The following is a 55,497-nucleotide window of genomic DNA, read 5'->3' as shown; positions in this document are numbered from 1 at the left end:
CCGAACACAGCAGTTAAGCCCTAGAACGCCGGAAGTAGTTGGGGGTTGCCCCCTGTGAGATATGGTAGTCGCTTAGCTAGAATCCGCAATAGCTCAGTTGGTAGTAGCGCATGACTGTTAATCATGATGTCGTAGGTTCGAGTCCTACTTGCGGAGTTTCTAAAAAGGATTGGTTTTTCAATCCTTTTTTCTTTTTTCTGATTTTAGTCCATCTAGCTTTCTAAGATGGCAGGCAAATAGACTAGTCCTAGATTGCTACTTATAATTTACTAAGCTTAACTGAAGATAGCCTCTTAGGTTCTAGGCAATAAAAGACCAGCCTATTGGAAATTTACCTCCAATAGGCTGGTCTGTGTCTGCTGCGAATATCTTTTAGGCTTCTTCTTGGAAAAAGGCCTTGTAGAGCGCCTTAATAGCGGCTTTTTCTTGTTCTGAATTGATAACAAACATGATGGAAACTTCACTAGAACCCTGGGACATCATCTGGATATTGATATGATTGTCTGATAGGGCCTTGGTGGCGGTCGCTGTAAGACCGATGTGGCTCTTCATTTTTTCTCCGACAATCATGATGATGGAAAGGTCATGCTCGATTTCAGCATGGTCTACCTGGATTTTTTGTCTGAGTTGACGGAGGATTTCCTCTTCTTTAATCGGAGTTAGTTCACGCTTGCGTAGGATGATGGAAAGGTCGTCAATTCCTGTTGGCATGTGCTCCCAGCGGATGTTTAAATCTTCGAGAATCTGGAGGACCTTACGTCCAAACCCAACCTCTCTATTCATCAGGTACTTGGACATGTTGATGCTGACAAAATTGGAGTCACCGGCAATACCTACGACGGGAATTTCCTTTTGGCTGTGCTCTAAAACAATTTTTGTTCCAGGATGCTGGGGATTGTTGGTGTTTTTAATAACCAGGGGAATCTTACCTCGGTAGGCTGGAATCAGAGCTTCATCGTGAAGTACTGAAAAGCCAGCATAGGCCAATTCCCGCATTTCCCGGTAGGTTAATTCTGGAATGGAGCGAGGATTTTTGATAATTCCTGGGTGGGCTGCAAAGATACCGTCTACATCGGTGAAATTCTCGTAGAGGTCTGCCTTGACGCCGGCAGCAATAATTGAGCCGGTGATGTCGGAGCCACCCCGAGAAAAGGTACAGATTTGGTTTTCTTGTGTGACTCCAAAGAAACCTGGAATAACTAAGACCTCGTCTGTTTCATTTAGTTCTTCAATCTTATCGTAACTGGAGGGAAGAATGCGAGCATTCCCTGGTTCATCAGAGACAATCAGGCCGGCTTCTTTGGGATGGACATAGCGGGCCTCGAGGCCATTTTGGTTAAAGTAGGCTGCGATTAGTTTGGCATTGTTGTCTTCTCCAGCTGCGAGAAAGCTATCGTAGAGGAAGGGGTTATTGTCAATGGGGAGTTTGGCCAAATCCAGGATGCTTTGCTTGATTTTATCAAGGACAGTTGGTTTGAGCTTTAGCTCCTCAACCATGGAAGCATAACGATTGATGATGCGCTTTTGGGCATTGCTGACATCCTTGTCCTCTGTGTACTTGCGGTAGTAGCGAATCAGTAAGTCGGTAACCTTGGTATCTTCGGCGTCTCTCTTGCCTGGAGCTGAGACAACTACAAAACGTCTTTCAGGATCGTCTTGGACAATTTTTAATACTTTTTCTAATTGGCTGGCAGACGCCAAGGAACTTCCGCCGAATTTAACAACTTTCATGTCTTCTCCTATTCTTGCAATAGCTCCTTAGATTATAGCAAAAAAGCGGGACTTTGTCAGTCTTTTCTGGTTAATAATTGCTTGCTCTTTTTATTTTTTAACTAAATGGACGAGAGCTAGCATTTTTACTTGGACAAAGTATAAAATTATGCTAAAATGTAGATAGTTTGACTCTTTGATATTCAAACTATTTTATTATCAAAGGATTTGTTTGGAAGTTATCATCCAACGAATTTTAAAAGAGGAATGGAGAACGATATGAACTTTAATGGTATTCTATATAGCGTTAATGATGGTGTGGCCAGACTGACTCTCAATCGCCCTGAGGTCTCTAATGGTTTTAATATTCCCATGTGTCAAGAAATTTTAGCGGCCCTTGACTTGGCTGCTAAAGACGAGAATGTTGCCATTGTCCTGATTGATGCTAATGGGAAGGTTTTTTCTGTCGGAGGGGATTTGGCGGAAATGCAACGTGCTGTAGATGCCGACGATATTCAATCCTTGGTTGAAATTGCTGAATTGGTGAATAAAATTTCCTTCTCTATGAAACGCTTGCCTAAGCCGGTGATTATGTGTGTAGATGGGCCGGTAGCTGGCGCTGCTGCCAATATGGCTGTGGCGGCGGATTTTTGTATCGCTTCAGAAAAGGCTCGCTTTATCCAGGCTTTTGTGGGTGTTGGTTTGGCACCTGATGCGGGCGGACTCTATCTCTTGGCCAGGGCTATTGGGGTGACTAGGGCCAGTCATTTGGTGTTGACTGGTGAGGCCCTGACAGCAGACAAGGCTATGGAATATGGCTTGCTGTACCGGCTTTGTCCCAGTGAAAAACTGGAGAAAACCTGTGAGCAGTTGATTAAGAAGCTAAAACGGGGCTCAGCTAACTCTTATCGGGCAATAAAAGAGATGATTTGGAAGAGCTTATTTACAGGCTGGGATGACTATGCTCAACTAGAGTTAGAATTGCAAAAATCCTTGGCCTTTACAGAGGACTTTAAGGAAGGGGTCCGGGCCTATTCGGAAAAGAGACGGCCTAAGTTTTCAGGTAAGTAGGAAGCTAGCGGTGCTGTGACTTTTTTGTGAAAAAAACTTGCAATTTGCTTTCATATTTGATATACTTTGAAAGTCAAATGTTTTGATGATTGAACTTATTTTTTTAAAGGGGGGTAGATTTTTTGAATTACCAATTAGTGAATGATTACTTGACATCCATTTTTAATAATGTATTGGTTATTGAAGAATCTAGTCTGCGAAGTAGCCGCTTCAATGATGTCTCCATTAAAGAAATGCATACGATTGATGTCATTGGTGAGACGCCTAATGCTACTCCAAGTGATGTTTCAAGAGAGTTGATGGTGACTTTGGGAACTGTGACGACTAGCTTGAACAACTTGGAAAGAAAGGGCTATATCGAGCGGAGCCGTTCCTCAGTTGACCGTCGTGTGGTGCATCTGAACTTGACAAAAAATGGTCGTCTTTTGTACCGGTTGCATCGGCGCTTCCACCATGCCATGGTTGATAAAATCATTGCTGGAATGAGCCCGGATGAAATCAAGGTCATGAAAAAGGGACTGAAAAATCTTTATAAATTTTTAGAGGACTTGAAATAATGAATTATGCAAAGATTAGTCAGGTTGCTCACTACGCTCCCCAGCAAAGGGTTACCAATGATGATTTGGCCCAGTTGATGGAAACGAGTGACGAGTGGATTTCAAGTCGGACAGGAATTAAGAATCGTCATATTTCTCAGACTGAATCGACCAGCGATTTAGCGAGTCGGGTTGCCGAGTCCCTGTTGATTAAGGCAAATCTAAGCGCTGACCAAATCGACTTTATCATTGTGGCTACGGTGACACCGGATTCGATGATGCCTTCAACGGCTGCGGCTGTTCAGGCCAAAATTGGGGCCAAGAAGGCCTTTGCCTTTGATTTGACTGCGGCTTGCAGTGGCTTTATTTTCGCCCTTTCAACGGGAGAAAAGTTGATTGCTTCTGGCCGTTACCAGAAGGGCTTAATCATTGGTAGTGAGACCTTATCCAAGGTTGTTGACTGGTCCGATCGTAGAACGGCTGTTCTCTTTGGTGATGGGGCCGGGGGGGTCTTGCTAGAAGCAAGTTCAACCCAGCATTTCTTAGCTGAGGAGCAAGGAACAGATGGTAGTCGTGGTCAATATTTGATGTCGGGTGTGACGGGCTTATCTTCACCTTTTTCGGAGAAGGAAGAGGACCAGAAGTGCCTAACCATGGACGGGCGGACAATCTTTGATTTTGCCATCCGCGATGTGGCCAAATCAATCAAAGAGACGATTGCCAAGAGCCCGGTCGAGGTTGAGGATTTGGATTTTCTCCTGCTTCATCAGGCCAATGTGCGGATTTTGGATAAGATGGCCAAGAAGATTGGTGTCGAAAGAGAAAAACTTCCTGCGAATATGATGGAGTACGGCAATACCAGTGCCGCAAGTATTCCAATCTTACTCTCGGAGTGTGTTGAGCGAAACCTTATCAGGCTGGACGGAAGTCAGAAAATTTTATTATCTGGTTTCGGTGGTGGTTTGACATGGGGGACACTTATTGTTACAATTTAGTTAATCGATGTGACTAGTCACATTATTAAAAATTTTTATTTTAAAAGGAGTCTATCATGGCAGTATTTGAAAAAGTACAAGAAATTATCGTTGAGGAACTTGGTAAAGAACCTTCAGAAGTGACACTTGAATCAACTTTTGATGATCTTGAAGCAGATTCATTGGACTTGTTCCAAGTTATCTCAGAAATCGAAGATGAATTTGATATTCAAATCGAAACTGAAGAAGGATTGAACACTGTAGGTGACTTGGTTGCCTATGTTGAAGAAAAAACAAAATAAACAGGCTTATGGGGCTGAGAAAGAACTTCTCGCCCTCTTTTGAAATAGGCTGACTGGTCGGGGTGGGAGAAGCGACTTGTTTTACAAGATTTTTCCACTCCCTCTTGTTTAGGTAATAGTTTGACTGTCAAACTATAGGGGATAAGTCCATGCTTGTAATAATAGCTTGTTAATCATATTATTACTTAAGCAAGAAGTATTGAGCTTGGGCTTCTTAAGAAAATAAAGACTAGTAGAATTTATTTCCCAAGGTCCTCGTATCTTATGAAATTAAGGATGCTCTAGAAGGCTTTTAAGCGAGTGAAAATGGCTCTAGAATGGTCGATTTTCTCTTGCTCTGCCTTTCTTAAGGAGCTTATTAAAGGAAGGTAATATGCAAACACGTATCACAGAACTATTAAATATTGATTATCCAATTTTCCAAGGGGGAATGGCCTGGGTTGCTGATGGTGACCTGGCTGGTGCCGTATCCAAGGCTGGTGGTCTGGGAATTATCGGTGGCGGAAATGCTCCCAAGGAGGTAGTCAAGGCCAATATTGATAAGATTAAGGCTCTGACAGATAGACCTTTTGGTGTCAATATTATGCTTCTTTCTCCTTTTGCCGAAGATATTGTTGATTTGGTGATTGAAGAAGGGGTCAAGGTGGTGACGACTGGTGCTGGAAATCCTAGTAAATATATGTCTCGTTTCCATGAGGCGGGGATTACAGTCATTCCGGTTGTTCCAAGTGTGGCCCTGGCTAAACGGATGGAAAAAATCGGTGCGGACGCTGTCATCGCAGAAGGAATGGAAGCAGGTGGTCATATCGGTAAACTGACGACCATGTCTTTGGTACGTCAGGTTGTAGAAGCGGTCAATATTCCAGTTATTGCGGCAGGAGGGATTGCTGATGGTCATGGTGCTGCTGCTGGCTTTATGCTGGGTGCAGAGGCTGTGCAGGTCGGAACTCGCTTTGTTGTAGCCAAGGAGTCCAATGCCCACCAAAACTATAAGGATATGATTTTGAAGGCTAGGGATATCGATACGACTATCTCTGCTCAACATTTTGGTCATGCTGTTCGGGCCTTGCGAAATAAATTGACAAGAGACTTTGAAAAGGCTGAAAAAGAGGCCTTCAAACAGGCTGAGCCAGACTTGAGCGTTTTTGAAAATCTAGGAGCTGGGGCTTTGGCGAATGCCGTTGTCCGCGGTGATGTTGAAAACGGATCAGTTATGTCTGGTCAGATTGCTGGTTTGATTTCTAAGGAAGAAACTTGTGAGGAAATCCTCAAGGACATTTACTATGGAGCCGCAGAGGTTATCCAAAAGGAAGCAAGCCGTTGGGCAGGAGTAAAGAGACATGACTAAGACAGCCTTTTTATTTGCTGGGCAAGGGGCTCAATATCTAGGTATGGTGCGGGATCTCTATGACCAGTATGAACTGGTCAGGGAAACCTTTCAAGAAGCCAGTCAAATCTTGGGCTATGATGTTCGCTCCTTGATCGATGAGGACGAGGACAAGCTCAATCAGACCCGCTATACCCAACCAGCTATTTTGACGACCTCAATCGCTATTTACCGTTTGTTGGACCAGGCAGGTATCAAGCCCGATATAGTGGCGGGGCTTTCTCTGGGAGAGTATTCAGCCCTGGTAGCGGCAGGTGCCCTTGATTTTAAAGCTGCTCTTGCCTTGGTGGCTAAACGTGGAGCCTATATGGAAGAGGCGGCGCCAGCTGGGTCAGGTAAGATGGTTGCTGTTTTGAATGCAGATGTGGCCCTGATTGAGGAGATTTGTCAAGCTTCCTCTAGCTACGGGGTGGTTACACCAGCCAATTATAATACTCCCAGCCAGATTGTGATTGGGGGAGAGGCGCCAGCTGTTGATCGGGCAGTGGCGGCTCTTAAAGAAGCAGGTGTCAAGCGTCTGATTCCCCTCAAGGTATCAGGTCCTTTCCATACAGCTCTTTTAAAACCAGCTAGTCAAAAATTAGCTATTGCTCTGGCTGAAGTTGAATTTTCTGATTTTGAGATTCCCTTGGTAGGCAATACCGAGGCTAAAATCATGAAAAAAGAGGAAATTAAAAATCTCTTAACTCGTCAGGTTATGGAACCCGTTCGTTTTTATGAGAGTATTGCCCTGATGCAGGAGGCTAGAGTAGAGCGCTTTATCGAGATTGGTCCGGGTAGCGTCTTGACAGGATTTTTAAAGAAACTTGCTAAGACAGCTAGTCTGAACCAGGTCGATAGTGTAGAGAGCTTGACAGCCCTTTTGGAAAAATGAGGAAAATTCATGGAACTTAAGAATAAAAATGTTTTTATTACAGGCTCTACTAGAGGGATTGGCCTAGCAATTGCTCATAAGTTTGCTAGTTGTGGGGCCAATATTGTCCTGAATGGTCGGGGTTCGATTTCTGAGGACTTGCTAGCTACATTTTCTTCTTATGGAGTTAAGGTAGTGGCGATTTCAGGAGATGTTTCAGATAGCCAAGATGCCAAGCGGATGGTCCAAGAGGCGGTTACTAGTCTAGGTTCGGTAGATATTCTGGTTAATAATGCTGGAATTACTCGAGACAAGCTCATGCTCAAGCTGACAGAAGCTGACTTTGAGCAGGTCTTGAAAATCAATTTGACCGGAGCCTTTAATATGACTCAGGCGGTCTTAAAACCGATGACCAAGGCGCGGGCTGGAGCGATTATTAATCTATCCAGTGTGGTCGGCTTGACCGGAAATATTGGCCAGGCCAACTATGCGGCTTCCAAGGCCGGCTTGATTGGTTTTTCAAAATCAGTTGCGCGTGAAGTGGCGGCTCGAAATGTCCGGGTCAATGTGATTGCCCCAGGCTTTATCGAGTCGGATATGACGGAAGGCCTACCTGAAAAAATCAAGGAAGCCTCCCTGGCTCAAATCCCGATGAAGCGCTTTGGTAACACCCAAGAAGTAGCGGATGTTGCCCTCTTTTTAGCAAGTCAAGAATATCTAACTGGTCAAGTCATTGCCATTGACGGTGGCCTTACTATGCAGTAATCATTAAAGGAGTTCAGTATGAAATTAAATCGAGTTGTTGTGACAGGATATGGTCTCACTTCACCTATCGGAAACACCCCAGAGGAGTTTTGGCAGAGCTTGGTTGAAGGTAAAATTGGGATTGGTCCCATCAGCAAGTTTGATGCTAGTGAATACAGTGTTCACAATGCGGCAGAAATCAATGATTTTCCTTTTGATAAATACTTTATTAAAAAAGATACCAATCGTTTTGATAACTACTCGCTTTATGCCCTCTATGCTTCCTTAGAAGCTGTGGAACATGCTAAATTGGACTTGGATAGTCTGGACAAGGACCGTCTGGGAGTCATCGTTGCTTCTGGTATCGGGGGAATCAAGGAAATTGAGGACCAGATCGTGCGCTTGCATGACAAGGGGCCAAAACGGGTCAAACCGATGACTCTTCCTAAGGCCCTGCCAAATATGGCGGCTGGAAATGTTGCTATGCGTCTAGGAGCTAATGGTGTATGTAAGTCTATCAATACAGCCTGTGCTTCTTCAAATGATGCAATCGGTGATGCCTTCCGTTCGATTAAATATGGTTTCCAAGACATCATGTTGGTAGGGGGAGCAGAGGCTTCTATCACTCCATTTGCCATCGCTGGTTTCCAAGCTCTTACAGCTCTTTCAACGACAGAAGATCCTGCCCGTTCTTCGATTCCTTTCGATAAGGACCGCAATGGCTTTATCATGGGTGAAGGTGCAGGGATGTTGGTCTTGGAAAGTCTGGAACATGCTGAAAAACGTGGGGCGACAATCTTGGCTGAGATTGTCGGCTATGGAAATACCTGTGATGCCTACCACATGACCTCTCCTCATCCAGAAGGCCTGGGTGCCATCAAGGCCATGAAATTGGCCCTGGAAGAGGCAGAAATTGAGCCGAGTCAAGTGGCTTATGTCAATGCTCATGGAACTTCCACCCCAGCCAATGAAAAGGGAGAAAGCGCCTCTATTGTTACCGTTCTAGGTAAGGATGTGCCGGTTTCTTCAACCAAGTCCTTTACAGGACACTTGCTGGGAGCGGCGGGTGCAGTTGAAGCGATTGCTTCTATCGAGGCTATGCGTCATAGCTATGTACCGATGACTGCTGGAACTAGCGAACTATCTGATTATATCGAGGCCAATGTCATTTATGGTCAAGGTAAGGAGCAAGAAATTCCTTATGCTATTTCCAATACCTTTGGTTTTGGTGGCCACAATGCCGTTGTTGCCTTTAAACGTTGGGAGGACTAGATGAATATCCATGAAATTAAAGATTTGATGGCCCAGTTTGACCAATCAAGTCTCCGAGAATTTTCCTATAAAAATCAAAGCGATGAATTAAGCTTTAGTAAAAATGAGGCTGCTCCTTCGCTTGCTAGTCATCCTGTTGCAGCTGCCAGTCCAGCACCTGCTCCAGTGGCAGCAGAAACAGCTTTGGCTTCTGGCCCACTTGCAGCACCTAGCCCAGCTCCTGTTGAAGAGATGGCAGCGCCAGCGCCAACCCAGGCTGCTGAGGGTGAAATTGTGGAAAGTCCTTTGGTCGGTGTAGCCTATCTAGCGGCTGGACCAGACAAGCCAGCCTTTGTCCAAGTAGGCGATCAGGTCAAGAAGGGCCAAACCCTGATGATCATTGAAGCCATGAAGGTAATGAATGAGGTCCCTGCCCCTAAAGATGGTTTGGTGACCGAAATTCTAGTTGAAAACGAAGAAATGGTCGAGTTTGGGAAAGGTCTGGTAAGAATTAAATGATTGATATTACTGCGATAAAAGAAGCCCTGCCCCACCGCTATCCTATGCTTTTGGTGGACCGCGTTTTAGAATTAAAGGACGACGAAATCGTAGCCCTAAAAAATGTAACGGTCAATGAACCCTTCTTTAATGGGCACTTTCCGGAATATCCTGTGATGCCTGGTGTCTTGATTATGGAGGCTCTAGCGCAGACAGCAGGGGTCCTGGAATTGTCCAAGGAAGAAAACAAGGGCAAACTCGTCTTTTATGCGGGAATGGACAAGGTTAAGTTTAAAAAGCAGGTTGTTCCTGGAGACCAGTTGATAATGACAGCGAAATTTATCAAACGTCGGGGAACGATTGCTGTGGTAGAAGCCAAGGCAGAAGTGGATGGTAAGCTTGCTGCAAGTGGAACCCTCACCTTTGCCCTTGGTCAATAGAAAGAGGAACTTTCACCATGTTTCGTAAAATTTTAATTGCCAACCGTGGGGAAATTGCGGTCCGGATTATTCGAGCAGCTAGAGAGCTCGGTATTGCAACCGTGGCAGTCTATTCGACTGCAGATAAGGAAGCCCTCCATACTCTCCTGGCTGATGAGGCCATCTGTATCGGGCCAGCCAAGTCAACCGACTCTTATCTCAATATGAATGCGGTCTTGTCTGCGGCAGTCTTGACAGAGGCTGAAGCCATCCACCCTGGTTTTGGTTTCTTAAGTGAAAATTCCAAGTTTGCCACCATGTGTGAAGAAGTAGGAATTAAGTTTATTGGCCCGTCTGGTGCGGTAATGGACCTGATGGGGGATAAAATCAACGCCAGAGCGCAGATGATTAAGGCGCAAGTACCGGTTATCCCAGGCTCTGACGGGGAAGTTCATACATCGGAAGAAGCCCTAGAGGTGGCCCAAAAGATTGGCTATCCTGTCATGCTTAAGGCCTCTGCTGGTGGTGGTGGTAAGGGAATCCGTAAGGTTGAGCGGGCAGAGGATCTAAAAGCAGCCTTTGAGTCTGCCTCTAGCGAGGCCAAGGCGGCCTTTGGTAATGGTGCCATGTATATGGAAAGGGTTATTTACCCTGCCCGCCATATTGAAGTCCAAATTTTAGCGGACCAGTATGGTCAGGTCATCCACCTAGGCGAAAGGGACTGCTCTCTTCAAAGAAACAATCAAAAGGTTTTAGAGGAGAGCCCATCGGTAGCGATTGGAAAAACACTCCGCCAGGAAATCGGCGAAGCCGCTGTTCGGGCCGCCGAGTCTGTGTCCTATGAAAATGCCGGGACCATCGAGTTCCTACTGGATGAAGCCAAGGGGGAGTTCTACTTTATGGAAATGAACACCCGGGTCCAGGTAGAACATCCGGTTACAGAATTTGTTACTGGAGTGGATATTGTCAAGGAGCAAATTAAGATTGCTGCGGGTGAAAAATTATCCCTCCAACAAGCGGATGTCAGCATCTCAGGCCATGCTATTGAATGTCGAATCAATGCTGAAAATCCAGCCTTTAATTTCGCCCCTAGCCCAGGAAAAATTTCCAATCTTTACCTACCTAGTGGAGGAGTCGGTCTGCGGGTGGACTCAGCCGTCTACCCTGGCTATACCATTCCCCCTTACTATGATAGTATGATTGCCAAGATTATCGTTCATGGAGAAAATCGCTTTGATGCTCTGATGAAGATGCAACGGGCCCTCTATGAATTGGAAATTGATGGCTTAGTGACCAATAGTGGCTTCCAATTAGATCTGATTTCTGACGCCAACGTGATTGCGGGAGATTACGATACCGCCTTTTTGATGGAAAAATTTCTTCCTGCCTACCAGGAAAAGATGCAAGAAAAAGAAGGCTAGGCCTTCTAGCTGATAAAGGAGTAAGTATAAGTAATGGCTTTGTTTTCAAAAAAGGATAAATATATCCGTATCAATCCAAATGGGTCGAGTCGGGAGAAGCCTCAAGCAAAGCCTGAGGTGCCAGACGAGCTATTTGCCAAATGTCCAGCTTGTAAGCATACAATTTATCAAAAGGATTTGGGCTCCAACCAAACCTGCCCCTATTGTAGTTATAATTTTCGGATTTCAGCCCAGGATCGCCTAGCAATTACTATTGATGAGGGAACCTTTGAGGAGCTCTTCACTGGTCATGAAACGACAGACCCGCTAGCCTTTCCTAAGTACAAGGAAAAGCTGGCCCAGGTTCGGGAAAAGACTGGCTTAGATGAGGCAGTAATGACTGGTCTGGCTCAAATTGCCGGCCATAAGACAGCTCTGGGGATTATGGACTCCAACTTTATCATGGCCTCTATGGGAGGGGTTGTCGGTGAGAAAATTACCCAACTCTTTGAGTATGCGACGGAGAAAAAGCTACCAGTGGTGCTCTTTACAGCCTCTGGAGGGGCCCGGATGCAGGAGGGAATCATCAGTCTGATGCAGATGGCTAAGATTTCGGCTGCTGTCCAACGCCATTCCAAGGCGGGCCTCTTTTATCTGACTATTTTGACAGACCCAACTACCGGTGGTGTGACAGCCTCCTTTGCCATGGAAGGGGATATTATCCTAGCTGAACCTCAAACTCTAATCGGTTTTGCGGGTCGGCGGGTGATTGAGTCTACCGTTCGTGAAACCCTGCCAGATGATTTCCAAAAGGCAGAATTTCTGCTGGAACATGGCTTTGTTGATGCCATTGTTAAACGGGCAGACTTGCGAGCTAAGATTGCCAAACTCTTGGAATTTCATGGAGGTGGACAATGAGTAAGATTACCAGAATTATCAAGGAAGCGCGGGATCAAACCCGCTTGACCGCCCTAGACTTTGCTAGAGAAATTTTTGATGATTTTATCGAGCTCCATGGAGATCGGTCCTTTCGGGATGATGGTGCAGTTATTGGCGGTATCGGTAAGCTCAATGGTCAAGCGGTAACTGTCGTCGGGATTCAAAAAGGAAAAAACCTCCAGGACAATCTGCGGCGCAACTTTGGTCAGCCCCATCCAGAAGGCTACCGTAAGGCCCTGCGCCTGATGAAACAGGCGGAAAAGTTCGGCCGTCCAGTCGTGACCTTTATCAATACAGCAGGGGCCTACCCGGGTCTCGGTGCTGAAGAGCGGGGACAGGGAGAAGCTATTGCCAGAAATCTTTTGGAAATGAGCGATCTCAAGGTTCCGATTATCGCCCTTATCATCGGTGAAGGGGGCTCTGGTGGGGCCCTGGCCTTGGCTGTGGCCGATAAGGTTTGGATGCTGGAAAATTCAATCTATGCCGTTCTTAGTCCGGAAGGTTTTGCCTCTATTCTCTGGAAAGACGGTAGCCGCGCCATGGAAGCCGCAGAATTGATGAAAATCACGTCGCACGAGCTTTTGGAAATGGGTGTGGTAGACAAGGTCTTGTCAGAAGCAGGACTCAGCAAGCACGACTTGCTAGCTTCGATTAAGCAGGAGCTGGTTTCTGAGTTGGCTAGCCTATCGCAGTTGCCACTAGATCAACTTCTCGAAAACCGTTACCAACGTTTTCGTAAATATTGATAAGCATTCAAGGGAGCTTTCTTGCTGGCGCAACAGTAAGGAGCTTCCCTTTTTATAAACTTTAAGAAGGAGTAGGACTTTTGAGTCGACTAGTTGAAATTAAGGCTCCGATTTTTTAGAGATGCCTCTGCTAGCAAGTTTTTCCTAAAGTTAGCCTTGTTTGGCCCTCAATATAGGAGTTATATATGATTAGAAAACAACCCCCTTTAGTTTTTGCTGGATTGATTTTAGGTCTCTTTGGCCTAGCCAATCTTCTGGCTAGCCATCATATTTTACTGTATCATGTCTTTAGTGGTCTGGGGCTTTTATGCTGGCTTTGGCTAAGCTTCTTTTTGCTCAGCCATTTGCCAAACCTATTTAGGGACTTGCAGGAGGCCCCCTTGGCCTCTAGTTTTGCGACCTACCCCATGTCCAGCATGCTTTTGGCTGCCTACCTCTCTTCTTTTGCTGGCCCTTGGTTAGGCTTGGCTAAAATTTTATGGTTTTTGGCTTTTTTAGTTCACCTTCTTTTAATTCTTTATTTTACCCGAAAATTCTATCCCTATTTAAGGCAGGGAAAGATTAGCCCGAGTTGGACCGTCCTTTATGTGGGAATAGCCATGGCTGCCCTGACAGGTCAGGTGGTACAAGTGCCCTTCCTGGCCTGGTTTGGTTTTGTATTTGGTCTAGTCCTGAGCCTGCTGCTCTATCCCTTTATCTTTCAGCTCCTGGCTCGTGGGACCCTGCCAAGTGGCTTGAGACCCCAGTTGGCTATCTTTTGTGCTCCTTTTTCTCTCCTTTTAGCGGCCTATATCAAGCTAGCTGCTGCTGATTTTAACCAGCCCTTCCTGCTTATCCTCTTTCTCTTGGCCCAGTCCTTCTATCTTTTTGCCCTCTTTTTTGTCAGAAAAATTATTCGCGAGCCCTTTCTTCCTAGCTTTTCCGCCCTGACCTTCCCTTTGGTAATCTCGGCTCTATCCTATAAATTGAGCCTGCCCTTGCTGGGTTTGACCCAGCCCTTCTTTCTGGCTTTAGGCCTTGTGGAGGAGGGACTTGCCCTTTTGGTCCTCATATATGTATTAAAATCTTATTTGGTCTATTTTGGGCAGACAGATGAAGGCTTGATAAAAAATGACGAGACTTGAAAAAAGTCTCTTTTTTTGATTGCTTTTAGCGAATAGTTAGGTAAGGAGGTCTTATGGTTCAAGAACTTGCACAAAGCATGATTAAAGATGCTAAGAAAGAGGGCGCTCAGGATATCTATTTTGTTCCTAAGAAAGCCTGCTATGAAATCTTTATGCGAATTGGTGATGAACGACGTTTCATTGATAGTTATGATTTCGAGCAAATCGCAGCCGTTATCAGTCATTTTAAGTTTACCGCAGGCATGAATGTTGGTGAAAAAAGAAGGAGTCAGCTGGGCTCTTGTGACTATGATTGTGGAGAAAAGAAGGTCTCTCTGCGTCTATCTAGTGTTGGGGACTACCGGGGCTATGAAAGCCTGGTCATTCGTCTTCTGCATGATGAGGAAACTGAGCTGAAATTTTGGTTTAATCAATTTCCAGAGCTCAAAGAAAAATTCAAGCAGCGGGGACTCTATCTTTTTTCGGGACCAGTAGGGTCGGGTAAGACGACCCTCATGTATCATTTGGCCCAGCTCAAATTTGGCCAGCAGCAGGTCATGTCTATTGAGGATCCTGTTGAGATTAAACAGGAGGAGATGCTCCAATTGCAGCTCAATGAGGCTATTGGTTTGACCTATGAAAGTTTAATTAAACTTTCCCTTCGTCACCGACCAGACCTACTGATTATCGGCGAAATTAGAGATAGTCAAACTGCTAGAGCAGTTGTGAGAGCCAGCCTGACAGGAGCAACGGTTTTCTCTACTATTCATGCCAAGAGTATTCGCGGAGTTTATGAAAGACTGGTAGAGCTAGGGGTCAAGGCCCAGGAGCTGGATATTGTCCTACAAGGGATTTGCTACCAACGTTTAATTGGGGGAGGAGGTGTCGTTGATTTTGCCAGTGAAAATTACCAAGAGCATGAGTCTAAAGACTGGAATGAGCAAATTGCTCAGCTTTTTGCAGCAGGACATATCAGTGCTGAACAGGCAGAAAGTGAAAAGATTATCTACCAATAAGCAGAAAAAGATTATTGAGCTCTTTAGTAATCTCTTCTCCAGTGGCTTTCACCTGGCCGAGACAGTCCACTTTTTTCAGCGCAGTGCCTTGATTGAAAAGGCCTATGTAGACAGGATGAGAGAGGGACTGAGCGCCGGCCAATCCTTTGCTAGTATGATGGCGAATCTAGGCTTTGCTGATCATGTGGTCACCCAGCTTTCACTAGCTGAAGCCCATGGAAATATCAAGTTGAGTCTGCTTAAAATCAGTTCCTATCTAGAAAATTTGGCCAAGGTCAAAAAGAAATTGATTGAAGTAGCCACCTATCCCTTGATTTTGCTCCTCTTTCTGCTCTTAATTATGCTGGGTCTGCGGCACTACCTTCTTCCCCAGCTAGACAGCAAAAATCTTGCCAGTCAGCTGATTTCCAACCTGCCTCAGATTTTCTTGCTAACAAGCCTAGGCCTCCTATTTTTTGCTTTGCTTGCTCTTTTTTACTACCGTAAAAGCTCGAAACTTGCCTTCTTTTCCCGCTTGGCTAAGCTACCTTTTTTAGGAGCCTTTACTCGCTCTTATCTGACAGCCTACTATGCCAGGGAATGGGGCAATATGATTGGCCAAGGGTTAGAATTAAGCCAAATTCTAGTCTTAATGCAGGATCAAGCCTCTGCTTTATTTCGAGAATTGGGCCAGGATCTGACCTACAAGCTTCAAAATGGCCAGGAGTTTTCCCAGGCTGTGGCCCAGTATCCCTTTTTTAAGCGGGAGTTGTCCCTTATTATCGAATATGGGGAGGTCAAGTCTAAGTTGGGGAGTGAGCTAGAAGTCTATGCTAGTAAGACCTGGGAGGAATTTTTCAGCCGACTTCATGCTACTATGAACCTGATTCAACCCCTGGTCTTTATCTTTGTTGCCCTAATGATTGTCCTGCTTTATGCAGCCATGCTCTTACCCCTTTACCAAAATATGGAGGTCCACCTATGAAGAAATTAAAAAAATTGCAGTTAGAAGGTTTTACTCTAATAGAAATGTTGGTTGTCCTTCTCATCATCAGTGTCCTGCTCTTGCTCTTCGTTCCTAATCTCAGCAAGCAAAAGGATGCCGTTTCAGATACGGGAAATGCCGCAGTCGTTAAGGTTGTCGAGAGCCAGGCTGAGCTATATGAGCTCAAGCATGGTAGCGAGCAGGCTACCCTAGCGAAATTAGTCAGCGCGGGCAATTTGACCCAAAAGCAGGTTGATTCTTACAAGGCCTATTATGGAAAGAATAAGAATGAACATCCAACGGTTGCCGATTAAGGCCTTTACCCTCTTTGAAAGTCTCTTGACCTTGTCTTTGATGACCTTTGTTTTACTGGTCTTGTCTGGCTCGGTCCGAGCCAGTTTTGACCAAGTTGAAAGTCAGATTTTCCTGTTGGAATTTGAGCATTTTTATCGGGAAAGTCAAAAATTAAGTGTGACGGGGCAGGAAGGCTTGACCTTGCGGATTTCCCAGGGAGAGATTTCTAACGGCTATAGCCGCTTAAGTGTTCCTAAGTCGGTCAAGGTCTTGGAGGACTTGGACTTGCATTTTGACCAGGCTGGTGGAAATTCTTCGCTAGAGAAAATTCGCTTTCAAACCCAGGAAGGGATTGTCAATTATCAATTATTTATTGGAAATGGAAAAATTAAGAAAACAAAGGATTGAAGCTAGTATTCTTTTGGAAGCCCTCTTGGCCTTGGCTGTTTTTTCGCTGATCGCTGGTCTGATTTTAGAGGAAATCAGACTGTCACGCAAAGAGCAAGTCAGGTTACTTGAGCAAGAAGAGCTATTACGGGCTGGTCAAATGGCCCTCCAATCCAATCAAGATAGGTTAGAAATAAATGGTGTGGTCATTCAAGTTAAAAGGAGTTCGCAAGCTATTGGGGTCTATCATCAGGGGGAGGAGTTGATTCATGTTGAGAAGAAGTAGGCTAGCGGCCTTTACCCTACTGGAAGCCCTGGTCGCCCTGCTGGTCATCAGTGGTAGCCTCTTGCTCTTTCAAGCCCTGACCAAGCTCTTAGGAGCGGACTTGGCCTATCAGGAAAGCAATAAAAAGCAAGAGTGGCTTTTATTTGCTGACCAGCTGGAAGCAGAACTGGCTAGAAGCCAGTTTGAGAGCTTAGACCAGGATAAAATTTTAGTCAAGCAAGATGGAAAAGGAATTGCCTTTGGCCAGTCCAAGGCCGATGATTTTCGTAAGACAGATAGCCATAACCGGGGCTATCAACCTATGATTACTGGTCTTAAAGAGACGACTATTAAAAAGGAAGGCTCCTTAATCATCATTCATTTTAGCTTTAAAGAGGGGTTAGAAAGGGACTTTGTCTATGGTGTGGAGGAAAAAAATTGAGGCCGGTGTCCTCTTATATGCCCTCTTAATGGCAGCTATTTTCAGCCTGCTCTTGCAGTTCTATCTCAAACGTCAAATCAACTATCAGGCTTCAGTCTTGCGTCAGGAAGAAAGGCTCAAGGCTTATGCTATGGCCCTTTTGACCAAGGAAGCAGCAAGGGAAAATAGCGGACAAGTAGACTTTGTCCAAGGGAAGTCTAGCTATCAAAGAGAAGGAGAAAAGCTTCTGATTAAGGTAGAGCAGGGGGATAAATCTTATCAGTTTAATTTTTATTTGAATAGCAAAAAGGACTAATTTTTGGTATGATAAGAGGCGGAGGACGATATGAATTTTGAAAAAATCGAAGAGGCCTACAACCTTTTATTAACCAATACCCATCTACTTCAAAGTCACTTGGCTACGAATTTTTACGACGCCTTGATTGAGCAAAATAGTATCTATCTGGATCAAAAGACTGATTTAAAGGAGTTGCTAGTCAATCAGCAAAAGCTCAAGGCACTAGAGCTTAGCCGGGAGGAGTGGCGGCGGGCCTATCAATTTATTTTGATGAAGGCGGCCCAGACCGAGCCCCTACAAGCCAATCATCAGTTTACACCTGATGCAATCGGCTTTATCTTGACCTTTCTAATTGACCAGTTGGGGGATAAGGAGGAGCTGGACCTCCTAGAAATCGGTAGTGGAACGGGAAATCTAGCCGAGACCATTGTCAATAATAGCAGTAAAAAAATTGACTATCTGGGCTTGGAGCTAGATGATCTCTTAATTGATTTGGCGGCGAGTATCGCCCACGTTGTGGATGCTAGAATTAGTTTTGTTCAAGGAGATGCTGTTAGACCCCAGGTTTTAAAGGAGAGCGATTTTATCATCAGCGATTTGCCAATTGGCTACTATCCAGATGATCAGATTGCTAGCCGTTACCAGGTAGCCAGTTCTGATGAGCACACTTATGCCCACCATCTTTTGATGGAGCAATCCCTCAAATATCTAAAGCCAAGAGGTTATGCTATTTTTCTGGCGCCCAACCAACTTTTGACCAGCCCCCAGAGCCCTCTATTAAAAGAATGGCTCAAAAAGGAAGCGCAAATTTTGGCCATGATTAGTCTGCCAGAGTCTATTTTTGCTAGTAGCAATCAAGCCAAGACTATCTTTGTCCTAAGAAAGCAGGAAAAGAAGCCGTTGACTCCTTTTGTCTATCCCCTGCAAGATTTGCAGAAGCAGGAGGAAATCGTGAAATTCAGTGAAAATTTCCAAAAATGGCGCAAAGATAGTGAAATCTAAACAAAGTTTTGATATAATAAACTGAAAACGCTTAAATGAGGTGAATTATGTCAAAAACAATTGCAATCAATGCAGGAAGCTCTAGTCTGAAGTGGCAACTTTATTTGATGCCTGAAGAAGAGGTGATTGCCAAGGGCTTAATTGAGAGAATCGGTCTCAATGATGCAATCTCGACTGTAAAGTTTGATGGAAAAGAAGAAAAGCAAGTTCTAGCTATCGCTGATCATACCCAGGCTGTAAAGATTCTATTAGATGATTTGATGCGCCTAGGCATTATCAAGTCCTATGATGAGATTACAGGGGTTGGCCACCGGGTCGTAGCTGGTGGTGAGCACTTTAAGGATTCGGCTTTGGTAGATGAGGATGTCATTCAAAAGGTTGAAGAGCTCACCCTTTTAGCACCTCTTCATAATGGAGCTAATGCTGCTGGGATTCGAGCTTTTAAAGAAATCTTACCAGACATCACTAGTGTGGTCGTCTTTGATACCTCTTTTCATACCAGCATGCCTGAGAAGGCTTACCGTTATCCCCTACCTAGCAAGTACTATCGGGAAAATCAAGTTCGTAAGTATGGCGCTCACGGGACCAGTCATGAGTACGTAGCTCAGGAAGCGGCCAAAATTATGGGTAAGCCTTTGGAAGACTTGAAGTTGGTGACAGCCCATATCGGAAATGGGGTCTCTATCACAGCTATTGATTCGGGTAAATCAGTTGATACTTCTATGGGCTTCACTCCCCTAGCTGGGGTCATGATGGGAACGCGGACTGGGGACATCGACCCAGCTATTATCCCATATCTTTTAGAGCATTCAGACGATTTTCAAACTGCAGAAGACATCAGTCGCATTCTCAATCGAGAGTCTGGTCTTTTAGGAGTTTCAGAAGTTTCTAATGATATGCGGGATGTTATGGCAGCTATGGAACAAGGTGATGCCAAGAGCCAACTGGCCTATGATATGTTTATCGATCGAATCGTCAAATACATCGGCCAATATTTGGCTGTCCTTTCAGGAGCTGATGGAATTATCTTTACAGCAGGTATCGGAGAAAATGATCCAAAGGTCCGTCAGGATATTATCCGTCACTTTGAATGGGCAGGAGCCAAGCTTGATGCTAGCAAAAATGAAGTCCGTCCAGTTAAGGGCTTGATTTCAACAGAGGATGCTAGCTTGAAGGTCTTGGTGATTCCGACCGATGAAGAATTGGTGATTGCGCGTGATGTTGAACGTCTGAAAAAATAAAGCAAGCACATCATCTAAACCAGCATGCCTGGGCCATCTTGGTCTTGGGCATGTTTTTTTGTCAGCTTTCCAAAGAGGATTCCACAATTCTAGAAAGGCAAGTCATCTAGGAAGGCTCAAGCAGGTCCGTTCCAGACTAAGCCCTATTTGCAAGGGATTTTGAAAAATAAGTAAAGCAGGTGAAAATCGTTTCAGCTAAAGGTTTTTCAGACTTAGTTCCGCTAGCCTTAAAGTTAATTTGAGTTTATAAATCATAGCCAAACCACATTGAGTAGAGAGGGGCAACTAAGAGAAGCTAGAACTTTTGATTCAATCCTTTTATGCTAGACCAAGAAATTTTCCCCTGCCTTTATAGGGACGTTTTCTAGTAAAGGAAGACTGGCCCAGCTACTAAAAATAGCTTTTACATAGATGACAAATGCCCTTTGCCCAGGCCTGAAAAATATGGTAAAATGGGAGAGACAAACCCACTTGATAAGAAAAGGAGGGTGCTTGGTTCAAGCCCTCTTTTACTAGTATAAAGGAAGTAGTATGGAAAAGATAAGCAGGTCAAAATCCCCTAGAAACAGAGAGAAAACAAAGTTAGCTGCCATCATCAATGTGACGCCCGATTCTTTTTCTGACGGTGGAAAATTCGATACGGTGGACAAGGCCTTGCACCAAGCGCGAAAGCTTATAGGGCAAGGAGCAGATATGCTGGATATTGGTGGTGAGTCGACCCGACCAGGCAGTCATTATGTGGAGATTGAAGACGAGATAAATCGTGTGGTCCCAGTGATTGAGGCCATCCGACGAGAGAGTGATATTCCGATTTCTATCGATACCTGGAAGGCGCCGGTTGCTGAGGCCGCCCTGCAAGTGGGGGCAGATTTGATCAATGATATTACGGGCTTTCTGGGAGACAAACAAATGGCAAGCAAGGTCAAAGAGGCTGGGGCTTCTGCTATTTTAATGTTTAATCCGGTGATGGCCCGGCCTGGGCATGCTAGCTCTAAAATTTTTCCCAGTTTTGGCTTTGAGCCAGCCTTCTCTGCTGAGGAACTGGCGGTCTTTGAAGGGCTGGGAATCAGAGACTTGATGTGGCGTTTCTTTTCCAAATCCTTAAAAGTAGCTGAGGCTGCGGGCTTGGCCCAGGAAAATCTTTACTTGGATCCAGGGATTGGCTTTGGTCTGACGACTCGAGAAAACTTTCAACTTTTACAGGCCCTAGCTAGTATTCACCAAGCCGGCTATCCCATTTTTCTCGGGGTATCGCGGAAGCGTTTTATTGTCAACCTTCTGGAAAAAAATGGCTTGGAAACAGACCCGGCAACGAGTGAGGGCTATCGCAATCGAGATTTAGCCTCTGCCCATCTAACTAGTATTGCTGCCAGAAGTGGAGTGGAGATTCTGCGGGTCCACGATTTGGCAGCCCACAAGCTAGCTGCTGAAATCGGTGATGCTATTCGCCTGGCCCAGGAATTAGAAGATGTCAATCTAGGACAGTACAAATAATATGAAACAAGAAGAAAAACCAAACTTGGACTGGCTTTTGGCCTATCGGACCAAGGAGCCTCATTTTGGCTTGGAGCGCATGGAAAGGTTGCTAGCCTTACGGGGCAACCCTCATCTAGCCTTGTCGGTCATCCATCTGGCAGGGACCAATGGCAAGGGCTCAACCCTGGCTTATCTGCGCCAACTTTTGCAGTTGCGGGGCTTGACAGTCGGGACCTTTACTTCTCCCTATCTGACGAGCTACAATGAGCAGATTGCCATCAATGGCCAGGCTATTGGCCAGCAGGAGCTGGAGCAGCTATTAGCCACTTATCGGGACCTCTTTACGGATGAGACCTTGGCTAAGGAGTTGGCAGGCACTAGCGAATTTGAAATTATTACCGCCCTGGCCTATGACTACTTGGCCCAAAAAGGGGTTGATGTAGCCCTGATTGAGGTGGGCATGGGGGGGCTTTTAGACAGTACCAATGTCTGCCAACCAGACCTAACAGCCATTACAACTATCGGTTTGGACCATACGGCCTTACTGGGTTCTAGTCTAGAGGCTATTGCTAAGCAGAAAGCAGGAATTATCAAGCCCGGTGTTCCTGTATTTACAGGCAAAATTTCTGAGCCCGCCCTTGCTTCTATCAAGCAAGAGGCTAGGGAGAAAAAAGCCCCCCACTTTAGCTATCAAAAAGATTATAAAGTTGAATGGCAGGCCAGTCTGGCCAAGGGAGAGCAGTTTCTTTTTCAACTAGGAGAAGAGCATGGGCAAATCTACCAGACTCCCCTGGCGGGCCGCCACCAGGCTGATAATGCAGGTCTAGCCCTGGCCCTGGCCCAAGCCTACTGTCAAATCAAGCAGTTGACCCCGCTCAGCCCTCAAGAAATCAATCAAGCCCTAGAGGCAACCGTTTGGCCGGCTCGTATGGAGAAAATTTCAGAAGAGCCCTTGATTATTCTTGACGGGGCCCACAATCCCCCTGCCCTGGATTCGCTGATTACCAGTCTAGAGGAGACCTATCCAAAGCTTGACAAGCAGATTTTATTTACCTGTATTCAGACCAAGGATTTAAGGGCAATGCTGGCCCAGTTAAAACAGGTGACTAAGAGTCAGCTAATCCTGACTAGCTTTGAGGACCCGAGGGCGATTTCAGCTAGGGATATGCAGGCCCTGGCCCAGGAGGAGGGACACTCTTATCAAGCCTGGCCAGAATTTTTGGCCGACTATTTCGGACGGGAGCCTGCTAAAAAGGATTTACTAGTGATTACAGGGTCGCTCTACTTTTTAGCCCAGGTTAGGCCCCATCTACTAAAACAATTAAAACAAAAATAGGAGTAAGTATGGACACAAAAAAAATTGAAACAGCAGTTGAAATGATTATTGAAGCTGTCGGTGAGGATGCTGATCGTGAAGGTCTCCAAGAGACCCCGGCTCGGATTGCTAAGATGTATCAGGAGATTTTTGCTGGCCTGAATCAAACGGCTGAGGAGCATCTGTCCAAGTCCTTTGAAATTATTGACAACAATCTGGTCGTTGAAAAGGATATTTTCTTTCATTCCATGTGTGAGCATCATTTTCTGCCCTTCTATGGTAAGGTACATATCGCCTATGTTCCCAACGGTCGGGTAGCAGGCCTGTCCAAGCTAGCGCGCACAGTTGAAGTCTACGCTAAGAAACCACAAATTCAAGAACGCCTAACGGTCGAAATTGCCGATGCCCTGATGGAATATTTAGGGGCCCAAGGGGCCCTGGTCTGGGTCGAGGCCGAGCACATGTGTATGAACATGCGGGGGGTGAGAAAGCCAGGAACCGCAACCGTTACAACTGCAGCCCGAGGACTTTTGGCTAGCGACAAGGAGCTTAAGGCTGAAGCTTATAAGATGATGGATAAGTAGGAATACTGATAAGGATAAAAAATGGACCAATTAAGGATTAAAGATTTAGAAGTATATGCCTATCATGGCTTGTTTGGAGCTGAAAAAGAATTGGGCCAGCGTTTTGTTCTGGACCTTATCTTGGACTATGATATGACTCGGGCTGCACAGACCAAGGACTTATCAGCCTCTATCCACTATGGTGAGTTGGCCGAGCAGCTGACACGATGGTGCCAGGCTGAAAAGGAAGACTTGATTGAAACCTTGGCCTATCATTTAATCAATCAAATTTTTTTCCACTATCCCCTAGTTGAAAAGGTCAGTCTAGAAGTCAAGAAGCCCTGGGCTCCTATTCCTTTGCCCTTGGATACTTGTTCGGTGAAATTAGAGCGCAGTAAAAGGAAGGCCTTTATCGGCCTGGGGACCAATCAAGGGGACAAGGCAGCCAATCTGGATGCGGCCTTGAAAAAAATAGCTGACAATCAAAAAATTCAAATCTTAAAAACTTCCAGTCGGCTTAAGACCGAGCCTTGGGGAGGGGTGGAGCAGGAGGACTTTCTCAACCAAGTCATCCAGCTTGAAACTTGGATGACTCCAGAGGAATTGCTAGAAACCCTATTAACTATTGAGCTGGATTTGGGTCGAGTGCGGGAAATAAAATGGGGACCGCGCCTGATTGACCTGGATATCCTCTATATAGGGCAGGAGTTGATTGATAGTCCAGATTTAATCCTGCCCCACCCTTATGTAGCAGAACGAGATTTTGTGCTTAAAAGCCTAGTCGAGCTTGCTCCCCATTTCATCGATCCCGTAAAAAGAAAGAGCATGAGACAGCTCTTGGCAGAACTAGAAAAAAATCATCCTTAGCTTAGGGCTAAAGATGATTTTTTCTATGCTAGTAATTTTTGATTAAATCGACTGTTGAGCGATCTAATTTTTTGACCAAGGCTTGGAGAAAGGCTTGAGCCTCTAAGAAATCATCTAGGGCATAAAGGGTTTGGTGGGAATGGATGTAGCGGGCGCAGACCCCGATTGTAGTAGAAGGCACTCCTCCGCTCATCAGGTGGGCTGCCCCAGCATCGGTCCCGCCCTTACCGCAGTAGTATTGATACTTGATACCAGCTTCCTCGGCTGTAGTCAAAAGGAAGTCCTTCATCTGAGGCAGGAGGAGGTGACCGGGGTCAAAGAAGCGAAGTAAGGTTCCTTGACCAATTGCCCCTTGACCACCAAAGACATCACCAGCTGGAGAGCAGTCAACGGCTAAGAAAATTTCAGGTTCAAACTTGCTAGTGGCTGCATGAGCTCCCCTTAGGCCCACCTCCTCTTGAACATTGGCTCCTAGATAAAGCTGGTTGGCCAGCGTTTCCTTAGATAGGGCTTGGGCCAATTCACTGACCATTAAGACCCCATAACGGTTGTCCCAGGCCTTGGAAATGACATTTTTTCCATTGGCTGTTAGGATAGCAGAACTTTCAGGGATAATGGTATCTCCCGGACGAATCCCAAAGCTCTCTGCCTCTACCTTATCGCTAAAGCCTCCATCAAAAATAATATCAGAAATGGCTGGTAGGCTAGGATTGCCTCCGCTTCCTCTAGTTAGATGGGTTGGAACAGAGCCGGAAATAAGGGGCAGGGCCTGTCCTTCACGAGTCAAGAGAGTAAAGCGTTGACTGCTGACACTGAGAGGATTCCAGCCCCCAATTTCTACCACTCTTAGAGTCCCATCAGCCTTAATCTCGCTGACCATAAAGCCCACCTCGTCCATGTGGGCGGCAACCATGATACGGGGAGCCTTGGCTACTTGAGAATGCTTGATTCCAAAGATACCACCAAGCCCATCTGTGACTAATTCGTCAACATGCGGTTCCAGTTGCCGTTTCAGATAATCTCTGACAGGACCCTCGTGACCAGAAATAGCAGCAAGTTCTGTTACTTCCTTGATTTTTGAAAATAATTCTGTCATAAAAACACCTCTTTATCAGATACAGGGCCCTAGTAGAAACAAATAGAGGGAAATCCTTGTCGCACCAAGCCCTTGTACAAGTTTATTTGCCCCTATTTTACCATTTTTTGCAGGAAAATAGAATAGAGAAATCAATACCCACTACGATTTGGAGGAGAGCAACTCTTCTGTTTATCTGAAATAAGGTGGTCAATCCTGTATGAGAACAGTAGGATAAGTAGAGAGAACAGCTTTTATTCGCATTTTCTGAGTTCTCCTGTTGTTGCTTTATAAAGGATAGCAATATGTGATATAATGGAACGAATAAATTTGAATAAGTGAAAGAAAATATGGATAAAGTAAATAAAACACTTTTTATACCCTTGTATGGAAAATCTTTTTGGAGTAAACGAGGCATTATTCTTCATGATGCAAAAGCTGAAGAAATATGAGCTAAAGAATCTTTTGAAGTAAAGAGGAAATCGAAATCAAAATGGTTAGCCTATAAAAGGTATTTGACGATTGGACGAATTTGATGTTACAAAAAGACAAGGCTTCTATAGTCATTCATATAGGTTGTGGTTTAGATAATAGATGCCTAAGGGTTGAACAAAGTTATAAACATTGGTTTGATTGTGACTTTTTAGATGTAATAGAAACGAGAAGAAAGTACTATGAGGAAACAAAAGAATACACTATGTTGCCCCTAGACGCCACCAATCATGAAAACCTTCAATCACTTCCGGCTGCAAATAGTGCTATTATTATCTTGGAAGGATTAAGTATGTATTTGAAAAGAGAACAACTGATTGCTTTACTACAAACCTTAAAAGAGAAGTATAACCGCTTGCATATTTTGATGGATGTATATACCGAATTTGGAGCTAGGGCATCAAGGTATAAAAACCCTGTCAATGATGTTGGAGTGCGGACATTGCATGGTCTCGACCAGATTGATGAGCTAGCAACAAGCACTGGACTAAAATTTATCAAAGAACATTCATTGACACCTGATTATTTAGTAAATGAATTGAGCGGTTTGGAACAAATTTTATTCAAATGGATGTTTACGGGAAAACTGTATTCAAAAATTTATCGCTTGTATGAACTGAGTTGAACTATAACATCCCCGCTCTTTGAGTGGAAAATGGAAGTTAAAAAACTAGCCTTCGTCATAAAAAGTCTAGCCACTACAGTGGACAAAGAGTCGATTTTACAAGGCCTTAAGGGATAAGCTGAGTTGGAGCACAAGCCGGTCTTTTTCTGGCTCTTGAATGCTAGCTTGAAGTTCTCCACCCATTTCTCTAGCTAAAGTCTGCGCAACAGTCAATCCCAGCCCGGTGCTGCCTACTTGCCGAGCCTGGTCTTGACGATAAAAGCGGTCGAATAAATGAGGGATATCCTCCGGACTTAGGGAATCACTATCATTAGTGAAATGCATAAGGATTTCTTCCCCTCTTTTTTCTACTTCGATATTTAGAAAGCTTTTGGCATAACGAGCAGCATTTTGTAAAAGGTTGGCAAAAATCCGTTCCAAAGCAAGGGCGTCTCCCAGAACTAAGAGCGATTTAGCAGGAATATGGGTATCAATCTTTAGTTGGGCCTGTTCCAAAATTTGGTAATGGCTGAGCAGGTTTTCCTTGAGAAGTCGACTAATATCAAGGCTATCTAGCTGAAGTTGGTAATCCTGGGCAGTCAAGCGTGAAAAATCATAGAATTGTTCAACTAAGGTTCTCATGCTTTCCGCCTTCTTTTCTAGGGTTATAAGCGTTTCTGATAATTCATTCTTGGACAAGTCTTTTTTCTTGATAAACTTCAAATAGCCTAAAATAACTGTTAGAGGAGTCCGCAAGTCATGGCTGATGCTCTCGATTTGCTTTTTAAAATCTCTTTCTTGCTTGTAAAAGGCCACTCTTTCTTTTTGCATATCGCTGAGGAGATGATTAAAAGCCACCAAGAGGGAGGCAAGGTGGCGATTGGGTGTCGGCAGATGTAAAGCATTGTTTTGCTGGATAGTCTTACCAATCCCTCTGATTTGATTTTCAACTTGCTTCAGAGCAAATAGCAAGGAATAGTATCGCCATGCCCAGTAAAGTCCTAGGCTGGCAAAAAGAATCAGTAAAATCAAGTGCATGACAAGCCTTTCTAAGTTAAATATCTTTTTTTCTGACAGTTGAAATTCCGACAAGAGAGAAAAGGATAGTGGCAATAATTCCTACTACCAAGCATTTGAGCATGCCCGGCCAAGTTGCCCAAATCGGACTACTTTGGCTCATATTGACAGGCATATTTCCTGAGCTAAAGAAATTGGCCGGTAGATACATAGCCAATCGATGGAGCCAAGGCAGTTTAAAGCCCAGAGAGATAGAATAGATAGCTTGAGGAATGATGTTCCAAAAGAGGAACCAGGCCCCCAAAGCCATAATCATTCTATCAAAAATGTAGAGACAATAGGTCATAGAGATGACAGAAGCGACTGCAATGAAAAAAGTAGCTGGAACTTCTGTGACTAGGTGCTGGACTGTCACTGGTCCGGTATGTGCTAGCAAGAAATAAGCGCTAGTAAGATAAACAGCAAGCGTTATTAGCATCACCAGACTAGAAACTAGCGTAGTAATCAAGCACTGACCCAAGAAAATATCTTCTCGTCTGATTCCAAAGGCGATTGAGTTCTTGATACTTTTGCTCTTTTTAGCATTTTCGTAAAATAGCAAGCTAATCAGCGCACCCGCAAGGACAAAGAGCATGGGACTAGCGACCAGATTGGACAGGGAGTAGGAAAGGGTCGCATAGGGAAAACCGGGTTTGGCTGCTAGACTTAGCAAGAGATTAGTCAGAAAAGCCAGACTAGCGAGGCTCGTGCCTAAGATATAAATCGTTTTGGTGTGAAAAATACGATACCATTCACTTTTTAGGTAATTGCTCATCTTATTGGTCTCCTTCCTTGAGTTTTAGATAGTAGTCTTCCAAGGAGGATTGAACAGTTTTCATACTCGTCACATAAATATCGTGCTGGGCGGCTAGCTTGCTGTAAGTTTCAATCTCTTCCTTGGGCTCATAGATAAGGAGACGCTGGTCGGCAAGGACATGATAATTTTCCTGAGGAAAATATTTCTCCAATAAGACAAGAAAGCCTTCCAAGTCAGAAAAAGTAAATTCAAGATGATTGGAGCATTTTTCATGCAAGTCTTGCGAGCTGATTTCTTCCAGAAGTTTTCCTTGGCTTAAAAAACCGTAATCGGTAGCGATTTGCTGCAATTCCGATAGAATATGGCTGGAAATAAGAATCGTGATATTTTTCTCTCGATTGAGGCGCTGAAGGAGTCCGCGAAATTCGACAATCCCGCTGGGGTCCAAACCGTTAATGGGTTCGTCTAAAATTAAGATTTGCGGCTCACCCATTAAAGCGATGGCTAGGCCCAGGCGTTGCTTTTGTCCTAGCGATAAATCCTTTCCCTTGCTCTTTCTTTTAGCAGCAATTTTAGTCAGCTCCAGCATCTCGTCTACTTTTTTCCGATCAGGAATGCCTTTTTGTAGGCAGTAGTAGTGAAGATTTTGCTCGACAGTCATATTGGGGAAAAAAGCAGCTTCTTCAACCAAGCAGCCAATCTTTTTTCGGACCTGGTTCAAAGATTTTTCCCTGCATTGACCGAGGATTTGAAGACTTCCTTGGCTGGGAAAAGTATGCCCAGCAAGTAGCTTCAAAAGACTTGTTTTTCCGGCGCCGTTGTCGCCGATTAAACCGTAAATACTTCCTCGTTTGACATGGATAGTCACTTCTTGTAAAGCCTGAAAGGAGCCGTAGTTTTTACTAACTTGCTTGGTTTCGATAACCAGTTCTTGCATTTTGAAATTCTACCTCTCTCATAAAATAATGTTTCATCAGGTTTGATGAGTCAGATGATACCCGTTTGAATCATCTGTTAGCATTATTCTAGCCTTTTCTCTCTTAAGAAGTCATAAATAACTTATAAAGAAGTTATAAAGTTTTACAAAAGTTTAAAACCAATCCCATAAACGGTTTGAATATAATCAGCTTGCGGCAAAACTTCCTTTAATTTTTTACGAAGATTGCTAATGTGAACATTGACAGTGTTGTCCCCACCATAGTAGCTATCCTGCCAGACGGTTTGATAGAGTCTTTCTCGCGAATAAACTTTTTCTGGCTCTTTCATCAAAAGATAGAGAATGTCGTATTCATGGGCAGTCAGAGACAGTTCTTGATCAGCCATGAGAACCTTACGAGAAGAAGGAAAAAGGGTCAATTCCCGGTAAACAAGTTTTTGCTTTTGGTTTTGCTTGGTCCGCCTTAAAAGGGCCTCCACACGAGCCAAAACCTCCATGGGTTCAAATGGTTTAACAAGATAGTCATCAGCTCCCGCCTTGAGGGCAGTAATTTTACTTTCTAGCAAGGTCTTGGCAGAGATAATCATAATCGGCAGTTCAAAACCTTCTTTCTGACGAATTTTGGCTAACAATTCTTGACCAGTCAGACCTGGCAGCATCAAATCTAGCAATAATAAATCAAACTTTTCTTTTTCTAAGAGCATGAGCGCTTCAGTACCCGAAAAGGCTTGCTTATATTGATAACCGGCCTCTTCTAAGATTTTTGCCAGAAGATTGTTAATATCAGGGTCGTCTTCGACGATTAAAATAGTGTGAGCCATACTTTTTTTCCTTTCTCAGACTATATCCATTATATAGCGCTTTGGCTCAAAATACAAATAGGAATTTTCTTTCAGCTGGGTGAATGGGGGCTCTTTATGGTATAATATTCTTATGAAAGCTAAAAAATTTATTTTAACGACGACGGCCTTGCTAGGGGCGGGGGCTCTGGCCTATGGCGCCAGCAAGTTGATAGAAGAACAAAAACGCTTGGCTAGCCAGCAGGAGCTTGTCCAGCTAGTCCGGGATTTTTTCCAGGAAATGGGAGAGATTGCCACGGTCTATGTCCAGCTCTATGAGTCCAGTGCAGATCGCCTGGTCGGGGGCGTTATCTTTGAGGACCAGCGGCATTTCACCTTCCTCTATGAAAATGGCGAGCTGTCTTACGAGAAGGCGCAAGGATGATTGCTCCTAATAATTTTGAGGAACTTGCTTCTTTGCTGGAGAAATCTGGTAGGCAAGTGCTCTTTTTTTCTGCGGAATGGTGTGGCGATTGTCGCTATATCAAGCCCTTTTTGCCAGAGATTGAGACAGAAAATCCAGAATTCACCTTTATTTTAGTGGATAGAGATGCCTTTATCGACTTGGCAAAGAAATGGGATATTTTCGGCATTCCTAGTCTTATCCTGCTGGAAAACGGGCAGGAAATCGGACGCTTTGTCAGCAAAAATCGCAAGACCAAGACTGAGATTCAAGTCTTTTTAGAAAAAATGAAATGAGGAAAAAGATGATTTTTACATATAATAAAGAGTTTGTGGGCGATGTGCTCATGCTTATCGTAGCAGACAGCGGAGCGGCTAAGTTGGCTGTGGAGCGTAAAGGAAATGTGGCTCGCATTTACCGTCTGGATAATGAAGAGACGGTAGCTTGGAATATTTTTGCAGTGTCGAGCCTGCTAGAAATCGAAGGGCGTGGTCAAGTATGGCTGACCGACGAGCAAGTGGCTAGCCTCAACCAAGCCTTGGCTCAAGCGGGCTTTTCAGACGAGCTAGTCAATGACACCGAGCCAAAATTTGTCGTGGGTGAGATTGTCGAGATGAAAGCTCATCCAGATAGCGACCACCTCAACATTTGTCAAGTAAAAGTGGGAGTAGACAAAGTGCTGCAAATCGTAGCTGGCGCACCCAATGCGCGTCTGGGACTCAAAACCATTGTGGCTTTGCCGGGTGCCATGATGCCCAAGGGCAATCTGATTTTCCCAGGAGAGTTACGCGGTGAAAAGAGCTTTGGCATGATGTGTAGCCCGCGCGAATTGCAGCTGCCTAATGCGCCACAAAAACGAGGTATTATCGAACTCTCAGCCGCAGAAACTGTCGGCACCCCCTTTGACGCAGCTAAGCATTGGAGAGGGTAGACACTAATTCTCAAAAAACTAAAAATTATTCTTTTTTAAATCTGCTTTCCCCTCCTTTCTACGAATAATGAGGTAGGAGGAAAATCAAATGTACAATAAAGTGATTGCGATTGGTCGTTTGACGGCGACGCCAGAGCTGCAAAAAACGGCCAGTGATAAGAGTCTGGTTCGGGCTACTTTGGCTGTTAATCGGCGTTATAAGGCAGCAAATGGTGAGCGGGAGGCTGATTTTTTAAATCTAGTCCTCTGGGGACGGTTGGCTGAAAGTTTGGCTAGCTATGCCAGCAAGGGAAGTTTGATTTCTTTGGACGGGGAATTGCGGACCCGCCACTATGAGCGAGAAGGGCAAAAGCACTATGTGACCGAAATTCTGGGTCATGGTTTCCAGCTGTTGGAAAGTCGGGCCCAGCGAGCGGTACGAGAAAATAATAGCGGTGCTGATTTGGCCGATTTGGTCTTGGAAGCAGAGGATTTGCCCTTTTAGCTAGATAAGGTGGCGAGTTTTAAGATTTGCTTCTTCAAAGGTCGGCTAAGTTATTTTAAGTGAAGGATTTAGTTCTGGTTGCTACTAGACTAGGTCCTTTTCTGCTTTTGTCAGTTGCTGGCTTAAGTGGTTGAGGCTAGTGCTGGGGCTTGTCTTGTTACTTTTATGCAAATTTCATTTCATTTTCAGAAAAATGCTTTAAAAATTTACTCAAATTCCAGCCCGTCCTTACTGGGGCGCGCTAGAAAGACAGCCTCTAAAAAGATGCTTTTATTTTTTAGATTCTTCTATATTTTCTGAAAAATGGTATAATATAAGAAATTGTCAATTTTTCAGCTTCCACAGATTAGCTTTAGTCGAAGTAAAGGAGAAAGATTCGTGGCATTTTATCGCAGAAGTTTTTATTGGTCGGTCCTTATCCTAGTTCTTATCGGGATTTTGCTCATCTATAGTAGGGCTAGTTTACTAGCGGGAAATCCCCAGCAATTAAGGGTTGGAGCTACCTACATGACCATGAACAATGACTTTTATAAGACCCTGAATGCGGAGATTGAAAAGTCAACCAACCAAAAAGGGGGCCGGCTCTATGTCCGGGATCCCGAGCTGGATGAGAGTAAGCAAAGTCAGCAGATTGACTACTTTATCCGCCAAAAGGTTCAGGTCATTGTCATCAATCCTGTCAAGAGTGATAGTCCTGTCATTCTTAAATCGCTGCGAGCAGCCAAAAAGGCTGGTATTAAAATTATTGTGGTAGATACCCAGATTAGTAAAGACCTGGCCGTAGATACGACCATTATCTCTGATAATTATCAGGCTGGGGTCCTCTGTGCCCAAGACATGATGAAACAGCTTGACTCTGCAGATATCCTGCTACTGGAACATAGTAATACGGTTTCGGCTGTCGATCGTGTGCAAGGCTTTTTGGATACCATTAAGAATAAGCCAGCCTACCGGATTGTCTCCCAGCGGGAAACTCTGGGGCAGACCGAGGTCTCTATGCCCCAGGTTAAAAAGGCTATTGAAACGGGGACTTCCTTTAATGTGGTCATGTCCTTAAATGACCGGGCAGCGATTGGGGCCCTGGCAGCTATCAAGAACCAGGCCCTGGCGAAAAAAATCTATATCTATGGGGTGGACGGCTCGCCGGATATGAAAAATCTACTGGCAAATACGCTAGATATCCAGGCAACGGTAGCCCAGTCTCCTATCAAGATGGGGGAGAAGGTTGTGGAGGTGATTGATAAGATGAGCTCCAAAAAAACATACCAGAAGGAATATGTTATTCCGGTCGAGTTAATCAATAAGAAGAATATCGGCCGCTATGACCTATCAGGGTGGCAGTGATGAAGCCAGTTAAGAGCATTATCTACGCCAAAAGAGCCTTGATGGTGATTAACTTTATTGCCATACTCTACAATGCCTCGCTCTATCTGTTTGCGACCAACTACCTGGTTAGCCAGGGCTTAAGCCACTCGCTCTTGGAAAGTCTAGACCATATTCCTAACTCGCCCACTTATATCTTCTTTTGCTCACTCGCCCTTTATGCCTGTCTCTTACTCTTAATCCACTATCGTGAAAAGCACCCCAATCAGTTGTCAGTCTACGACCGTCTGACCCTGCTGGAAATTTTTCTTATGCTGGGAATTTTTACGGTCCTCCATTCTTCCTATAATGGGGTTATCCTCCTGGTCTTTGCTGATATCTTCTATGGTTCCAAGGAGTTTAATACCTCAAGGGACCGCAAGTATTGGATTGCCTTTATCGTTCTCAGCTTTACCATGCTGCTCCTGTCCAATTATGATCTCTTGTCGCTTTTTGTGGATTTGCCCTCGCTTGATGCCTATATCCGCTTTTATCCAGAGTCGACCAAGATTATCATTTTATTCTTTAAAAATTTCCTGGTTTCCCTAAATATTATCGTCTTTATCATCTCTCTCTTGTCCTATATCCTGTATGCCATTACCGAGCGTCATCATATCGAGGAGGAGTTGAGAATGGCTTCCCAGGTCAATCGGGAGCTAAATAGTTATCTAGCCCTATCAGAAAAAATTGTTGAAGATAGGGAGCGGAAGCGAATTGCCAGAGAAATCCATGATACCCTGGGCCACGCCTTGACAGGAATCTCGGCCGGAATTGATGCGGTCAGGGTTCTGGTCGATATTGATCCCCAGAGGGCCAAGGAGCAATTACAGAGTGTTTCTCTGGTCGTGCGTGACGGGATTAGAGATGTTCGAGGTTCGCTCAATAAAATGAGACCAGGTGCCCTAGAAAATCATACCTTAAAGGATGCCCTCTTAAAGATTATTCGTGAATATCAGGCTATTTCCAATCTGGAAATCCAGCTCCACTACGAGTGGGAGGAGGTTGATCTGGATATTGCGCGTGAGGATATCGTCTTTCGGGTCATTCAGGAGTCCATTACCAACTCGGTCCGCCATGGCCATGCCCAGAAGGTCTGGATTGAACTTTTGGATCAGGAAAAATACATCATGACCATTCGGGATGACGGGGTCGGTTTCGAGGAGCTTCACTATGGTTTTGGCCTACAGCAGATGCAGGAGCGGCTAGCCATCATTGGCGCTAGCGTTCGTTTTGAAAACAAAGAAGGATTCTACACTTATATTGAGATACCTAAGTTAGGAGGGGGAAATGATTAAAGTCTTAATTGCTGATGATCAGGCGCTCATTCGGGAGTCGCTACAAATTATCCTATCGGCCCACACCAGTCTAGAAGTGGTCGGGACAGTCGCCGACGGAAAAGAAGTGCTGGAAAAAATTCCGCAGCTTCGGCCCGATGTGATTTTGATGGATATTCGTATGCCGGTCATGGACGGAGTTCTCTGTACCAAGGCCGTCAAGGAGCAGTATCCGGATATAAAAATTATCATTCTCACCACCTTTGATGACGATGATTTTATCTTCTCAGCCTTGAAATACGGGGCTTCGGGCTATATGCTCAAGGGGGTTTCGACAGAGGAGCTCTACCAGGCCATTCAGACCGTCTATAAGGGAGGGGCCATGATTAACCCCAACATCGCCAGCAAGGTCTTTAAAATCTTTTCGCAAATGGCCCAGTCCAACTTTGCAATTTCCGTCCAGGAGGAGAATGTTGCGGAGATGAGCCAGACCGAATGGCGGATTATCCAGCAGGTCGGCTTTGGGGTCTCCAATAAGGAGATTGCCTCCAAACTTTTCTTATCGGAAGGGACTGTCCGCAACTACTTGTCTACTATCTTGGCCAAGTTAAATCTCAGAGACCGGACCCAGCTGGCCATTTGGGCAGTCCAAACCGGAGTTACTACCAGAGATTTTAGTAAGGAAAATGACAAATGAAATGGAGAACAAAGAAGTTTCTAGTCCCCCTTATCGTCTTAGTCCTGCTAGCTGGACTTGGTCTAGGCTACTGGCTAAGCAGGCGACAGGTCATTATTCGCCTGGGTATCTATGCAGGTAGTAGCTGGGATGTTCCAACTAGCCGGGAGAACCGGGTGCTGGATAAGACCATTCGGGAGTTTGAAAAGAAATACCCCAATGTCAAGGTGGTCTACGAAAGCGGGATTACCAAGAAAGATTACGGAGATTGGTTGGCTGATCAGATTTTAAAGGGAGAGCAGCCTGACCTCTTTATGGTCCCTGAGGATGACTTTTCCCTCCTAGCTAAAACGGGTGCTCTGAAGGACTTGAGTCCCTATATTAGTCAAGGTCTAGCCGACTCCTTCTATCCAGTTGCCTATCAGGCCGGCAAATACCAAGGGAAAAACTATGCCCTCCCCTTTGAAAGTAATCCGACTATGATGTGTGTCAATAAGGACTTGCTAGAGCGAGAAGGAATTGCCATTCCAGAATCTGGCTGGACCCTGGCTGAATTTTATGAAATTTGCCAGAAAATCACCAAGGATACCAACGGGGATGGGGTAATCGATCAATACGGTAGTACCGACTATACTTGGCAGCAGGCCTTGGTAGCCTATGGTGGCCACTTGCTCAAGGATTCCAGTCTAGCGATTGATAGCTCTGAAATGCACAAGGCCCTGACCTTCATCAGCAAGTTAGAGGCCCTTAACCAGCATTATAATGTCAGTTCTAACGACTTTGACGAGGGCAAGGTAGCCTTTTTTCCCATGACCCTGGCCCAGTATCGGACCTACAAGCCCTATCCCTATCATGTAGCCAAGTATTCTAGCTTTTCCTGGACCTGTATTCCCATGCCAGCAGACTCCAGTCAGTTTAATGCAACCCAGGTCAAGACCTCCCTTTTTGGTATGTCGGCTAAGACCAAGCAGGACCAACTGGTCTGGGAGCTGATGACTCTACTCTGCCAAAGGGAGAAGAGCCAGCAAGAGGTATTTGAAAAATCGCAGGGCATGTCCGTTTTAAAAACAGTGGTAGACAGTAAGCAAAGTAAGCAAATCTTGCAGACCGATGATTTCGGGGCAGACTCGCTGACAGCCCAACGTCTCGATGCCATGATGAAGAATGCCGTTCTGGACATTAGCCGAGAAATCAACAGCCATTCGCTCAAACAGCTAGACTACCTACTCAATAATGCTATTAAAAAGCAGGAGATAGATAGCGTCCTGCCTAGCATTCAAAAAGAAATCGAAAGCAGATAGAAGTGTACTCTACCCCAAAAGTTAGACCTTTTATGGTCCAACTTTTGGGAGTGGTAGACATATCTGCTTTTTTCTATCTATTTAGCATTTCAGAAGGCGAGGGAGGACATTTTAGGCCTTTTTATTTTTTGATATGACATTTGTCACTTTTTACTTAACAAATGTCACATTGAATAGATGACATTTGGCAATGTGAAACCGGTTCCAATTAAACTATAATAAACTTATCCAAATAAATGAGAGGTAGAAAAGCTATGAAATATCTTGTATTGGTCAGTCATGGCGGTCTAGCTCAAGGGATTCAAAGTTCCTTGGCTATGTTTGCTGGCGATAAGACAGACCAGATTATAGCTGTCGGTTTAAAGGAAGGAAAATCAGTAGATGATTTTGCCCTTGACTTTCGTCAGGCCCTATCGGGCTTAGAAGCAGAAGATCAAGTTTTGGTCTTGGCCGACATTGTTGGAGGTAGTCCTTTAACTACAGCTTGTAGTGTCCTAGCTGACTTAGGAAAGCTAGATGGGGCGGTTGTCCTAGGAGGAATGAATCTGACCATGGCCCTAACCGGTCTGGTGATGAAAGATTTATTGGAAGGTCCAGAGCTAGCCAAGTCTATCCTAGCTGAAGCCTCTGCTGCCTTACAGGAGTTTGAAGTTGCTTCGTCTGATGACCAAGATGATGACGATATCTAAAAATAAAAATACTTAAGGAGATTTATCATGTCTATTTCATTTGTAAGAATTGACGACCGGATGATTCACGGTCAAACTGTTACCCGCTGGGCTAAGGAATATCCTTGTGACGGTCTGATTGCTGTCAATAATGCAGCAGCTGGCAACAATGTTTTAAAACAGGCTTATAAGGCTGCTTCTGATAAGAAGACCTTCGTTTGGACCAAGGAAGCTTGGCAGGAAAAATCCCAAAAGGTCCTGGACTCAGATAGTCGTTACTTCCTGATTACCAAAAATCCAGTTGATATGAAGGAAATCTTGGTAGATCAAGGCTTTGTACCGAGTGATGTCAAAGAAATCATCGTCGGCCCAGCCAATGATCGCCCGGGAGCCGTTAAGCTCGGAAACAACCAGTCTATTACCCAAGAAGAAGCAGAAGCGATTGAAGCCATTCAAGCTGCTGGCTATAAGGTCAAATTCCAACTCTTGCCAGACGTTTCTATCGGTTACTGGGATGATTTCAAATCTAAATTTGGTTTTTAAGAGGTGATGGGGTTCTAGCACGCTCACTTGAGTGGAGGTCTTTTAAAAAAGATAGAAGTCTAATCTCGCTGACTTAGCGCTTAAGTCTCGACTTATTCATCAGACTCTGCCTGATTTTTGGGCCGGGCCCCGTTTCCCTCAATCTTATAAATAAAAAAGGAGAAGAAGTTATGACAATTTCTTGGATACAAGCTGCCTTGCTTGGTTTATTTGCTAGTTTGTCATCTATGCCAGGTATGGGTGGTTCCAGCATCGGGAACTATACTCTAGGTCGTCCTCTAGTTGGTGGACTGGTCTGTGGTTTAATCTTGGGTAATGTCCAATTGGGAATTATCTGTGGGGTAGCTATGCAGTTGGTTTATATCGCTCTAGTTACACCAGGGGGAACTGTTTCCGCTGACGTTCGGGCAGTTTCTTATATCGGGATTCCCCTCGCCATGGTGGCTATTCAGTCTCAAGGTTTGTCTGCCAACTCAGCTGGCGCAGCCGACTTAGCTAAATCCATGGGAACCTTGGTTGGAACCTTGGGAACCGTTCTTTTCTACGGTACAGCTACCTTGAACTTGGCTTGGCAACATATTGGTTGGAAGGCCGTAGAAGAAGGTAAATTCAAACGCTTGTATGCTGTAGACTGGGGACTCCCTTGGATTTCTCACCTACTTTTCTCATTCATTCCTACTTTAATCATGTGTAGATATGGTGCTGAGGCTGTTAATGCTCTTAAAGATGCCCTTCCAATGGACGGTCTACCAATGAAAACCCTCTTTACAGTCGGTTCCCTCCTACCATGTGTCGGTATTGCCATTCTCTTAAAACAGATTGTTGAAAAAGCAACTGACTTTATCCCGTTCTTTGTTGGCTTTACCTTGGCAGCATCTCTAGGTCTTAACCTAGTAGCCTGTGCAGTAATCTCTCTCATCTTCGCCGTACTCTTCTATGAAATCCAAATGGCTAAGAATGTAAGAGCCCAAGCAGCTTCAGGTGCTGACTTTGATGATGACGATGAGGAGGACATTTAAAATGGTCAAAAAAATTAGTAAAAAGACATTAGCGAAATCTTTCCATCATTGGTACTATGGGCATTTGACTTGTTTCTCACAAGAGCACATGCAGACCTTTGGTTATCTGACCTCCATGCTACCAATCGTTGAGGAACTTTATCCTGATAAAGAAGATCAAGCTCGCTCCATGAACACTTATACAGCCTTCTTCAATACTGAGCCTCAACTTGGATCCATTGTAGTTGGGATTACAGCTGGTCTGGAAGAAGCACGTGCTAATGGGGTAGACGGAGTAGACGATGAAACCATTAACGGTCTACGGGCAGGACTGATGGGACCAATCGCTGGTATCGGAGATTCTCTGATTGTTGGGACCTTGATTCCGGTAATTTTGGGTATCGCCTTGGGGCTTTCTAATGGCGGTTCTCCCATCGGGGCGGTCTTCTACATCCTGGTTTGGAACTTGCTAGCTTACTTTGGTATGCGCTTTGCCTACTTTAAAGGATACGAACTAGGAGACAAGGCAGTTGAATTTTTGGTAGGTCCTCAAGGACAAGCTATCCGTAAGGCGGTTTCTATCGTTGGTGGTATGGTTATCGGGGCGGTTGCCGCTACATGGGTTCCAATCAAGTCTGCCTTGGAATTGAAAGACTCATCAGGTAAGGCCTTCTTGAAAATTCAAGACCAGTTAGATGGTGTTTATCCAGGTCTCTTGACTGCTGCCTTTATCGTCTTTTGCTGGTGGTTGATGGCCAAGAAGAAACTATCTCCAATCACAGTGATGTTGATTCTTGTAGTCATTGCCTTTATCGGTGTTCTAACTGGCTTCTTTAACCCAGGATTGAAATACTAGATATAAAAAACTATTTGCTTAGAGCTTATATAGCTAGGGCAGGATTTTACTGCCCTAAGCTCTTTAAGATTGAAAGGAGAAGAAATGAACAGACGGGAATTGATTGAAGGTTATGAGACGGAAATCGCCTACCAAAAGCACATGATTGAAAATCTAGGACGTTGGTTTAGTCTTTTCTTCACTCTGGCTAGTCTAGGTCTGGTTCTGCTTTACTTCTTTCGCTCAAATAATATCTGGCTCTTTAGTCTCGGTTTGATTTTGCTTATCTTAGGTGTTCTGGCCATGCTTTTGTTTGGCTATGGAATTTACAGAGGCCGCCACAATCTACAACTAGTGATTGATGATTTTGAAGCCAAGTTAAAAGCCTATCATTAAAATTTTGCCTAGAGCAACTGCTCTTTGGAAGTCAGGACCTACTGATTTGCTTTGGCTTGCAACCCTTGTTTTCGAGCTAAATTTCCGATCTTATCAGCTCCTGATTTTCTCCTATCATTCTTTGAAAAAACTTTGTCATTTGGCAAAGTTTTTTCTTGACTATTTCTGACCAAGTGATACAATAGGAACATAGGACTTAGCACTCTGCATGTAAGAGTGCTAAAAAAGAAAATTGGAGGAATGAATATGTTAAAACCCTTAGGTGACCGAGTGGTCCTCAAAGTAGAAGAAACAGAGCAAAAAGTAGGTGGCTTGGTTCTAGCCGGAGCTAGTCAAGCAGCAACTAAGCCAGCAAAGGTTGTTGCTATCGGTGAAGGAATCCGGACCTTGAATGGTGATTTAGTGGCCCTGACTGTCAAGGAAGGAGACCGGGTTCTGGTTGAAAACCATGTCGGTGTAGAAGTCAAAGACCAAGATGAAAATTACTTGTTGGTCAGTGAGTCTAACATTTTAGCAATTATTGAATAAGCGAGAAAAGGAGTTATAAGATGGCAAAAGATATTAAATTTTCAGCAGATGCAAGAAGTGCGATGGTGCGCGGTGTCGATACTTTAGCAGATACGGTTAAGGTGACCTTGGGACCTAAGGGACGTAATGTAGTCCTAGAAAAATCCTTTGGTTCACCCTTGATTACCAATGATGGGGTAACTATTGCCAAGGAAATTGAACTAGAAGATCCTTTTGAAAATATGGGGGCCAAATTGGTATCAGAGGTAGCCTCTAAAACCAACGATATTGCTGGTGATGGAACAACGACAGCTACTGTTTTGACCCAGGCTATCGTGCGCGAAGGGATTAAAAACGTGACAGCTGGTGCTAATCCAATCGGGATTCGTCGGGGAATTGAGGCTGCTGTAGCTAGTGCGGTAGAAGCTCTTAAGACAAATTCTGTTCCGGTTTCGGGTAAGGAAGCCATTGCCCAGGTTGCCGCAGTGTCATCTCGCAGCCAAAAGGTGGGTGAATACATTAGTGAAGCCATGGAGCGCGTGGGGAATGACGGAGTCATCACCATTGAAGAGTCTAAGGGAATGGAGACTGAACTGGATGTCGTTGAAGGAATGCAGTTTGATCGTGGCTATCTTTCCCAATATATGGTGACAGATAATGAGAAGATGGTTGCGGACTTAGACAATCCTTATCTTCTCATTACTGACAAGAAAATTTCTAATATCCAAGAAATTTTGCCCCTGCTAGAAAGTATTCTAAAAACCAATCGTCCTCTCTTGATTATCGCAGACGATGTAGATGGTGAGGCCCTGCCAACTCTGGTCTTGAACAAGATTCGTGGAACCTTCAATGTGGTAGCCGTTAAGGCCCCAGGCTTTGGTGACCGTCGTAAAGCTATGTTGGAAGATATTGCTATTTTGACAGGCGGTACGGTCATCACTGAGGACCTAGGTTTGGAATTGAAAGACGCGACCATTGAGGCGCTAGGTCAAGCTTCTAAGGTGACTGTTGATAAGGATGCAACAACTATTGTAGAAGGAGCTGGTGATACAGAAGCTATCAGCAATCGAGTGGCGGTGATTAAGTCACAAATCGAGTCTGCAACTTCTGAATTTGATCGGGAAAAATTGCAAGAACGCTTGGCCAAACTCTCAGGTGGTGTTGCAGTAGTCAAGGTTGGAGCAGCAACCGAGACAGAACTCAAGGAAATGAAACTGCGGATCGAAGATGCTCTGAATGCAACGAGAGCAGCAGTTGAAGAAGGGATTGTTGCAGGTGGAGGAACTGCCCTAGTCAATGTTATCGGAGCAGTAGCAGCCCTTGACTTAGAAGGTGACGAGGCTACCGGCCGGAATATTGTCCTGCGTGCCCTAGAAGAGCCTGTTCGTCAAATCGCCCTCAATGCCGGTTTTGAAGGCTCTATCGTTATTGACCGCTTGAAAAATGCTCCAGTCGGAACAGGTTTCAATGCAGCTAGCGGTGAGTGGGTCAATATGATTGAAGCTGGAATTATTGACCCCGTCAAGGTCAGCCGTTCAGCCCTCCAAAATGCGGCTAGTGTAGCCAGCCTTATCTTGACGACAGAAGCGGTCGTAGCCAACCAGCCAGAACCAGCAGGAGCTGCTGCCCCAGCCATGGATCCATCCATGATGGGTGGCATGATGTAAGCTACCTTATAAGTAATGAAAATAACTCATAACATCCAAAGCCAAGTCGGTTTTGGATGTTATTGTATTTTAGAAATCGCTTGCAATTTTTCTTTCTTGTGTTATACTTAAACTGTAGGCTGTTACTAATTAGGCGGAGTTAACCTAAATAAATATGAGAGTAAAAAGTAGTGACTTCTACTTTCTATTTGATATTTATTTAGGTTTTTTCATAGCCTGACTGGCTTACTGGTAAACTTGCTACTCAAGGAAATCATTAAAAAATCAAGTAGTGCTATTTGAAAACTAGGGAGGACTATTTTGAGAATAGCTAAGTTGGTCTAAAGATGATTTCTAAAGAGTAATTTTAGAGATGATGGAGGATTTCTAATGGCAAAAGATTATACAGACTTAGCCCGAGACATTGTTGCTCATGTAGGTGGCCAAGACAACATCAATAAGCTGGTGCACTGTGTGACACGTTTGCGCTTCTCGCTCAAAGATGAAAGCAAGGCTGATGATGATTATCTCAAGGCCCGAGAAGGGATTGTAACTGTCGTTAAGGCTGGTGGGCAATATCAGGTAGTTATTGGCAACCATGTACCCGATGTCTATGAGACAGTCCTCAAGGTGGCTGGCCTCGGTGCTAGCGCTAATGATTCAGCAGATGATGGAGAAGAGCAAGTAGAAGGGAATTTGTTCGACCGGTTTATTGCTCTCGTTTCAGGACTTTTCCAGCCCGTTTTGGGAGTTTTGTCAGCTGCAGGTATGATTAAAGGATTGGTGGCGATTTTAGGAGCATTTGGTTTGCCATCAACAGACGGAGTCTATATCGTTTTAAATGCAGCTGGCGATGGACTCTTTCAATTTCTGCCTCTGGTCCTAGCATTGACTTCTGCCAAACGCTTTAAAATTAATCAGTTTACTGCACTAGCAATCGGTTTTGCCTTGGTCTATCCTAATTTAGCAACAACTTTTGCAGAGAATAAGTCCCTTTATACCTTGTTTTCAGGGACCTTTATTGAATCGCCAATCAAGGCAACCTTCTTTGGCTTCCCCATTATTTTTCCAGCTTCTAGCTACCTGTCTACAGTTTTACCAGTTGTGCTAGCAGTTTGGACAGGGGCTAAATTTGAGCATATCTTTAAAAGGATTATTCCTGATGTTATCAAGGTCTTTTTTGTTCCCTTCCTAACCTTACTGGTTACGATACCTCTAGCATTCATTATAATTGGTCCAATTATGACTTGGGCTTCTGACTTGGTAGGTGTCGTCTTCTCAGCCATTTACAATTTCAATCCTGTTATCTACGGTATTGTTCTAGGTGCTCTCTGGCAAGTCTTGGTTATGTTTGGTCTCCACTGGGGCTTGATTCCTATTTACTTTTTGGAGGTAGCCAAAGGGCCAAGTACGATTATTGTAGCCTCAGTAGCTATTTGCTTTGCGCAAGCGGGTGCTCTCTTGAATATCATTTTGCGAACTAAGGAAAAAAAGGTGCGTCAACTTTCTATCCCAGCCCTGATTTCTTCCTTTTTCGGAGTAACGGAACCGGCAATTTATGGGGTGACTCTCCCCATGAGAACTCCCTTTATCATCACCTGTATCGCGGGTGCTGTCCAAGGTGCCTATCTAGGTTTTGTTGACGCAAAACTTTTTACTTCAGGTGGCCTAGGAATCTTTGCCTTTCCTTCTTTTATCAATCCTAATCAGTCTGGAAATTCCTATGCTATCAACTTTATCATAGCTGGTTTGATGGCATTTGCTCTAGCCTTTCTTCTTACTCAATTTACCAAAATTCCTCTACTTTATAGTAAGGAAGAGGAGCTTTTAGAAGGAGAAGAAGGTGAAAATCAAGCGACAGTTTTGACTCAAGTCTTGGCCAGTCCTTTAGCAGGCAAGGTCCTTCCACTGGAAGCAAGTCCTGATCCTGTTTTTGCTAGTGGAGCCATGGGTCAAGGACTAGCTATCGAGCCTAAGATGGGGGAAGTAATTGCACCAGCCGACGGAGTAGTCCGCTTGCTTTTTCCTACCAATCATGCGATTGGTATAGCTACTGATGAAGGAGCTGAAATTCTCATTCATATAGGTATGGATACAGTGGCTTTAGAGGGCCAAGGTTTTACAGCCCATGTAACCCAAGGCTCCAAGGTCAAGGCCGGTCAACTTTTGCTTAGCTTTGATATAGCTGCTATCCAAGAGGCTGGTTATTCGGTAACAACACCGATTATTGTGACGAATACTGAACGCTATGAAACGGTAACTGTCTTGGCTGGGGAAAAAGTTGATTTTGGTCAAGATTTATTAAGTATGAGTTGATGAGCCTTACAGTCATTTTAACTTGTTTTGTACTCCTAGCCTAAAGTTAGGGAGCCTAGATGATAAAAGACCTAGACTTATTCTAGCTCTGACAAAGTATTTGTAACTTTGGGGAGTCAGTCAAGTCCAGGTCTTTTTCATTTTTCCTAAGGGAATGTTAAAATGCTTTATAAGTTTTTGCCACTTAACCATGGGAGATAGGGAGTTTTTGTATCGACTAAGAAGGGCTATTCGTCCTGCGATACTGGCTGGGGGTCATCTGGTAGTATTTTTTAAATTGGCGGTTGAAATTGGAGAGGTTGTTAAAGCCGATTTGCTGGGCCACCTCCAAGATACTGATGGTCGAATGTTCCAGTAGTTCCGCAGCCTTTCTAAGGCGAAATTGAATCAGGTATTCCATACAGGAAACGCCCAGGTGCTTTTTGAAGAAGTTCATAAAGTGGGTAGGGCTGTAACCGCAATAGGCAGAGAGGTGTTCAATGCTTAGATTGTCTTGGTAGTGTTGGCTAATGTAGTCGATTAGGGAGCGAATTTTTTCTTCCTTACGGTAGCTCTCCAAACTGCGATGATTAGAGGTAATATAGCTTTGGCTAAAGAGTAGGTAGAGCAATTGATTGAGCTGGGCCTTGAGTAAAAATTCAAAATATTCCCCCCTATCGGCTCCGATTTCCATGGCTCGAAAGAGGCAGGCTTTAATGGCTGGATAGGCTGCCTGGTCTGGTTTTATAACTCTGATAAAGTCCAATTCTCCATTGTAGAGAGGTTGTAGATAGTTGATGCTGGCAGCATCCATGGTTGAGTAGCCGGTCAGATCTAAATGAAAGTTAAGAGCATCCATAGAGTGTCTCTCGTTTCCGATTGGATGGATAGAGTGGAGGGCCTTGGGTCGGATAAGGATAATGTCGCCGGCCTGGCTGGTAAAGTAGTCTGAGTCGATATGAAAGCGAGCTCGCCCTTCATGGACATAGACAATTTCTAGGTCTGTATGCCAATGAAAGAGAATATCGGGCCTACCGTTCTGGGTAATTGTCCGGGTCAGTGAGTAGGGGGTTCCTTGTTCTTTATAGGCGATATTTTGCTGGAGTTTATTAAGTGGCATATTGGGCTCCTTGTATCAGAGGATAGTATCAAAAATAAAGATAATTGTATAGGAAATAAGACTTTTATAAGATTATAATATAAATAAACTAAAAACGAAAGGAAAAATAAGATGTCACTATTTCCAAAAGATTTTCTCTGGGGTGGAGCCACCGCTGCCAATCAATATGAGGGGGCTTATAAGGAAGCTGGTAAGGGCTTGTCTGTCCAGGATGTGACCCCCAAGGGGGGACTTCCTGAACCGGGAAATACTAGTCCTCTGATTACGGAAGAGCCAACTGCTGATAATCTAAAACTGCAGGGCATTGATTTTTACCACCGCTACAAGGAGGACATTGCGCTTTTTGCTCAAATGGGCTTTAAGGTCTACCGGACCTCTATCGCTTGGACGCGGATTTTCCCCAATGGAGATGAAGAAGAGCCCAATCAAGCAGGTCTAGAGTTTTATGATAACTTGTTTGACGAGTTGGCCAAGTACGGAATTGAACCCTTGGTTACTCTGTCTCACTATGAAACCCCGCTTCATCTGGCTAGAAAGTATAATGGTTGGGCCAGTCGAGACTTGATTGCTTTTTATGAACGCTATGTTAGGACCGTCTTTGAACGCTATAAGGACAAGGTCAAGTATTGGCTGACCTTCAATGAGGTAAATTCCGTCCTCCATGCTCCTTTTATGAGCGGAGGAATTACCAGTCCGGTTGAAGACCTATCCAAACAGGATCTCTATCAGGCCGTCCATCATGAACTGGTGGCTTCCGCCCTAGCGACCAAGGTTGGCCATCAAATCAATCCGGATTTCAAAATTGGCTGTATGGTCTTGGCCATGCCAGCCTATCCCATGACTCCCAAGCCAGAAGATGTCCTAGCTGCCCGCCAGTTTGAAAACCAAAACTATCTCTTTTCAGACCTGCATGCTAGAGGGCGCTATCCAGCTTATATCCGGCGCTTTTTCAAGGAAAATCAGATTGAGATTCAGTTTGCCCCGGGAGACGAGGACTTGCTGGCCCAGCATACGGTAGATTTCATTTCCTTTAGCTACTATATGAGTGTGGTCCAAGCCCACAATCCAGAAGCCTATTCTAGCGGGCAGGGCAATGTCCTAGGTGGTCTCCAAAATCCCTACCTGCCTAGCTCAGAGTGGGGCTGGCAGATAGACCCAATCGGGCTTCGTTTGGTCCTTAATGCCTTTTATGACCGTTATCAGCTGCCTCTTTTTATCGTGGAAAACGGTCTAGGAGCCAAGGATGTCTTGGTAGAAGGACCTGATGGGCCGACGGTTGAGGATGATTATCGGATTGACTACCTCAAACAACACTTGCTCCAAGTAGCCCAAGCCTTGGAAGACGGGGTAGAAGTTTGGGGTTACACAAGCTGGGGTTGTATTGATTTGGTTTCGGCCTCTACTGCCCAGATGAGTAAGCGTTATGGCTTTATCTATGTGGATCGAAATGATGATGGTAGTGGCAGTCTTAACCGCTATAAAAAGAAATCCTTCGGCTGGTACCAGAAGGTCATTGAGACGAATGGTCAGAGCCTCTATGAGGACTAGTTGGCTACAAATGAAAGGGCCCTTTACTTGTTAGTGGCTGGTTTTTAGAAGGAACTTTTGCCTCAAGTCGTTAGAAAATCCCCTTTTGAAAACCTTCTCATTTTTTTCTTGACATGCCTTTTTTAAAATCATATAATAAAAGTATAAATTGAATAACTAACTATCCAGGGGGGGTAGGTATTAAAAGCAGAAGTAGCCTTGAGCTTTCTTAAGGTCTTCTGTCCTTTGATACTGCTCTCTCTTTTTTGGTAGTTTAAGGAGGACATCTATGAAAAAAACTAGATTTTTCTTAATGATGCTAGTTTTCACTTTGCTAATCGGTGCTTGCACAAACCAGCAGGGAAAACAGGGTAGTTCGAGTATCGCTCAACTTAAGGAAAAGTATGAAAAGAAGATGCCTTATGAAATCCAGGATAAGGTTATCACTGTTAACGAAAACGAGAACATTTACTTCCCTAGTAAACTGACTGTCTCTTCTAAGATAGAGGATGGTCACAAGCAAGGAAATCCCTATAATTCCATGTTTAAGGTTTATGGAGATGCAGAACTCAAGCGCTTATTAACAAGTAACTATGCTTTTACTAAGAAAAAAGGGATTGACATTAGCCCGCTTGATATTAAAGGTTATGTTGCCCCTAACCGAAGTTTAAACCAACATAAAACCTTGAATCTTATCAGCACAGATGACAATAAGACTGGAAGCTGGGGTTCCTTTAGTAAGCTCTACGTCCTACAATCAAACGACTTGGAGAGCGGTAAAAAGTTGGCCAAGCCTAAACTATGGGTAGTCGAGGTTAAAAAAGATAAGAAGAAGCAAGCCCAGCTGACGGTCAAGCAGACCTTGCTTTCTGATGGTCGGATGCAGTTAGAATGGGGAGAAGTCCCTGGGGCTGACAGCTATTCCATCATCAAGGCCGAACCTATCGCTAAAAATAAGAACAAGGGCGGTTGGACAGAGGTCCTGCATAAGTATGAGGAAATAGATCGGGTCAAGAGTACCCTTTATCGGACGCCCTATCCGGCCGACCATGGAGATGTCCCTAAGGAAGATCAAGAGGCCGCTCGTACCCTGGAAGCCTATGAGCGTCCCTTATCAGCGGATGAAAGCAAGATTATTACCGAGGCTAAACCTTATGAGATTATCGTTGTTCCGCTTAAGGATGGTAAAATCTTTGGTAGCATGAGTAACTATCTTTCTTCAGACAAGTTTGCCAAGGAAAGTCCCGAATTCATAGATTATAAGGCTTTTGAACATGACTATTTAAATAAAATAGGTGAAAAAGGCTTACCTGAAGAAGCCCCAGTTATGATGCGGGATGGTAAGCTCCGCAAGTTCCCCCTCCAGTATGATACTGCTTCGCTCACGGTTAACGCCCAAGGTAAGTTCTTGATTCAAGTCTCAGTGCGAGGCTTGCCGACCATTAAATATAAATTTAAGGTCACCAACTCTTCCAAGACCAAGGAAGAAGTAGTTCAAATCTTAGAAGACTTAAACAAAAAAATAGCTGAAAAAGACCGTTCAGGGGTTAGTGATGTCTATGTTGATGTCAAGGACGCAGATTTGGACCTGAAGGGTAAAAAGATCGTCCGCGATGTCCAAGATATCAATGTCATCGTTAAAGCCCAGACTGCTGCTGAAGAATATCTAGGCAAGGCCCTGGCTAGCGAGGCTAACTATATAGATATGAGTAAGTTCCCAGAGCTCAACTATAGCGACATCATGGCTTCCATGGAGCGTGTGGCTGCTACCAATCCTGAACTGCCCGAGGCAAAATCTTGTGTTTATTCCTATTCAGAAAAGGTCCTAGAAGTAAGCTATGAAGAAAAAGCTAAAAAAGCAGCAGAGGAGAACAATAAGAAGGCTAAAGAAATAGTACAGGATATCATTAAGGATGGAATGAGTGATAAGGACAAGGTTGAAGCAATCAACCAATATTTGGTGGACCATGTAACTTATGATTATGATGCCTACAATAAATATAAAGAATTGGAAGCCCAAGAAAAACAGGCAGGGGAAGATGGAAAAATCAATGATATGATAAGAGAATTGGTAGATAAAAGTGCGTGGAAAACTAGAGGGGCCCTGATAGAAGGACGAGGAGTCTGCGCAAGTTATGCGAAGGCCTTTAATATCTTGGCTGTAAAAGCAGGATTAAAGAGCCTCTATGTGACAGGTAATGTCTCTACAGGAGGTCGTCATGCTTGGAACTATGTGCAAGTAGACGGTAAGTGGAAGGTGGTAGATGTGACCTGGAATGATTCGGAAAGCTCTCCTAATAAATATCTCCTTCTAGACCTAGATTCTCCAGTGTATCGAAGCGATCATTATCCAGAAGATTTATACTCTAAATATAAGTAGTCGGTTCTTAGTAGAAAAGCTAGTAGTAGTTTTCCTATATTAGTCTACAAAAAGAGATGAAAAATTCATATTTTGATTGTTTCCTAGTTTGTGAGCATAAGAAAAGGCGTGAAATCCTACGTATTAGAAACGTTGATTTCACGCCTTTTGCTTCATCTGGAAATAATTCCCAGACTCTTTTGGCTATCTAGTCCTTTATCTTCTTCTAGCTGATAAGGGCATTCGATGTCTTAATTTACCAGTCTTGGTTTATTTCTTCCAGTTATCAACTTCTTTCTTATGCTTTTGAATCCATTCCTTGGCAGCATTTTCAGGACTAGCGCCTTCATTGATTTTTAGCATGACTTCTTCCATATCCTTTTGGCTCCATTTGAATTTATCCAGCAACTTATAGACCTTGGGTAGATCCTTGTCGAGATTTTTTCGACTAATCGTGTGGATAGCTTCCTTGCCTCCCATGCTACCTTTAGGGTCTTCCAGATACTTGAGTTTGTATTTGGAGAACATCCAGTGGGGGGACCAGCCGGTAATGACAATGTCTTCCTTGTTTTTAATAGCCTGCTCCAGGGCGATAGTCATGGCTCCGGTAGATGAAGAGGACAGTTTCCAGTCCTGCAGGTTAGGGTAGGCCTTGAGGGTCTCATCAGCGGCCTTCATGACTCCTGCTCCAGGCTCAATACCAGTAATGGTCTTTTTGGCCTGATTGCTTAAGTCGGCAATGGATTTGGCAGATGTATAGTCTGGAGTAACTAGACCTACCCGCACCCCCTCTAGGTTTGGCCCTAAATCAACAATCTTATCCTGGTATTCCTTATATTGGCTGGCATGGGTAGTTGGTAACCAAGCTGATACCATGGCATCGGCTTCACCATTAGCTACTGACTTCCACATAACAGCATTGTCTAGAGGAGTGATAGTGACTTTGTAGCCCATTTCTTTTAAGACCTCGGCCACCACATTAGTAGAAGCTACCTCAGAATCCCATTCAACATAGGCCAGATTGACCTTTTCTTTTTGGGCTTCTTGATTTTTTTGTAGTTCCTTACCGATAAAGGCTAGGAGGAAGGCTGCGATGACGGCCAGCCAAACCAGTCTTCTTTTCTTTTTATCCTTACTGGTGACAGGACTTTTAGCGACTTGGTCCTGATTGAGGTTTTGTGTAAAGCGGTCGATAATAATGGCTAAAATAACCAGTGAGACCCCGCTGACAAAACCAGCTCCAATATCAGCGTGTTGGAGGGCCGATAGGACTCCTCGTCCCAGGCCAGGCGCCCCAATCATTGAGGCAGTAACAACCATGGATAGGGCCAGCATAATAGTCTGGTTAACCCCGGCTAAAATAGTATTCTTGGCAAGGGGGAGCTCCACCTTAAAGAGCTTCTGTCGGTTGGTTCCGCCAAATGAGTCGGAGGCTTCGATTAGCTCTGTCGGAATTTGACGAATAGCTAGATTGGTAAAGCGGACGGTTGGTGGCAGGGCAAAGATAACCGAAGCAAAGACACCTGGGACCATACCGATACCAAAAAAGGCTACAGCAGGAATCAGGTAGACAAAGGCTGGCATGGTCTGCATAAAGTCCAGCAAGGGCTTGATAAGCGCTTCCATCCGATTGCTCTTGGCCATCCAGATTCCCAAGGGGATTCCGATGACGATGGACACGATACTAGATACAATCACCAATGTAATGGTGTTCATCAGGTTTTCCCAGAGCCCCTGATTGTAGACAAAGAGGAGTCCAAGAAAGGTTAGAATAGTCAGGCCCCATTTTCGCTTGGATACGATATAGGCCAAAAGACTTAGGAGGGCGATAAAGAGAAGGGGCGGGATAAAAAGTAAGGTTTCAGTAATCCCGTTCATTATCGCATTGCCCAAGGCCTGCAAGAAGCCAAAGAGCCCAGAAAAAGTACTAGTTAACCAGTTGGTAAAGCCTTCCACCCATTGGGCAAGAGGGATAGGCTGTTGTAAAATATTCAAAGTAACACCTCTCTATTCCTCAGCATCATTGGTATTAGCCAAGGCTTCAATCACCCGTCCCTTGATAATAACACCGATGAGTTTATCCTCTTTATTGACCACAGCCATAGGAGCTGGTGAGTCGTAAATCAAGGGGAAAATATCGGTAATCAGGGTATCTGGATCAATCTTACGGACATTTTTATCGATAACCTCGGCCAGGGCCAAATGTTGCTTGCGGGCATCTCTGGCAGCCTCGGCGGTCAAACTCCCCTTAAGATGTCTTTTGCGGTCTACTGCCAGAAGCATGCTGACCTCTTCTTTTTTCATCCGGTTAAGAGCAACGGTCGGACCGTCAATATCGATATTGGTCGTTAAGGGACTGGTCATGATATTTTGAGCAGTTAGGACCTTGGAGCGGTCTACATCTTCGACAAATTCTCGCACGAAGTCATTAGCAGGATTGGTTAAGATTTCTTCACCCGTCCCAATTTGCATAATCTGACCGTCAGCCATAATGGCAATGCGGTCTCCGATTCTTAGGGCCTCATTAAGGTCATGGGTGATGAAGATAATGGTTCTTTCTTGTTCAGCTTGCAAGTCTAAGAGTTCATCTTGCATTTCCCGACGAATGAGGGGGTCTAAGGCAGAGAAGGCCTCGTCCATCAAGAGAATATCAGGATTGTTGGCTAGGGCGCGTGCTAGGCCGACCCGTTGTTGCATTCCTCCGGATAATTGGTCCGGATACTGATCCTTAAAGGCCAGTAGACCAGAATTTTCCAAGGCCTGCTCAGCCAAGCGGGTCCGTTCTTCCTGCTCAACGCCCCTAACCTCTAAACCAAATTCCGTATTTTCTAAAATAGTCCGATGGGGGAAGAGACCGAAGTTTTGGAAGACCATGTTAATCTTATGACGACGGACTTCCCGTAATTCCTCTTCATTCATCTTGGCTACATCTTGCCCGTCGATAAAAATATCACCAGAAGTTGGGTCAATTAGTCGATTGAGAAGACGAATCAAGGTAGATTTCCCACTACCTGACAAGCCCATAATCACGAAAATTTCGCCAGCCTTGACCTGAAAGTTGACATCATAAACCCCAACCGTAGCCCCGGTTTTCTCCAAAATTTCCGTTTTATTTTTGGCCTCTTGGACCATTTCTAAGGCCTGCTTTTGCCTTTTACCAAATATTTTAGTCAAATGACTAACTTCTAACTTATACAAAAAATAACTCCTTAAATAAGATACAAAGCCCGTAAAGAAAACGAAGAAAAAATAGGAAATACGACGACGGAGCCCCAGCTCCTAGGAGTATTTATCTTTTTTTCAAAGTTTTTAGGGCGTGTTCAATTATAAGATACAAAGGGCGTATAAAAAGCGACTGAAAATTAGGAAATCTAACGAAGAAGCTCCAGCTTCTAGGAAGATTTATCTATTTTCCGAGCTTTTAGCCCGTGTTCAATTACAAGATACAAAGGGCGTTAGCAGACTGCTTCATCGCTATTGCGAAAGGCAATGCTCTGAAACGAAAGCCACTAGCGTGTCCTTTCTACAGTCTGCATTAATTTTATAAGCAAAAATTATCGTTTTGCTTGTAAAATGTCGAAAAACGAGAGCACTGCGCGAGAGTTCCTCTCGCCAGCATCCATATCCCTAAGCGAGTAAAACTCGCAAGGGCTACGGAAAAATATCAGGCTGAGCAGAAATTCGCTAGAATTTCGTTGCGAAACCTAGGCAAAGCTGCCTAGCTAGGTGGCAAGTCACTAGTGACGATGGCAACTAGCAGACAGCTACTGCGCAACTCTAGCACCGCTTCGATTAAGCAAGGCAAGCGAGTCTTTTTTACTAGGATTTTAGCCCGTGTTCAATTAGTAAGATACCGAGCCCGTCGACAGACTGCTTCATGGCTATTGCGAAAGGCAATGCTCTGATTTTTCACTGCTCCTTAGCCTAAAAATGTTTACTGAACACTCAAATTCGCAAGTGACTACACATTTTAAAATCAAGGTTGTCACTTTAGAGACCACAATAGTATAACACGGTATGGGCACTTTGTCAAATAAGGAGATTGGAAGCTAGGGAAATTACTTGACTGGTTAAGTAATTTTGTTTATAATAAAAAAGAAAAATTTTTCTAAATCTTAAGCAAGAGAGGAGGAAGATGATGGAAAAAATAGCCTTAGCTACTGCCTACCGGCAGTTGAAGAGTCCTAACATCAAGACGAGAAAGCGGGCCTTGAAGGTCATTCAGGCTTATCGAAAAGCCAAGTAAAGTCAGCTTAAAGAAGCTGGTCCCTTGCTAAGACTAGTCTTAGTCAAGCTTGTTTTGAGCTTTAGAAGTTCAGACTGATAAAACAAAAAGACCAAATCTAGCAGAAGGACTCAGGGACTTGTTATCCCAATCTTTCTGTTAGTTCTGGTCTTTTTAGAGGTCTTAATCTTCCTCCTTGCTATCATTGAAAAAGAGGTTGTGCATGAGACCGACAGAGAGTTCACTGCCGACAAAGTAGATGGTATGGCCACTCTCTAGTTTGGTATAGGGGCCGGGTGAAATGAGTAATTCCTCCCCTTGTTGAACAGCCAAGATGGTCGCTCCGGTAGAGTGCCAGATGTTGAGCTCATTGATTGTTTTTCCTAGGTTCAAGGCTTCTGAGGTCAGGACCAATTCGTAAGGATTGAAGGGGAAGCGCTGTTGGATATCCTTGGTTCTGGTCAAGAGTTGATTGAGGAGCTGGGAAAAGTTGCCAAACTCTTCTTCCTGTTTTTTAATGCTTTGGTTGAGTTTGTTTTTCAAGTCTTGCAGGGAGTTGACATTTTGATAGCTTTCAAGAAATTGCTTGGCCTTTTCCTTGGAGGAAATATAGGCGCCACTACCATGACGGACTTCCATGATTTCCAAATCTACCAAGACATTGATGGCTTTGCGGGCTGTTTCGGGCGAAACATTGAAATTGCTAGCCAGGGTGGAGCGGGCATAGATTTTACTGCCGACGGCATATTTACCATCAACGATGCGCTCGGCGATTGCTACGGCGATTTGTTGGTAGCGGGGGAAAGAAACTTCTTTTTTATTACGAATAGCCATAATCTTCTCCTTTAAAGCTTGAGGGCTAGAAAGTCACTAGCCTTGAGCAACCTTCCTTTTCAGTCAAATCTAGTTACGATTATAATATAAAAGTTCCAGAAAGAAAAGGGGCTTTTTGACATTTCCTTGAGCAATCTTTTAGGGTGCTTTTTTTACCGAAAGGTATTATACTAGAAGAAGAAAATGAAAGGAGCCGGAAAGATGGCTGTCAAATTATTGGATAATTGGATTTTAAAAGAACAGGCCCAGATTCAGAAAAATTATGAGGATTTGAATGCTCTAGCAATCAAGGAGCCAGCTGTGATTTTTTTGGGAGATTCGATTGTTGAATACTTTCCCCTGCACGAGTTACTAAAGACATCTAAGGTGCTGGTTAATCGTGGGATTAGGGCATATAAGTCCTACCTCTTGCGTCAGCATTTAGACTCTTTACTCTTCGGTCAGGCTTTAGATAAGATTTTTATCCTGATTGGGACCAACGATATTGGAGAGGACCTAGCACTTAAGGAAAGTCTAGCTAATCTAGAGGCGATTATCCAGGAAATTGCGCGTGACTACCCCCTGACCCAGATTTATCTCTTGTCGGTGTTACCGGTTAATGAGGGAGAGGCTTATCGCAATACGGTTTATATTAGAACCAATGCTCGGATTCAAGCGCTCAATCAGGCCTATCAAGATCTGGTTCAGAACTATCACAATGCCTCCTTCCTCAATCTTTATGACCTCCTCTTAGATGAAAAGGGCCAGCTGGCAGCTGATTTTACCATTGATGGTGTTCATTTGACCATTGCCGGCTATGCTCGTCTGGCCGAAAAATTGAGGACCTATATTTAAGGCTAATCATAGAATAGTATTAGGATATCGTGTTATTCTGCAAGTTTTATCATTTAGAATAGAGTATAATATAGTTATCGTAAAATAAATAAGGTAAATGAGGTGCTCTTATGTCAGAAAAATTAAGTTTTCCAGCTGGCTTCCTCTGGGGTGGCGCAACCGCTGCCAATCAATGTGAGGGGGCCTATCAGGAGGATGGTCGTGGTCTAGCTAATGTTGATGTGGTACCTATCGGCCCAGATCGTTTGGCTATTATCACAGGGCGCAAGAAGATGTTTGACTTTGAAGAGGGTTACTTTTACCCTGCCCAGGAAGCCATTGATATGTATCATCATTTCAAGGAGGATATCGCTCTCTTTGGTGAAATGGGCTTTAAAACCTATCGTTTGTCCATTGCCTGGAGTCGGATTTTTCCTAAAGGGGACGAGTTAGAGCCCAATGAAGCAGGGCTGAAATTCTATGAGGACCTCTTTAAGG

At 44.3% G+C, this 55,497-nt stretch carries 58 protein-coding genes, 1 tRNA gene and 1 pseudogene (1 of these 60 cut by a window edge); 50 read left to right on the top strand and 10 right to left on the bottom strand.

Features of this window, described 5'->3' with window-relative positions; translation table 11 throughout:
* Nucleotides 1-82: 82 nt before the first annotated feature.
* Nucleotides 83-156: transfer RNA gene (locus C4K46_RS06705), tRNA-Asn, on the top strand.
* A gap of 216 nt (nt 157-372) precedes the next feature.
* Here C4K46_RS06705 and C4K46_RS06700 read toward each other — a convergent pair.
* A complete protein-coding gene (locus tag C4K46_RS06700; protein ID WP_209628121.1) occupies nt 373-1,731 on the bottom strand; it encodes an aspartate kinase in 1,359 nt (452 codons plus the stop codon).
* Nucleotides 1,732-1,989: 258 nt separating this feature from the next.
* Here C4K46_RS06700 and fabM point away from each other — a divergent pair, with 258 nt between their 5' ends.
* The 27 genes from fabM (at nt 1,990) to folK (ending at nt 24,042) form a co-directional block, all read left to right on the top strand.
* Complete coding sequence (fabM, locus tag C4K46_RS06695; RefSeq protein ID WP_209628120.1) at nt 1,990-2,781, top strand: trans-2-decenoyl-ACP isomerase; 792 nt, start codon at nt 1,990-1,992, stop codon at nt 2,779-2,781.
* Nucleotides 2,782-2,903: 122 nt separating this feature from the next.
* A complete protein-coding gene (gene fabT / locus C4K46_RS06690; RefSeq protein ID WP_209628119.1) occupies nt 2,904-3,338 on the top strand; it encodes a fatty acid biosynthesis transcriptional regulator FabT in 435 nt (144 codons plus the stop codon).
* Nucleotides 3,338-4,312, top strand: a complete 975-nt coding sequence (locus C4K46_RS06685) for a beta-ketoacyl-ACP synthase III (protein WP_209628118.1) — start codon at nt 3,338-3,340, stop codon at nt 4,310-4,312. Before fabT ends, C4K46_RS06685 begins: the two co-directional genes overlap by 1 nt.
* 56 nt (nt 4,313-4,368) lie before the next feature.
* Complete coding sequence (locus C4K46_RS06680; protein WP_209628117.1) at nt 4,369-4,593, top strand: acyl carrier protein; 225 nt, start codon at nt 4,369-4,371, stop codon at nt 4,591-4,593.
* A 373-nt stretch (nt 4,594-4,966) separates the two neighbouring features.
* Nucleotides 4,967-5,941: an enoyl-[acyl-carrier-protein] reductase FabK gene (gene fabK / locus C4K46_RS06675; protein WP_209628116.1), complete on the top strand. Its 975-nt coding sequence runs from the start codon at nt 4,967-4,969 to the stop codon at nt 5,939-5,941.
* Entirely contained in the window at nt 5,934-6,854 is a 921-nt protein-coding gene (gene fabD, locus C4K46_RS06670) for an ACP S-malonyltransferase (protein WP_209628115.1), read from the top strand. The genes fabK and fabD overlap by 8 nt, the downstream gene beginning before the upstream one ends.
* A gap of 9 nt (nt 6,855-6,863) precedes the next feature.
* Nucleotides 6,864-7,598 (top strand): 3-oxoacyl-[acyl-carrier-protein] reductase, encoded by a 735-nt coding sequence (fabG, locus tag C4K46_RS06665; protein ID WP_209628114.1) that lies wholly within the window; start codon nt 6,864-6,866, stop codon nt 7,596-7,598.
* An 18-nt stretch (nt 7,599-7,616) separates the two neighbouring features.
* Nucleotides 7,617-8,849 carry a beta-ketoacyl-ACP synthase II gene (fabF, locus tag C4K46_RS06660; RefSeq protein WP_209628113.1) on the top strand — a complete coding sequence of 411 codons (1,233 nt, stop codon included), beginning with the start codon at nt 7,617-7,619 and terminating at the stop codon, nt 8,847-8,849.
* Nucleotides 8,850-9,347 (top strand): acetyl-CoA carboxylase biotin carboxyl carrier protein, encoded by a 498-nt coding sequence (accB, locus tag C4K46_RS06655; protein ID WP_209628112.1) that lies wholly within the window; start codon nt 8,850-8,852, stop codon nt 9,345-9,347.
* Nucleotides 9,344-9,766 carry a 3-hydroxyacyl-ACP dehydratase FabZ gene (gene fabZ, locus C4K46_RS06650; protein ID WP_209628111.1) on the top strand — a complete coding sequence of 141 codons (423 nt, stop codon included), beginning with the start codon at nt 9,344-9,346 and terminating at the stop codon, nt 9,764-9,766. The genes accB and fabZ overlap by 4 nt, the downstream gene beginning before the upstream one ends.
* Nucleotides 9,767-9,783: 17 nt before the next feature.
* Nucleotides 9,784-11,166, top strand: coding sequence for an acetyl-CoA carboxylase biotin carboxylase subunit (gene accC, locus C4K46_RS06645; protein WP_209628110.1), 1,383 nt, complete (start codon nt 9,784-9,786; stop codon nt 11,164-11,166).
* Nucleotides 11,167-11,199: 33 nt separating this feature from the next.
* Nucleotides 11,200-12,063, top strand: a complete 864-nt coding sequence (gene accD / locus C4K46_RS06640) for an acetyl-CoA carboxylase, carboxyltransferase subunit beta (RefSeq protein WP_209628109.1) — start codon at nt 11,200-11,202, stop codon at nt 12,061-12,063.
* Nucleotides 12,060-12,830: an acetyl-CoA carboxylase carboxyl transferase subunit alpha gene (locus C4K46_RS06635; RefSeq protein WP_209628108.1), complete on the top strand. Its 771-nt coding sequence runs from the start codon at nt 12,060-12,062 to the stop codon at nt 12,828-12,830. The genes accD and C4K46_RS06635 overlap by 4 nt, the downstream gene beginning before the upstream one ends.
* A gap of 185 nt (nt 12,831-13,015) precedes the next feature.
* Nucleotides 13,016-13,954: a TDT family transporter gene (locus C4K46_RS06630; RefSeq protein ID WP_209628107.1), complete on the top strand. Its 939-nt coding sequence runs from the start codon at nt 13,016-13,018 to the stop codon at nt 13,952-13,954.
* Between the two features lie 53 nt (nt 13,955-14,007).
* Complete coding sequence (comGA, locus tag C4K46_RS06625; RefSeq protein WP_209628106.1) at nt 14,008-14,949, top strand: competence type IV pilus ATPase ComGA; 942 nt, start codon at nt 14,008-14,010, stop codon at nt 14,947-14,949.
* Complete coding sequence (gene comGB, locus C4K46_RS06620; RefSeq protein ID WP_209628134.1) at nt 14,870-15,913, top strand: competence type IV pilus assembly protein ComGB; 1,044 nt, start codon at nt 14,870-14,872, stop codon at nt 15,911-15,913. Before comGA ends, comGB begins: the two co-directional genes overlap by 80 nt.
* Nucleotides 15,910-16,227: a competence type IV pilus major pilin ComGC gene (gene comGC / locus C4K46_RS06615; RefSeq protein WP_209628105.1), complete on the top strand. Its 318-nt coding sequence runs from the start codon at nt 15,910-15,912 to the stop codon at nt 16,225-16,227. The genes comGB and comGC overlap by 4 nt, the downstream gene beginning before the upstream one ends.
* On the top strand, nt 16,187-16,615 hold the full coding sequence (gene comGD, locus C4K46_RS06610) for a competence type IV pilus minor pilin ComGD (RefSeq protein ID WP_209628104.1): 429 nt from the start codon (nt 16,187-16,189) through the stop codon (nt 16,613-16,615). The genes comGC and comGD overlap by 41 nt, the downstream gene beginning before the upstream one ends.
* Entirely contained in the window at nt 16,587-16,880 is a 294-nt protein-coding gene (comGE, locus tag C4K46_RS06605; RefSeq protein WP_209628103.1) for a competence type IV pilus minor pilin ComGE, read from the top strand. Before comGD ends, comGE begins: the two co-directional genes overlap by 29 nt.
* Nucleotides 16,864-17,301 (top strand): competence type IV pilus minor pilin ComGF, encoded by a 438-nt coding sequence (comGF, locus tag C4K46_RS06600; RefSeq protein ID WP_209628102.1) that lies wholly within the window; start codon nt 16,864-16,866, stop codon nt 17,299-17,301. Before comGE ends, comGF begins: the two co-directional genes overlap by 17 nt.
* Complete coding sequence (gene comGG / locus C4K46_RS06595) at nt 17,279-17,596, top strand: competence type IV pilus minor pilin ComGG (RefSeq protein ID WP_209628101.1); 318 nt, start codon at nt 17,279-17,281, stop codon at nt 17,594-17,596. Before comGF ends, comGG begins: the two co-directional genes overlap by 23 nt.
* Nucleotides 17,597-17,626: 30 nt before the next feature.
* Nucleotides 17,627-18,580, top strand: coding sequence for a class I SAM-dependent methyltransferase (locus tag C4K46_RS06590; RefSeq protein WP_209628100.1), 954 nt, complete (start codon nt 17,627-17,629; stop codon nt 18,578-18,580).
* 47 nt (nt 18,581-18,627) lie between these two features.
* Nucleotides 18,628-19,821, top strand: a complete 1,194-nt coding sequence (locus tag C4K46_RS06585; protein ID WP_209628099.1) for an acetate kinase — start codon at nt 18,628-18,630, stop codon at nt 19,819-19,821.
* Between the two features lie 531 nt (nt 19,822-20,352).
* Nucleotides 20,353-21,315 carry a dihydropteroate synthase gene (locus C4K46_RS06580; RefSeq protein ID WP_209628098.1) on the top strand — a complete coding sequence of 321 codons (963 nt, stop codon included), beginning with the start codon at nt 20,353-20,355 and terminating at the stop codon, nt 21,313-21,315.
* 1 nt (nt 21,316) lies between these two features.
* The gene (locus C4K46_RS06575) at nt 21,317-22,633 is read left to right on the top strand and encodes a bifunctional folylpolyglutamate synthase/dihydrofolate synthase (RefSeq protein ID WP_209628097.1); all 1,317 of its coding nucleotides are present in this window, start codon (nt 21,317-21,319) and stop codon (nt 22,631-22,633) included.
* An 8-nt stretch (nt 22,634-22,641) separates the two neighbouring features.
* The gene (gene folE / locus C4K46_RS06570; protein WP_209628096.1) at nt 22,642-23,196 is read left to right on the top strand and encodes a GTP cyclohydrolase I FolE; all 555 of its coding nucleotides are present in this window, start codon (nt 22,642-22,644) and stop codon (nt 23,194-23,196) included.
* Between the two features lie 21 nt (nt 23,197-23,217).
* Nucleotides 23,218-24,042, top strand: a complete 825-nt coding sequence (gene folK / locus C4K46_RS06565; RefSeq protein WP_209628095.1) for a 2-amino-4-hydroxy-6-hydroxymethyldihydropteridine diphosphokinase — start codon at nt 23,218-23,220, stop codon at nt 24,040-24,042.
* A 28-nt stretch (nt 24,043-24,070) separates the two neighbouring features.
* Here folK and pepA read toward each other — a convergent pair whose 3' ends face one another.
* Complete coding sequence (pepA, locus tag C4K46_RS06560; RefSeq protein WP_209628094.1) at nt 24,071-25,138, bottom strand: glutamyl aminopeptidase; 1,068 nt, start codon at nt 25,136-25,138, stop codon at nt 24,071-24,073.
* A 502-nt stretch (nt 25,139-25,640) separates the two neighbouring features.
* Between pepA and C4K46_RS06555 the strand changes: the two are divergent.
* Nucleotides 25,641-26,234: pseudogene (locus C4K46_RS06555) on the top strand (class I SAM-dependent methyltransferase); the annotation flags it as partial.
* A gap of 96 nt (nt 26,235-26,330) precedes the next feature.
* Here C4K46_RS06555 and C4K46_RS06550 read toward each other — a convergent pair.
* The 4 genes from C4K46_RS06550 to C4K46_RS06535 form a co-directional block, all read right to left on the bottom strand.
* Nucleotides 26,331-27,251, bottom strand: coding sequence for a sensor histidine kinase (locus tag C4K46_RS06550; protein ID WP_209628092.1), 921 nt, complete (start codon nt 27,249-27,251; stop codon nt 26,331-26,333).
* A gap of 16 nt (nt 27,252-27,267) precedes the next feature.
* Entirely contained in the window at nt 27,268-28,044 is a 777-nt protein-coding gene (locus C4K46_RS06545) for an ABC transporter permease (protein ID WP_209628091.1), read from the bottom strand.
* Between the two features lies 1 nt (nt 28,045).
* Nucleotides 28,046-28,963: an ABC transporter ATP-binding protein gene (locus tag C4K46_RS06540; protein ID WP_209628090.1), complete on the bottom strand. Its 918-nt coding sequence runs from the start codon at nt 28,961-28,963 to the stop codon at nt 28,046-28,048.
* 143 nt (nt 28,964-29,106) lie between these two features.
* The gene (locus tag C4K46_RS06535; protein WP_209628089.1) at nt 29,107-29,784 is read right to left on the bottom strand and encodes a response regulator transcription factor; all 678 of its coding nucleotides are present in this window, start codon (nt 29,782-29,784) and stop codon (nt 29,107-29,109) included.
* Nucleotides 29,785-29,896: 112 nt separating this feature from the next.
* On the opposite strand from C4K46_RS06535, the gene C4K46_RS06530 reads away from it, so the two are divergent.
* From C4K46_RS06530 to C4K46_RS06455, 16 genes are all read left to right on the top strand, one after another.
* On the top strand, nt 29,897-30,187 hold the full coding sequence (locus tag C4K46_RS06530; RefSeq protein WP_209628088.1) for a DUF4651 domain-containing protein: 291 nt from the start codon (nt 29,897-29,899) through the stop codon (nt 30,185-30,187).
* The gene (locus tag C4K46_RS06525) at nt 30,184-30,501 is read left to right on the top strand and encodes a thioredoxin family protein (protein WP_209628087.1); all 318 of its coding nucleotides are present in this window, start codon (nt 30,184-30,186) and stop codon (nt 30,499-30,501) included. The genes C4K46_RS06530 and C4K46_RS06525 overlap by 4 nt, the downstream gene beginning before the upstream one ends.
* Nucleotides 30,502-30,509: 8 nt before the next feature.
* The gene (gene ytpR, locus C4K46_RS06520) at nt 30,510-31,136 is read left to right on the top strand and encodes a YtpR family tRNA-binding protein (RefSeq protein ID WP_209628086.1); all 627 of its coding nucleotides are present in this window, start codon (nt 30,510-30,512) and stop codon (nt 31,134-31,136) included.
* An 88-nt stretch (nt 31,137-31,224) separates the two neighbouring features.
* Complete coding sequence (locus C4K46_RS06515) at nt 31,225-31,620, top strand: single-stranded DNA-binding protein (protein ID WP_209628085.1); 396 nt, start codon at nt 31,225-31,227, stop codon at nt 31,618-31,620.
* 378 nt (nt 31,621-31,998) lie between these two features.
* The gene (locus C4K46_RS06510; protein ID WP_338059782.1) at nt 31,999-32,964 is read left to right on the top strand and encodes a sugar ABC transporter substrate-binding protein; all 966 of its coding nucleotides are present in this window, start codon (nt 31,999-32,001) and stop codon (nt 32,962-32,964) included.
* Nucleotides 32,964-34,277, top strand: a complete 1,314-nt coding sequence (locus C4K46_RS06505; RefSeq protein ID WP_209628084.1) for a sensor histidine kinase — start codon at nt 32,964-32,966, stop codon at nt 34,275-34,277. Before C4K46_RS06510 ends, C4K46_RS06505 begins: the two co-directional genes overlap by 1 nt.
* Nucleotides 34,270-34,953 carry a response regulator transcription factor gene (locus tag C4K46_RS06500; RefSeq protein WP_209628083.1) on the top strand — a complete coding sequence of 228 codons (684 nt, stop codon included), beginning with the start codon at nt 34,270-34,272 and terminating at the stop codon, nt 34,951-34,953. Before C4K46_RS06505 ends, C4K46_RS06500 begins: the two co-directional genes overlap by 8 nt.
* Complete coding sequence (locus tag C4K46_RS06495; RefSeq protein WP_209628082.1) at nt 34,950-36,233, top strand: ABC transporter substrate-binding protein; 1,284 nt, start codon at nt 34,950-34,952, stop codon at nt 36,231-36,233. Before C4K46_RS06500 ends, C4K46_RS06495 begins: the two co-directional genes overlap by 4 nt.
* A gap of 254 nt (nt 36,234-36,487) precedes the next feature.
* Entirely contained in the window at nt 36,488-36,922 is a 435-nt protein-coding gene (locus tag C4K46_RS06490; protein WP_209628081.1) for a PTS sugar transporter subunit IIA, read from the top strand.
* A gap of 27 nt (nt 36,923-36,949) precedes the next feature.
* Nucleotides 36,950-37,444, top strand: a complete 495-nt coding sequence (locus C4K46_RS06485) for a PTS sugar transporter subunit IIB (protein WP_209628080.1) — start codon at nt 36,950-36,952, stop codon at nt 37,442-37,444.
* A 170-nt stretch (nt 37,445-37,614) separates the two neighbouring features.
* A complete protein-coding gene (locus tag C4K46_RS06480) occupies nt 37,615-38,463 on the top strand; it encodes a PTS mannose/fructose/sorbose/N-acetylgalactosamine transporter subunit IIC (protein ID WP_209628079.1) in 849 nt (282 codons plus the stop codon).
* Nucleotide 38,464: 1 nt separating this feature from the next.
* Nucleotides 38,465-39,298, top strand: a complete 834-nt coding sequence (locus tag C4K46_RS06475; protein ID WP_209628078.1) for a PTS system mannose/fructose/sorbose family transporter subunit IID — start codon at nt 38,465-38,467, stop codon at nt 39,296-39,298.
* An 84-nt stretch (nt 39,299-39,382) separates the two neighbouring features.
* Nucleotides 39,383-39,673 carry a DUF202 domain-containing protein gene (locus C4K46_RS06470; protein ID WP_209628077.1) on the top strand — a complete coding sequence of 97 codons (291 nt, stop codon included), beginning with the start codon at nt 39,383-39,385 and terminating at the stop codon, nt 39,671-39,673.
* Between the two features lie 246 nt (nt 39,674-39,919).
* Nucleotides 39,920-40,201 carry a co-chaperone GroES gene (groES, locus tag C4K46_RS06465; RefSeq protein ID WP_209628076.1) on the top strand — a complete coding sequence of 94 codons (282 nt, stop codon included), beginning with the start codon at nt 39,920-39,922 and terminating at the stop codon, nt 40,199-40,201.
* A gap of 20 nt (nt 40,202-40,221) precedes the next feature.
* Nucleotides 40,222-41,847 carry a chaperonin GroEL gene (gene groL / locus C4K46_RS06460; protein WP_209628075.1) on the top strand — a complete coding sequence of 542 codons (1,626 nt, stop codon included), beginning with the start codon at nt 40,222-40,224 and terminating at the stop codon, nt 41,845-41,847.
* Nucleotides 41,848-42,216: 369 nt separating this feature from the next.
* Nucleotides 42,217-44,142: a beta-glucoside-specific PTS transporter subunit IIABC gene (locus C4K46_RS06455; protein WP_209628074.1), complete on the top strand. Its 1,926-nt coding sequence runs from the start codon at nt 42,217-42,219 to the stop codon at nt 44,140-44,142.
* 217 nt (nt 44,143-44,359) lie between these two features.
* On the opposite strand, the gene C4K46_RS06450 is transcribed toward C4K46_RS06455, so the two are convergent.
* The gene (locus C4K46_RS06450; RefSeq protein WP_209628073.1) at nt 44,360-45,241 is read right to left on the bottom strand and encodes an AraC family transcriptional regulator; all 882 of its coding nucleotides are present in this window, start codon (nt 45,239-45,241) and stop codon (nt 44,360-44,362) included.
* Nucleotides 45,242-45,352: 111 nt separating this feature from the next.
* On the opposite strand from C4K46_RS06450, the gene C4K46_RS06445 reads away from it, so the two are divergent.
* Both C4K46_RS06445 and C4K46_RS06440 read left to right on the top strand, forming a co-directional pair.
* Nucleotides 45,353-46,789: a glycoside hydrolase family 1 protein gene (locus tag C4K46_RS06445; protein ID WP_209628072.1), complete on the top strand. Its 1,437-nt coding sequence runs from the start codon at nt 45,353-45,355 to the stop codon at nt 46,787-46,789.
* Nucleotides 46,790-47,057: 268 nt separating this feature from the next.
* Nucleotides 47,058-49,148 carry a transglutaminase domain-containing protein gene (locus C4K46_RS06440; RefSeq protein WP_209628071.1) on the top strand — a complete coding sequence of 697 codons (2,091 nt, stop codon included), beginning with the start codon at nt 47,058-47,060 and terminating at the stop codon, nt 49,146-49,148.
* A gap of 249 nt (nt 49,149-49,397) precedes the next feature.
* Here C4K46_RS06440 and C4K46_RS06435 read toward each other — a convergent pair whose 3' ends face one another.
* Nucleotides 49,398-51,122: an ABC transporter permease/substrate binding protein gene (locus C4K46_RS06435; protein WP_209628070.1), complete on the bottom strand. Its 1,725-nt coding sequence runs from the start codon at nt 51,120-51,122 to the stop codon at nt 49,398-49,400.
* Between the two features lie 12 nt (nt 51,123-51,134).
* Entirely contained in the window at nt 51,135-52,325 is a 1,191-nt protein-coding gene (locus C4K46_RS06430) for a quaternary amine ABC transporter ATP-binding protein (protein WP_209628069.1), read from the bottom strand.
* A gap of 940 nt (nt 52,326-53,265) precedes the next feature.
* Between C4K46_RS06430 and C4K46_RS06425 the strand changes: the two genes are divergently transcribed.
* The gene (locus C4K46_RS06425) at nt 53,266-53,373 is read left to right on the top strand and encodes a putative metal homeostasis protein (protein WP_209628132.1); all 108 of its coding nucleotides are present in this window, start codon (nt 53,266-53,268) and stop codon (nt 53,371-53,373) included.
* Between the two features lie 162 nt (nt 53,374-53,535).
* On the opposite strand, the gene C4K46_RS06420 is transcribed toward C4K46_RS06425, so the two are convergent.
* Complete coding sequence (locus tag C4K46_RS06420) at nt 53,536-54,186, bottom strand: GntR family transcriptional regulator (protein WP_209628068.1); 651 nt, start codon at nt 54,184-54,186, stop codon at nt 53,536-53,538.
* Between the two features lie 201 nt (nt 54,187-54,387).
* Between C4K46_RS06420 and C4K46_RS06415 the strand changes: the two genes are divergently transcribed.
* Entirely contained in the window at nt 54,388-55,020 is a 633-nt protein-coding gene (locus tag C4K46_RS06415) for an SGNH/GDSL hydrolase family protein (protein WP_209628067.1), read from the top strand.
* 110 nt (nt 55,021-55,130) lie between these two features.
* Nucleotides 55,131-55,497 carry the 5' portion of a 6-phospho-beta-glucosidase gene (locus C4K46_RS06410; protein ID WP_209628066.1) on the top strand. 1,076 nt of this gene lie beyond the right edge of the window, so only the first 367 of its 1,443 coding nucleotides appear in the window; it begins with the start codon at nt 55,131-55,133; its stop codon lies beyond the right edge, outside the window.

The sequence above is a fragment of the Streptococcus oricebi genome, assembly GCF_017883985.1.
Classification (GTDB): Bacteria; Bacillota; Bacilli; order Lactobacillales; family Streptococcaceae; genus Streptococcus; species Streptococcus oricebi.
Note: the sequence above shows the minus strand (reverse complement) of the source record. Positions and strands in the feature narration are given on the sequence as shown.

Bases quoted from the DNA above. Each gene is read 5' to 3' on its own strand.
- C4K46_RS06700 (WP_209628121.1), bottom strand. From the start codon at position 1,731: ATGAAAGTTGTTAAATTCGGCGGAAGTTCCTTGGCGTCTGCCAGCCAA.
- fabM (WP_209628120.1), top strand. From the start codon at position 1,990: ATGAACTTTAATGGTATTCTATATAGCGTTAATGATGGTGTGGCCAGA.
- C4K46_RS06685 (WP_209628118.1), top strand. From the start codon at position 3,338: ATGAATTATGCAAAGATTAGTCAGGTTGCTCACTACGCTCCCCAGCAA.
- C4K46_RS06680 (WP_209628117.1), top strand. From the start codon at position 4,369: ATGGCAGTATTTGAAAAAGTACAAGAAATTATCGTTGAGGAACTTGGT.
- fabK (WP_209628116.1), top strand. From the start codon at position 4,967: ATGCAAACACGTATCACAGAACTATTAAATATTGATTATCCAATTTTC.
- fabD (WP_209628115.1), top strand. From the start codon at position 5,934: ATGACTAAGACAGCCTTTTTATTTGCTGGGCAAGGGGCTCAATATCTA.
- fabG (WP_209628114.1), top strand. From the start codon at position 6,864: ATGGAACTTAAGAATAAAAATGTTTTTATTACAGGCTCTACTAGAGGG.
- fabF (WP_209628113.1), top strand. From the start codon at position 7,617: ATGAAATTAAATCGAGTTGTTGTGACAGGATATGGTCTCACTTCACCT.
- accB (WP_209628112.1), top strand. From the start codon at position 8,850: ATGAATATCCATGAAATTAAAGATTTGATGGCCCAGTTTGACCAATCA.
- fabZ (WP_209628111.1), top strand. From the start codon at position 9,344: ATGATTGATATTACTGCGATAAAAGAAGCCCTGCCCCACCGCTATCCT.
- accC (WP_209628110.1), top strand. From the start codon at position 9,784: ATGTTTCGTAAAATTTTAATTGCCAACCGTGGGGAAATTGCGGTCCGG.
- accD (WP_209628109.1), top strand. From the start codon at position 11,200: ATGGCTTTGTTTTCAAAAAAGGATAAATATATCCGTATCAATCCAAAT.
- C4K46_RS06635 (WP_209628108.1), top strand. From the start codon at position 12,060: ATGAGTAAGATTACCAGAATTATCAAGGAAGCGCGGGATCAAACCCGC.
- C4K46_RS06630 (WP_209628107.1), top strand. From the start codon at position 13,016: ATGATTAGAAAACAACCCCCTTTAGTTTTTGCTGGATTGATTTTAGGT.
- comGA (WP_209628106.1), top strand. From the start codon at position 14,008: ATGGTTCAAGAACTTGCACAAAGCATGATTAAAGATGCTAAGAAAGAG.
- comGB (WP_209628134.1), top strand. From the start codon at position 14,870: ATGAGCAAATTGCTCAGCTTTTTGCAGCAGGACATATCAGTGCTGAAC.
- comGC (WP_209628105.1), top strand. From the start codon at position 15,910: ATGAAGAAATTAAAAAAATTGCAGTTAGAAGGTTTTACTCTAATAGAA.
- comGD (WP_209628104.1), top strand. From the start codon at position 16,187: ATGGAAAGAATAAGAATGAACATCCAACGGTTGCCGATTAAGGCCTTT.
- comGE (WP_209628103.1), top strand. From the start codon at position 16,587: ATGGAAAAATTAAGAAAACAAAGGATTGAAGCTAGTATTCTTTTGGAA.
- comGF (WP_209628102.1), top strand. From the start codon at position 16,864: ATGTTGAGAAGAAGTAGGCTAGCGGCCTTTACCCTACTGGAAGCCCTG.
- comGG (WP_209628101.1), top strand. From the start codon at position 17,279: ATGGTGTGGAGGAAAAAAATTGAGGCCGGTGTCCTCTTATATGCCCTC.
- C4K46_RS06590 (WP_209628100.1), top strand. From the start codon at position 17,627: ATGAATTTTGAAAAAATCGAAGAGGCCTACAACCTTTTATTAACCAAT.
- C4K46_RS06585 (WP_209628099.1), top strand. From the start codon at position 18,628: ATGTCAAAAACAATTGCAATCAATGCAGGAAGCTCTAGTCTGAAGTGG.
- C4K46_RS06580 (WP_209628098.1), top strand. From the start codon at position 20,353: ATGGAAAAGATAAGCAGGTCAAAATCCCCTAGAAACAGAGAGAAAACA.
- C4K46_RS06575 (WP_209628097.1), top strand. From the start codon at position 21,317: ATGAAACAAGAAGAAAAACCAAACTTGGACTGGCTTTTGGCCTATCGG.
- folE (WP_209628096.1), top strand. From the start codon at position 22,642: ATGGACACAAAAAAAATTGAAACAGCAGTTGAAATGATTATTGAAGCT.
- folK (WP_209628095.1), top strand. From the start codon at position 23,218: ATGGACCAATTAAGGATTAAAGATTTAGAAGTATATGCCTATCATGGC.
- pepA (WP_209628094.1), bottom strand. From the start codon at position 25,138: ATGACAGAATTATTTTCAAAAATCAAGGAAGTAACAGAACTTGCTGCT.
- C4K46_RS06550 (WP_209628092.1), bottom strand. From the start codon at position 27,251: ATGCACTTGATTTTACTGATTCTTTTTGCCAGCCTAGGACTTTACTGG.
- C4K46_RS06545 (WP_209628091.1), bottom strand. From the start codon at position 28,044: ATGAGCAATTACCTAAAAAGTGAATGGTATCGTATTTTTCACACCAAA.
- C4K46_RS06540 (WP_209628090.1), bottom strand. From the start codon at position 28,963: ATGCAAGAACTGGTTATCGAAACCAAGCAAGTTAGTAAAAACTACGGC.
- C4K46_RS06535 (WP_209628089.1), bottom strand. From the start codon at position 29,784: ATGGCTCACACTATTTTAATCGTCGAAGACGACCCTGATATTAACAAT.
- C4K46_RS06530 (WP_209628088.1), top strand. From the start codon at position 29,897: ATGAAAGCTAAAAAATTTATTTTAACGACGACGGCCTTGCTAGGGGCG.
- C4K46_RS06525 (WP_209628087.1), top strand. From the start codon at position 30,184: ATGATTGCTCCTAATAATTTTGAGGAACTTGCTTCTTTGCTGGAGAAA.
- ytpR (WP_209628086.1), top strand. From the start codon at position 30,510: ATGATTTTTACATATAATAAAGAGTTTGTGGGCGATGTGCTCATGCTT.
- C4K46_RS06515 (WP_209628085.1), top strand. From the start codon at position 31,225: ATGTACAATAAAGTGATTGCGATTGGTCGTTTGACGGCGACGCCAGAG.
- C4K46_RS06505 (WP_209628084.1), top strand. From the start codon at position 32,964: ATGAAGCCAGTTAAGAGCATTATCTACGCCAAAAGAGCCTTGATGGTG.
- C4K46_RS06500 (WP_209628083.1), top strand. From the start codon at position 34,270: ATGATTAAAGTCTTAATTGCTGATGATCAGGCGCTCATTCGGGAGTCG.
- C4K46_RS06495 (WP_209628082.1), top strand. From the start codon at position 34,950: ATGAAATGGAGAACAAAGAAGTTTCTAGTCCCCCTTATCGTCTTAGTC.
- C4K46_RS06490 (WP_209628081.1), top strand. From the start codon at position 36,488: ATGAAATATCTTGTATTGGTCAGTCATGGCGGTCTAGCTCAAGGGATT.
- C4K46_RS06485 (WP_209628080.1), top strand. From the start codon at position 36,950: ATGTCTATTTCATTTGTAAGAATTGACGACCGGATGATTCACGGTCAA.
- C4K46_RS06480 (WP_209628079.1), top strand. From the start codon at position 37,615: ATGACAATTTCTTGGATACAAGCTGCCTTGCTTGGTTTATTTGCTAGT.
- C4K46_RS06475 (WP_209628078.1), top strand. From the start codon at position 38,465: ATGGTCAAAAAAATTAGTAAAAAGACATTAGCGAAATCTTTCCATCAT.
- C4K46_RS06470 (WP_209628077.1), top strand. From the start codon at position 39,383: ATGAACAGACGGGAATTGATTGAAGGTTATGAGACGGAAATCGCCTAC.
- groES (WP_209628076.1), top strand. From the start codon at position 39,920: ATGTTAAAACCCTTAGGTGACCGAGTGGTCCTCAAAGTAGAAGAAACA.
- groL (WP_209628075.1), top strand. From the start codon at position 40,222: ATGGCAAAAGATATTAAATTTTCAGCAGATGCAAGAAGTGCGATGGTG.
- C4K46_RS06455 (WP_209628074.1), top strand. From the start codon at position 42,217: ATGGCAAAAGATTATACAGACTTAGCCCGAGACATTGTTGCTCATGTA.
- C4K46_RS06450 (WP_209628073.1), bottom strand. From the start codon at position 45,241: ATGCCACTTAATAAACTCCAGCAAAATATCGCCTATAAAGAACAAGGA.
- C4K46_RS06445 (WP_209628072.1), top strand. From the start codon at position 45,353: ATGTCACTATTTCCAAAAGATTTTCTCTGGGGTGGAGCCACCGCTGCC.
- C4K46_RS06440 (WP_209628071.1), top strand. From the start codon at position 47,058: ATGAAAAAAACTAGATTTTTCTTAATGATGCTAGTTTTCACTTTGCTA.
- C4K46_RS06425 (WP_209628132.1), top strand. From the start codon at position 53,266: ATGGAAAAAATAGCCTTAGCTACTGCCTACCGGCAGTTGAAGAGTCCT.
- C4K46_RS06420 (WP_209628068.1), bottom strand. From the start codon at position 54,186: ATGGCTATTCGTAATAAAAAAGAAGTTTCTTTCCCCCGCTACCAACAA.
- C4K46_RS06415 (WP_209628067.1), top strand. From the start codon at position 54,388: ATGGCTGTCAAATTATTGGATAATTGGATTTTAAAAGAACAGGCCCAG.